Origin of the sequence: Kosakonia sp. SOY2, from assembly GCF_027109175.1 — a bacterium.
Classification (GTDB): Bacteria; Pseudomonadota; Gammaproteobacteria; order Enterobacterales; family Enterobacteriaceae; genus Kosakonia.
The window spans coordinates 683,310-737,800 of record NZ_JAPVXH010000002.1 but is presented as its reverse complement, the minus strand read 5'-3'; the positions used below and the strand labels follow the sequence as shown (position 1 = coordinate 737,800).

Here is a 54,491-nt window from a genome sequence, read left to right as displayed (position 1 = left end):
GCCGGTATGTCCAGGCGCGGGTGACGCCGGAAACTTCTTTCGCCCAGACAATGTAATCCCCGTCAGCGCCACCGAGCGGCGTCCAGTAATAGCGCTCCAGCACGCGGGCGCGCCAGGTCTCCAGATCCTCAGTATCAAAACCGCCGGTGATCGTGTCCGCCACGCCACCGGAAGGCAGACCGGACATCGCCGATCACATACGCCGAAATCGACGGCCGCATGGTCACTTTGCCCAGGTCTTCGGTGTACGGCTTGTCGCGGTTCGGGTATTCGTGCGTCTCAACCCTGCGACCCACGCCCGCGCTTTCATCTTCAACTTTAAATTTCACGCCGCGAAACGACGCATCAACAAGCCTGTCTTTCCACGCCATATTTTCTCCGGGTATAAAAAAACCCGCCGGAGCGGGTCATATTATTTCTTCTGGATTATTTTAGATAAAGTGACGAATCCAGCGCCATCTTCTTCTCTTTCATGAAAGAATCAACAGCATCAACTGAAGCCTGATAAATCGCCGTGTTAGCAGGAAGGTCAACTGTTTTAGTACCAATCACTAACGTAAATGAAGGTTGATACTCGCTACGATATTTAACAGCCATGTTAATTTCTAATCTAGCCGGTTTTTTTAAACTGATGCTGTCCGCAGTTGCTTTTTCCTGGCTCTTGTTTCCAGCATTTACAAGGTCAGATAATGTTCTCAATTTATCTTTCAAAGCATCTTTATAATCCCCAGCATTAGATTGTTGAAGAAGCTGTTCATCCTCAAAATCTTTATCGTTAAAACTCATTTTCAATGAAACGATCTGATGCTCATCATATACTTCACCCAACTTTACTGTCCCACCAGTAACGGGAATTATATGTTCATCTTTGAAAGTAAATTGACCTGAATTGATAAAAGATGCAACAATCAAAGCGCCGCCGACAATAGCACTTCCAACAGTTACTGATTTCATTCTTAGTTCCCTGTAGAGTTTTCTGCTATAAAACTATATCGCAAACATTTACTCTAGGGATAAGAATATTTTCCTCCCGATATACGGGTATATCCTACATCTGTATTTACGTTCATCCCTGTACCTTGTGTCTCAGTCACTTTAATACCGGGAGGGGCGTCTTTGAACTGAACGGTGACAGTGCCATTAGACTTCTGCGAAACGGGTTTTATGCCGTAAGGGTTATATCCCTGACTCGCAACGCCAGTGCCATACGCGCCATAACCACCAGCCCCCCACTGCGCCGAATTCATTGCGTTGACCGTATCTGTAGCCTCATCGGTAAACCATGAGATAATCGGTTGCAACTTGTCCCACATATCCTGGAACCATTTAACAATCGGCCCCCAGTTTTTTACAACAATGCCAAGCGGTGTCCATCCGAACACTTTTTTTATAATCTCCCAGCCGGTTTCGAAATAAGGGCTCACGGTATCCCACAGTTTTTTGAAGTAGGGGCCGATAACATCCCAGTTCGAAATAATGAGTCCCGCCGCTACCGCTATGGCCCGTACAATTAATCCAATGGGTGACATCGTTGTAACGGCTGAGAAAATTTTCATAGCCATACTCGCCCCGGTGATCGCCAGGCGTAAAGTAACCAGACCTGCCGCCGCACCGAGTAACGAAGTAACAACCCTTGGATTCTGGGCGATAAAATCAGTTGTTTTCTGGATGAACGGCATGAAGGCTTTCACACCATCATTTATAGAGGGTAGCAATGCATTGCCTAATGCTACTCCGGCATGGGTCGCCTGATTCTGTAAAAGCTGTAACTGGTTAGCCGTAGTAGCCGCCCTGGCTGTATATTCCTTCTGCATTGATCCGGAGTACAGCGTTGCATCCCCAACCATTCCAAAGTTCTTTTTAAGAAGATCCAGATTGGTGAGTAACGGGGCAATAGCGCCAATGGACTCTTTCCCGAACAGGGTGTTAAGTGCTGCTGACTGCCTTGATTTATCAAGCTTGCCGATGCTTTGCAGTACTTTGATGATCGTTCCCTGTGCATCCTTTTGCATGGATACAGCCAGTTCCTTCGAAGACAGACCTAACGCTTTAAATCCTTCCTGTTGCTGTTTAGTCGCGCTCTTGCCGGCAGTCAGGCTGAGCATAAAGTTTTTGATACCTGTTGCGGCGATCTCCTGCTCAACCCCGACTCCCGCCATTGTCGCACCCAGCGCGGCTATCTGTCCTGATGCAACCCCGGCCACAGAGCCCAGCGGACCAATACGCGTTACGATATCGGAAATCTGTTGCGCGTTTGCGGCACCATTGTTCGACAGATAGTTAATCTTGTCGGCCAGCGCCACTACTTCGCCCTGCGTCATTTTGAAAGATGTACGCCACTTCGCCATCATATCGCCGGATTGCTCAGCGCTCTGATCAAACGCTATCCCCATTTTGAGGGCATCTTCAGCAAAAGCCTGAAGCTCATTTCTTGCGATCCCTGCCTGCCCACCCGCAGCAACAAGTTTAGCAATATCGCCAGCAGCCATTGGCAGACGATCGGACATTTTCAGTATGTCCTCACCCATCTGTCTGAACTGACTGGGGGTGTCAAAATCTACAACCTTACGAACATCAGCCATCTGCGATTCGAAATCAATGGCCGCTTTTGCACCAGCGATAAGAGGGGCGGCAAACGCACCGCCCCCAATCAGATCCCCCATCGAAAAACCATCCATTCCACTGGCTTTAATCCGTTTCTGGAATCCACTGATCTTTTTTTGCATAGACGATAAGGCAGGAGAAAGCTTATCGACGCCAGTGATTAGCGCTTTCAGTTCAAATTCAGCCATCAGCGTTTTCCGTGTTAATCCGGTTTGCGTGGAATGCGAGAAGTTTCAGTACACTTAACGGCTCGCACAGCAAATCAAGGGGGTTTATTCGCCAGTATCTGGCGCAATTGAAGTAATCGTTCAGGATTTGTCCGGCGTCGACGTCCCGAGGAAAAAACCAGCCACCTCCCAGCTAATCGTATTAAGATCCGCAGGAGACATGGTATCGACGGCGCTTGGCGGAATATTGCCAAGGCGCGAAATATATTTCGCCACCACACCTGCATCAAGCCTGACGCCAGCATCACCGGTTGTGACGTACGGGAAGCCAAGCTCGCGAACATCCTTGCCGGTTGGTTCGCGAAGCTCAAGCACGCTGATCGTTTCGCCATGTGCCTGAATCGGCTTTGTCAGTTCAAGTTCGCTCACTGGTAATCTCCTTCTTCACCGTGGAATTCAAGATCTGCCGTGCCTTCTTCGGCGTTGTGGTTCGCTTCGCCATGAAGCCAGGCAGATGACAACACGTAGACCTGCCCGTTCGCCAGTTCGGCGGTAATGGTCATCTGATCCGACGTGGTAATTTTATTGACAGGAAAATCCTTCGGAACTTTGAAAGTCCCTTTAACGTAGGGCGCGCGGTGCGTCTCCTTGCGATCCACAGAACCATCCAGGCCAATAACATCGTCATTGACCGTCCTGTTCATCGGCACTTCAATGCCCCCGGTCAGGGACAACTGAAGCCCGTCAATTTTGAAATAACAGGTGCCACCAATTTTGGCCATCAGGCTGTCTCCTCTGGGTACTGCAGGCGGAACTGATTAACGACAGCAAAGACACGCAGCTGGTTAATGTAATCCGGCGGGAAAAGAGTATTGAGGCGATTCGGGTTGTTCGCGTCGCGCTCAACAATGAGGTACTTCTTGAATAAGTCGTAATTCTCGACGATGTCGCCCCGGAACATCGGGGCAAGGACCAGATCGCGGATGGTCTGGGTTTCGGGAGCGGTGATGTCATAGCGCAGCCCCTTTTCATCGACGGACAGTGAAAGCGTACCGGCGGCACTGCGCCCCAGAATAAAGTTCGGATCATGGTTAAACAGCCCGCGCACATCATCATTCAGCACGTCGTCAAACGCGCCGGGCTTGATGATTTCACGGAAGCCCCATAATGGCTCGGAACGGCTGTTGAACACCGAGCCATAGCCGATAATGTGCGTCGGCTGCTCACTGTGTTGCTCCGCCCGAACCTCGCCGCTGTAACAGCGGACTTCGCGATCATCCATTGGGTTGCTCCTCGCTTTTTGGGTCGGTGGTAAAGTCTTTTAGAGGGTTGGCGGCATTAACGCTGACCAGCATTTCATCCAGCCCTTCAACCGGGTTCATGTCTTCAAACGCGCGCGCCTCGTTGCGGCTCATCCAGCCATCCGTGATGGCGAAGTGATAGAACTGCGCGCGCTCCTGAGGTGTACCGCGCAGAAGCCCGGTGAGGTTAAAGCGGGTATAGAAACCTGCAGCCAGTTCGGCGCGGGTGAAAAGTCGCCGGTTAAGCTCCTGCTCCCAGTTGGTAACCCAGGGCATCATGGTGTAGCGGACAAACTGAATGGCCTGCTGGGTGATGTTGGAAAACGTCGCTTTTTCCAGATCGTTAATCATGTGTGCAGGCACATTGAAAATACCGGCGATCATGGAGCGGTTCAGTTTGGTCATGTCGATTATCTGGGCATCGACGGGTGAAACCGTCAGCGCTTTGTAATCGAGATCCGCTGGCAGCAGCATGGTCTTGTTTTCCTGGCTGCGCAGTGCCAGTGCGGCTTTCTGCCAGGCTTCCTTCAGCCAGCCCCAGCTTTCTTTCTGAAGCGGTGTTTTCACCGAGACAATGCCTGCCGGGCGCGCGTTTCCGCTAAAAAAGGTTTCGGTGTACTTCTGCCCGCTCATGCCCAGGCCTATGGTTTCGGCGTGCTGCATAATCAGGCTGAGCCCCATTTTCTGGTTATTGCCCAGCGCCCGGATATGGATCATGTCATCCGGGCTGATGGCGAAGGCGCCCTCTTCGTTGTAAAGCCCGTAGGTATAGCGCCCGCCGGTTTTCAGCAGGGTTGTTTCCCAGGGCATACAACTTTCAAGGCCGACAACTTCGCCGCGCCGGTTACGCTTTACCCACGAATACCCATTTCCCCAGCCGAGGATGTGGCGCTGTTTCAGCTCGCGCCATTTGTAGCTGGTCTGCCAGATATTGGGCTCATCGTGAATGAGATAAAACGCCGGGTGATCGCGCGCGGGCTCAACCTTGCCGTTGTGCTTGCGCATAACATGCAGCGGCATCTGCGCCAGATTTGACGACAGAACGTAAATACAGGCGTAAACCGCCGCCAGTTTCATGGCCGTTTCAGGGCTGACGTAGACATCAGATTTAAAAATCCCGTCCGTATCGACCATCTCGCCGCTTATCGGCGTGGCCGGATTCTCCAGTGATTCACTTCTGAACAGGGCATCAAGCAACACGTTTCCCCCTTCTGGCCATTGCCAGTGCGGCCACCAGCAACAGACCGCCGGAGAACATCAGCGCGGGTGCCAGCCCGAACTGCAGATAAAACCCCGCCGTGAGCAGTCCGTAACCGGCCAGCCCGATAACATCGGTAACGATTGATTTCATAGAATTAAGAGGTCTTCGCCTGGATCCAGTGAGGAGAGGAAATCGCCAGGCTCTTTAAGCATGGCCCGGCCGATTGCCATGATCAGCGCTACTGCGCCGTCGATTTTGTTTTCGTTCTGCTCTTTGATGGGCTTCACCACATCGTCATTGCCGGGGATGTTTTTCCCCACCACGTTGGCAATACACCAGCTCATAATGGGGTTGCCGTCATGATGAAACCGGCCGGACTCGATTGCCGCTTCCAGCTCTTTCATCGGGTCTGACATGTTGGTGTAGTTCTGAATGATGGTAACGGGATTAAGCTGCTCATCCGCCAGGTCATGAGAAAGCCCGGTCGCCCCGTAGGGATCAATCGGTGACTCGGTGACCGGGTTCAGTTTGTTCGCCGCTTTGGCCTCCTCCAGGATATAGCGGTAATCCACCTCCGCGCCATCGGTGACGGTGAGGTAACCCATCTCCACCCATTTCTGGAATCGTTCAGCAGTGCGGCGATCCTCGTTTTTCTCCACGCTGTAAACCGTGTCATACGGCACCCAGAAGCGTGGCGCCACACTGTAATAATGTGTTTTGCCGTCAATCTCGCGGGTAAACAGCCGCGCCATGCTGTTCATATCAAGCTTGCGTGCCAGGTCGAATGCCAGCACACAGGGCTGCCCTTCGAAATGATCGAGCGTCAGTGTTTTGTCTTCGCAGTTCTGCCAGGACACCAGGTTATAGAAGGCCGCGCGCGCCGCCACCCAGATATTCAGATGCTTGGTTTTAAAAACGCCCGCTTGCCGGGCATTGTTAATCGCACGTTGTTGCTGACTGAGAAGAAAATCGCGGTACACCGAGACACCCATATTCGGGTTCGCCTTCTCCAGCACCTTCGGATCCGTCCAGTCGTCGCCTTCATCAACCGTGTAGATGATGCCGAACAACTCCTCGTTGGGTACCGAGCCGTTAAGCATCTCGATCACTTCGCGGCGTTTGTCGTAGCACGGCCCCTCGATGTTGTAACCGGCGGTGGTGATCGCCCACATCAGCGGCTGACGACGCGCCCCCATCCCGGTCAGCATGGTGGTATAAAGCGCATCAGTCTGGTGTTCGTGGTATTCGTCGACGATGGCGCAGTGCGGCGAGGCACCGTCGCCAGGGTTGCCAATCAGCGGTTCAAATCGCGCGCCGTCCTCGGGGCGGTTCAGGTTGGAGGCATTCACCTCAATGCCGAAGGCTTCCACCAGCAGCGGCGTGCGCTTGCACATCAGCCTCGCCGGACGAAACACTTCCCAGGCCTGCTTTTCGGTCGTGGCGCCGGAATACACTTCCGCGCCAAACTCGTTGTCACAGGTAAAGCAGTACAGCGCCACGCCGGCGGAGATCGCCGACTTGCCGTTTTTACGCGGGATTTCGGTATAAACCTCGCGAAAGCGGCGCAGCCTTGTTCCCTTTTGCACCCAGCCAAAAGCGCAGCAGACGATGAAAAGTTGCCACGGCTCCAGGGTGATTGGCATCCGTTTGAACGCCCATTCGCCCTTGGTGTGCGGCAGCAACTGAATAAATTTCGCGGCCTTCTCCGCCATGTCCTTATCAAAGCGGTACCGGAACTTGCGGCTTTTTTCCTGTGCCATATCGTCGATGTGACGCTGGCAGGCCTGAAGTACAAACTGGCACGCCGGTATCTTTCCCCGCACAACGTTGCGGGCGTACTGATTCGCGGCATTAACGTTGGGGTACGATTTCCGGCTCATGAGTTGATCATCTTCAGGAAGGGGTTAGCGGTTTTCTTCTGCCCGGCGAGGCCGATAAGGCGCTGACGGCTGCTCGGGTCAAGGCCCAGCATGGATCCGGTGGAGCTCATCTCCGATTCCTGCTCTTTCTTGGCGGTCAGTTCGGGGTTCTTTATCCTGCCGCCCATCGCGCCGACGATAGTGTTGCCTTCCGCCGCGATGTTTTTCACGGCGCGGCGCCAGAACTCGTAAGCCACGCACCAGCGCTCGAGAACAGCCAGGTCAGTAACGCACAGCAGACCCTGCCCGCATAACTCTTTGGTGGTCAGTTCCCACATGACGGAAGCCAGCGGGAGATCGTCTTCGCTGAACCAGTCCGGCGGCGCCACACCTTTGATCGGCGTAAAGACCGGTTCCTCTTTATTCAGGGCTCGCTTGCCGGGGTTCCCGGCCAGTTCCTTACGCGCCGTTGGCTTGGGGCGACGCCCGGAACGCCCTGCCGTTCCAGCCATATGCGGCACTCCTGGTTAAATTTCATTTTTCGCGGGTATAAAAATTCGGGGAGGCGGGCAGTCCTGAAGGCTGGTGGCTGCAGAGATTTACCCTCCCCCTCCCCATGATGCGCACTAGATGATACTGATTCTCATTTGAGACGTTCACGCCCGGTCTTCGTGGCATGGCATGACCAGCACAATGACTCAAGGTTGCTGTCCTCATCCGTGCCGCCACTGGCTTTCGCGATGATGTGGTCAACACATGTCGCCGACACAGCCTGACCTTTACGCAGATGCTCCTGACACAGGTGTCTGTCACGCTTCAGGATCCGCGCACGTATCACGTCCCACCTGTTGCCATAGCCGCGCTGGTGGCGTGACTGTCCCGGTTTGTACTGCCGCCAGCCTTCGCCTTTGTGCGTTTCGCAGTAACCAGATGGATCGGTTGTTGTGCAGCGGCAGCCACGCACACGGCAGGCTTTGGGTGTACGTGGTGGCATTGCATATCCTTTTAGATGTGAGCCTGTCGCATGGGACAGCTGCCCGAGAAAACAGCTTTCCCCAGGCTCACGACTGAAAGATTCTCGATTGTTTAACGCATGCGAAGCACAAGAAAAAAGCCACCAGCGGTTGCCAGTGGCTCAAGATAGAAAAGCTAATGGTTAATTTTAAAAATCTGGATATGGTTGTGCTGAATTAACATCGAAGTGTTCAATGTAATAAATTAGCTCACTGATGGCTGTATCCAGAGAGTTACCGTGATTTGGAGCGTACCCATCATACATATGGCTAGCTCGCCACAAATACGGACCATTTATCTCCGGCTTCAATGTTTTTACAACCTCAGCTCTTACCGGGCCAACTCCCGGAACTTCAAAGAGATACTGCTTTACAACTTCGTACATTTCATAATCCATCGCAATCTCCATATAAGCAGTAGTGGAGATTGCAGGTTACTCCTAAGGCTTATTTGGACAAAGCATTATCACAGGCACTCAGTGAATGCCTGCTGTAATGCCTATGGCGTAATATTTATCTCAGGAAGAGGTTGGCTGCATGCTCGCCATCGACGAACACATCACACTCCCTTGAGTCACGGGAAAACTTACAGCGAGCCATAACCTTTTGCCCCTTATACGTACCATTGTAAACGTTTGTATAGCTTTGGCTGAAAGCTGCAGCGAGACTTTTATCCTGGTTAAGGGATGTATCATCAACCACAAGGACATCATTCACCCACAACTTAAACATACCATTGGGCATATTTGCACTTATGACCATACGCTCACCATTCGCGGAACGATAAGGTTGCTGCGCTGAGAAATTAGTACACCCTGCAAGAAAAAGCGCTACAAACAATACAATTATGTGTTTCATTGATGCCTTGTCCCTAAGTTAAATGATTGATTGAGTTGGTTTTACCCTCAACAATAATTAAACGATTAATGCATAAAAGTACACATAAAAGCTGATGTTATTTACAGTCACTTCATCATCAAATGCATTGCACAATATCCGCTCGCAGCCCCGCAATCATTTTCCCGCTGCTATCGATTCGCTCCCGGTGGGCAAACCCAGGATTACTCTTATTGATTACCGCTTACGCTTGCCAGGCTGAAATTATGTGCAAAGGTTAAAGAACCCTAACGTGGCTCCTACCCACACCAGGGAAACGCTCAGGGATGAGCGTGCAGTAAATACTTGAGTCTATGAGATAAGCGAAATATTTCTCCTCTTCGCCCTCTTCGGAGGGCTATTTTTGTTGCTGCCGCTGGCTCTCAATATCTCTGATACCGGCGAAGTTGTTATTACCCTGCTCGATGGTTGCCAGAAGCGGCCTAATCCACAGCACGGCCTGGCAATATGTCAGCCCGCTGGTGGCAGTGGCACTACCATTGGTTGTGTCAGGCTGGCCGGGATCGGCGTGCATTGCGCTGGCACGTAAACGGTAGGCGTACTCGAGCAACCCGCGAGCAATGTCAGCAGGAACAGGCAGATCACAGGTTTTCTCACGGCGAAGAATCTCCCGGTATTCAGTAACAGTTTTTTCGGCATCGCTGGCGACCACGGCATTGGCGCTGGCTGCCAGCTGCGCCACCTGATTAAACCGGTTCACGTTGAATGCTTGCGCGGCAATCACCTGCCCCTGCAGCGCGTTGTCACTCTTCAGGACGCGGTTATCGCTTTCGGCGGTGGACAGGTCAGCTTTTGCAAATGCCAGCAGCGCTGCCAGAACGGCAATAACGACTACCGCCGCAATTGATGCAATAGCAGTTATGCGGTTCATCACGACAGGAACAGAGCGCGTTCTGCCTCACGTCGACGGGTAAGACCAGCCAGCACCTGCCCGCCAGCTTTATTCCAGCGTAAGAACTCATCGGCGGCGCCGCGGTAATCACCGGCATTAAGTTTTTTCAGCAGCGTTGAGGTGGAGAGCGAGCGCACGCCGAGGTTGTAGGCAAAGGAAACCAGCGCATCGAACTGGCCCTGCGTCAGTTTCACTTTCACCAGCTTCGATACGTCGCTCTCATAGCTCACCAGCCCGATTTTCAGCAGGCGTTCTGCGGTTTCCGGCTTGATGACCATGCTTTTAGTAACGGGCTTTCCATCAACAGGCTGCGTCCAGCCATAGCCGATCGTCCAGACGCCGACGCTGTCCTGATAAGCCTGTAATTCCAGGCCTTCAAACTGCTTAATTAAGGCGATCCCTTTATTGCTGATTTGCATCGTCAACCCCTGCTTTCCTGGCTGCAAAGCGCTTGATAAACCCGCCGATAAAATCTGTCCCTACGTAGCCAATAAACACGCTGGCTATATATGTCAGGTTCTTAGCCATGCCGAAGAAGTCCAGCAGGTCACGAGCAAACCAGGCGATCATCGCGCACATGGTGGCATCGATAAGTGTTTTCACAACCGGACCGCCGTTGTAGCGCCCGCGCAGATACGCCATAGCAAACGCCAGCATTGCGCCAATACCCTGCTCTTTAGCAGCCAGTAGAGCAGCAATGAAATCTTGTTTGTAGGGCATTTTCATAGTCTCTCACCTCGCTGTTTGCGGAGGCTGTATACGTGAAAAGGTTCAGGCCTTCGGGTTACATTGGCAAAGAGGTTATCTGAGGGTGATTCCCGGGGCCTGAAAATGAAAAACCCGCCGATATTTTGGCGGGTTTTGTTGTTGCGAAGATTTAACTTAATCTTGGATGCTTCTGGTTGATAAAACTTAAACTATTTCTACCGTTTCGTTGCCGTCAGCGTTTGCTTCCCACGTTTAGACAACTCGCGCAATAAACGATTATGTAATCCCACCGCCGTAGACTTCACGAACCAGGGACTGTTCAGGCATGCAATGCTAAGCGCAATAAAAATCAAACCCAGGACAGATCCAACTAAATCCCAGGTATTTCTGTCACTGCCAGTCAGCATAGTGGTATACGCTGATACAAAATATATAACAGCAACCAATGCTACGAGGAATATCACAGCCACATGTAATTTCAGCGCATAGAAATTACCGCGGGCGATAAGGAACATTAGTGGCATAAATAACACACAGAATGTAAGACCGCAAAAGACCATCCCAACGATTGAATAATGCTCAGGCCAGCCCAGCCATTCAGAGATCGCGCCCCACAGATAGCCCTGAGGGATAGCAAAGCAAAAAACTGCAAAAATACTGCTAAAAGTCAGCGGCAGAACAATTTTGTACCATTCAGCAAAAATATCTATATCAGCGATCAGACGGTTTTTCATGGATTCAAGCCCATGTCTGTCATTCGTCTTAATTTCTTTTGCAACTAACGTAGTAAGTGCAAAGCATTTTTTGAGATTATTTAGCATTGCAGTTCAATTACTTCCTTAAACTGAAAATGATTGTATTAGTCCAAATACATATTGCCCGGACTTCTGCACATTTTGTGGATTTCTGAGCGTTCCAGAAAACGCACTCCCGGCAAACGCAGAAGAGTCGGTAATAGCCTTCATTAATTCGTACTGAAGCGATTTTTGCAATGCTTCTGCAGGGTAGCGCGTGGGATATGCCCCAGCTTTTATGAGAGCTTTAACACCTTCATTGGATATACCCGGGTTCTTTGCGCGAATTATTTCAATCGTTATCCGTTTACGTTCAGGTCTACTTAAACCTTTGAGCCATTCAATGGCCTTTAAAGAGGATGAGCTTTTCATCATCCGATATATCTCTACTGTCTTTGTTAACCCGGCACCGGCACCAGCGAGAGAAATGATATCCAGAGCTGTTACCGTCGCCGTATACCATCCCTGAGAGTCCAGCCAGGCAACATCATCTTCATTCCCGTTATGAATGTAAATTAAACGTCCCGCACCAATAAAGCACTGAGCGCCTGTTGCTAAGCTACCAGCTATCATTACACCAGCAATATACCCGGTTGCCGCAGCTGTAAAAGGTATAAAGAAAGTGGACGTCATGGCAAGAACCGCAGTTGCTACCATAGCCCCGCATGACATCGCGGTTGAAGTAATTTCTGTCGCCAGAGATGGTGCCTGGATCGCCTTTGCTGTCGCCTGTGCCGCACTCTGTGGTGAAGTATTGCTGACCTTCGTAACGATAATATGAGTTACTGTACTTTGAGCCGGATTAGCAATTCGTCGGGACGGCCTGACCAGCCACTGGCTCACGCCATTAGAATAAATAATGCCAGCCTGGCTGAAGTCCCGCGTGCAATCCAGTTGTTTCGCCAGAGCATGAAAATCGAAATCAACAGGACCTGGCCCACCCCACGTTTGCGGTCTGTTAAACGAAGGAAGGTTGTCTGCTGAATTCCGTCCTGACAAATAGTCTGACATTACTTAACTCCTTTTGGGATCCCTGTCGCGTTTGTTCAACAAGAGTAATGTGCCGTACTATCAAAAAAATTAGGATTTTTCTTAATAAAAGATTTGCAACAAAAAATTATGAACACAGGCGCAGAATAAACTATCTAACTTATACTACTGGCTATGTCCATGAAATGATAAAGAGAACGGGTTATTCACCACTATTGATAAACTGTTGCTTTATTTCTGATACAGTCTGGTTGAATCGTTCTTCTTCGAGCTCTACACCAATCCCTCTTCTACCGAGTGCTATTGCTGCCTTTATCGTTGAGCCTGAGCCCATAAAGAAGTCAGCGACAACTTCTCCCGGCCTGCTGCTGGCAGAGATAATCTGCTGCAACATATCAGCGGGCTTTTCGCAGGGATGTTTGCCCGGATAGAACTGCACCGGTTTGTGCGTCCATACATCCGTATACGGAACCGACGCAGTGACAGCAAAGTGCCGCCGCAGTGATTTGTATTCTTCCAGTAGTTCGCAGTATTTACGGTTAAGCGAATGGTATGTGGCCACCAGCTGATGATGAGGCTGATCCAGTTCGCTCCGGCGCTGCTTCTCTGCCGCTATGCGCGTGAACAACATCTGCAACTTCAGGTAATCAGCTTCGCCCGGAAGTTGCCACTGGCTGGCGCCGAACCAGTTCGAAACCATATTCTTCTTGCCGGTAGCGTCTGCAATTTCCTTTGCCGTCACACCAAGTGATGCGCGGGCGCTCCGGAAATAGTCAATCAGGGGAGCCATCAGGCTTTGCTTTAGCTCAGTCCCTTTCTGCTCATATCCATCGTCTTTAGGTCGGTACGGCCCCAGATAATGTTCTGCGAAAAGAATACGCTCAGTCGCCGGGAAGTAAGCCCGCAGGCTTTCTTTATTGCAGCCGTTCCACCTTCCGGACGGTTTTGCCCAGATAATGTGATTCAGCACGCTGAACCGGCGGCGCATTATCAACTCGATATCTGCCGCAAGCCTGTGACCGCAGAACAAGTAGATGCTGCCAGATGGTTTGAGGACTCGCCAGCACTGCGCCAGGCAGCCATCGAGCCACTTTAAATAATCCTCGTCGCCCATCCACTGATTGTCCCAGCCATCCGGCTTGACCCTGAAGTAAGGCGGATCGGTAACAATCAGGTCAATTGAGTTATCAGGAAGGGTTGCGATGTAATGCAGACAGTCAGCATTGATTAAATCAACACTGTTTAAATTGACAGTATTTTTCATGGATCAGTCAGCGGGACTCTGATAGGCTCACTATGCTTTTGCGCTAAAGCAGTGGGCCCTGGTTCGCTTGTGACCTCAAACATGAGCGAATGGCTGGCCGGGTGCTACAACACCCACCAGCCGCCCATTTTCACAGCCGGAAGCCCATCATTTATGCAGGGCAGTGAAAAGGCCCGCCGAAGCGAGCCTTTATTATGTATATTTTTTAAACCACTTTCAGATGAGGCTTGGGATTGCTTAGTATCTTATTTACGTTGAACAATTCCCGGGTCATTTGAACTGTAAGTCCAGTACGCTCCATGATGTTTAACCATGTATTGTCATCCAGCATTTGGACTGCTGAATTAAGCATACCAGGAGCCTCTTTAGGTATATGTTCATCGCCAGGTTCAACTTTAGTGAATCCCTTTGTATTGAGGTGCATATAACCTGTTCTCGCTTGTTCCTGCGATATCAATCCAAGAAAAGAGGCTCGGTAGATACTCATCTTCAAACTTATTTTCCAACGCAGCTTAAAGGCAATCAACGCATTCCAGTCAAATTGCTTTCCCCTTAAGCGTGGAAATTCTTTGATGAAAGATGTTCTGGGTGCAAGCAAAGCACTTGAGAAATGATCAGCCTGCGATTCCGTTAGCTTATCGCCGGTAACGATACCCTCATGCATGACAAGGTGGCCAAGTTCATGCCCAATGTCTGACCTGAATCTACATATGCTCTTCTTGGCATCATTTCTAATGATTACTGGTCGATTGTTATGCACAGTGAAAGCATCTACACGGTCATCGACACCAGTTACATGAGCAACAATAACACCTAAACTTTCTGCCAGTTTTACCATCGAAGATATGGGGCCAAGCCCAAGCTTCCACGACCGACGACATTCTTCAGCCACCCTCTCAACATCATTTGGACTAGTCAAATCAGTTCCAGAAATTTCTGGAATATTTACTTCGGGAAATTGAATTTCTTCTTCAAGTGAAGAAATTATCAAATTCAATATTTCCGCCCTTGCCAAAATGCTATTTGTGAGAGTTTGAGTTCTTGATTTTTTACTTCTGAAGTGGCAAACATCACTTTCAAGAGCATATTTACGCTCAGAGAAAAGGAAACCGGGTTGAATATCTAGCGCACGAGATAATTCCACCAGAAGTGATTCCGACGGTTTAGCCCCCTTTTCAAGCTTGCTTACAAATTGCTTGGTTTTCCCTAGCGTGGCAGCAAGCTCTTCACAGGATAATCCTTTCGCCATTCTTGCTAGTTTGAGTTTATCACCCCGGTATTCATGATCATTTATTACCAGTTGTTCCATCATCTTCTACATCCAAATCATCGTTTTTCTTACGATGGCGTAAATCAGGGTCATCGATTTTTGCTTCTGTCGGAAGATAAGAAGGATCGATAGACATTAATGGGATAGTCGCCGTGGTGTGATGAAGGACTTTTGAAACTGCAACACCGTACGAGTTAAAGCCAACCAAACCGACGACCCAACGAGGTAACGTCAAGTCATCGTCTTCTTCATCGATCTCTGAAATAAATGGTTCTGCAAGGATACGCCAAGTAATATCTTGCTCAGGCTCAGATTTTCCGAAGAGACTTAACTGCTCATGCTCGATCTTGTTTCGCAAGAGCCGATGCTTTTTCTTGGGGTTATTAATGCAGTCTTTCGAGAACTGAAGCGGTACTTTATGAAGGGCAAGAACGTAGCCCAAATTTTTAGAGAGCATCTTCAAACCAGGAATAGCGCCCTCATTTTGTATTAAGTAGCTACGCACCCAATCGTAAGCTCTCACCCCTTCCGACCAATTAGTATCCAGTCGATGTCGGTGGTAATACAGTTGCTCCAAAACATCGGCGATTTCGGAGAGCAGAAAACGAACAGAATCTTCTGCAAGGTAGGGCTGTAGTTCCCAGCAAGGGGGCAACTGTCTTTCGCTCATACTAAGTTTCGCCTTTTTGAGGATTCGTAAACCTAATATTTTCGCTTTTTTTAATATTTGTCAACCACCCGTACAAAAAAACCCGCTCTGGGCGGGGTTTTAACGTTGAACATACAATGCCCATCGTTAGGAAAATCCTAACCATTTTTTTTGAACATTGCAAGCATCATGACGGTATAAGTCGCGAAAATGTGGCTAACGTGTCACTTTTCTTAAATGCATCTCTGCGTTTGCCTCTTCTAGCCAGCATTTAGTCACCAGCGCATTAATCACATCGGCATAACCGCTATACCATTCGTAATTGGTCAGATCTGGCACAACCTTCTTGACCAGTGCGCGGGCAAGGGTTGTTGGTACGCGGCTGTAGCGATTGCCGTTACAGCGACCGCATACCTTATTGACCGGCACACCGTGCAGTTTGGTGCGTTTTTCATCGAGCACTTCACCCTTGCCTTTGCAGCCACGGCACGCTGTTCTTACCTCTCCTTTACCGCCGCAGTGATGGCAGATCTCTTGTACCTCTTCATACCTGACCTTTGCCTCCACGCCTTTAACGCCGGGGTGCTTGACCACATCGCGCATAACATGCAATACACCAAGGCCATTACAATGCGGGCACCGCGCCTTACTTGCCGCCGATCGGGAATAATCGGCATAGGCGAACTGCACCAGTACCGGCAGAATTTCGAGGCGGGCTTTCTCGCTGAGTTTCATCAGCACCGGATTTTTGAGCGCCAGCGCATAGTTCATCAGTCCATCAATCGCCGGTGCCGGATCCTGAATCCCCATCTTTGCCAGGAACAGATTAAAGCCAAGCGATGCTTTTGACTGCACCATGCCCTGAGCCGCCATTACATCGGTAATGGTCAGTGCGACACCGCCCGTAGCTGGCGTCTCGTCGTTATATTTCTGCGACTTTGGCGAATAGAATTTAGGTAATGATTCGAGGTTCATAGCGTCTCCACTTTACGCCAGCACGCCGATTCCCAGCGCGCGAGATAAAAAACGAAACAGCAATTCAAGCTGGCTGCCATATTTCTCTTCAAATGCCACGGTGTCAGCGTGCAACGCGTCGTGATGCGCTCTGCAAAGCGGGATCACAAACAGGTCGTGCACCTTGGTTCCCACCCCACCAAAACCGTGGCCAATGATGTGATGGGGGTCGTCTGCCGGGTTATAGCAGCACATGCATTGCTGCGATTTAACCCAGCGGGTCCAAACTGGATTTTCCCAGCGGCGGCGCTTAGGGCGCAGCATGAAGGATTCCGGCGTCTCCGGATCGATGCTCAGCGCCAGCACCTGCTTTGCCACTTCCTCAACGATTTCCCGCGCCTGTGGCATTCCGGGCACCAGATCAAGCTCGCGCGTTACCGATTTAATGACCGGCTTAGGCATAAGCAGAACCTGCCGGGCGGCTTCCTCCGGCAGCACGTCGGCAAGTCCGTTACGCGCCAGCCACCAGCAGAACTCCGGCAGCGTCAGTGAATGGGAGTCGTCGAAGCCAAGCTCGCGGCGTGCGGTAGTAAGGATGTATGCGGCGCAGTTCGCCCTGGCTATGGCTGCAAGTTGTTCGGTGCTGTGCTCGCGCAGGATGTTGTCGCAATGCCAGCACAGACGGATCGCGCCCGGTGCGTGGCGCATGGTTGTCATGTTCTCATCGTGCCAGCTTTCGTGTGGCCACTGGCATCCGGTACCGGATTCGAGCCAGCTTTCCAGACCGTTGATGCCGCCAGCGCGGCGCAACACCGCTTCATTTTCGAATACGCCAGCCAGCGCCGGATCTTCCGCCAGCGGTTGCTCTGCTGGTGGAAGTTCACCATTCGGCATACCCGCCAGGCGCACGGGTTCGTTTTCAAGCAACATGCGACCGCGGCGAAAATGTGGCAGCAGGGCCACGCCGGGACGGAACATGACGAGACCAAGCTCAGTTACCACGACAGGATTTAATAGCGCCCTCACTCTGCGCCCTCCTTCGTGATATGTGCCGCCCACAGACCGCCAATCCACTGCACACCTTTTGCCGTAAATCGTGCCTGGCTGAATGCATGATTATTTTCGATGCTGGTACCGGTTTTCACTTCGAACCGGCCAAGAGCGATATGACGGTGGCGCGGCGTCAGCGTGCCGCCAAGGCGATACAGAATGTCGTTATCCAGCAGGAAGCATCGAAACTCGGGCTCTTTGGCGTTAAGCAGCTTCGCCACCTGCCGGAAGGACATCGAGCCTTTCGCGGAGCAATAACGATCGACAAATTCAACCTTCGGCGCGGCGGCTGCCAGTTCCTGTTTAAGCTGTTGCTGCTGCTCAGCCAGATCAGCAGCGAGGCGCAGTGCTTCAGGTAATGATTTCGGCACCTGCATTGCCTGCTGGCTTTCCAGTTCCTGCCAGCGATCCACCAGGCGGGCGGTAAACTCCGGCGATAATTGCGCCACAACCACATAGCTATCGCGCTTACCTACCATATACACGGCGACCGCCTGCCCTAGGTGATTTCTAACTTCCCCCATTGGGGGGAGTTGGATTGTGCCCTTTGCGGCAAGCCTTTCAATTGACTGCTTCACTTTGTCGTGCCGAGACTGAACCAGATCAGCAATCTCCTGGCTGCTCATGGTCAGTTCCTGCCCCGGTAAAAATGGCGCAGGGGTGAAAGCTGATGTTGCGTTCATCTGTTGCATGCGTATCTCCGTTAAGCGGCTGCAACCGCTGTTGGTATATATCTAGTGATCGAAATTTCCACTCTGCCGCCCTTCACTACTGGCCCCCATTCCACCAGCATGCGTTTTACCTGCCTGTCGTCCTCCCACACTCCGGCATGCGTCAGCGAGTCCAGCAGCGCTTTGTTGTAGTTGTCGATGTCCCGGCGGCGGTTGTCCGGCGGGTAAAGGGTGATTTCCACTGCTGCCAGTTCAGTTGACGGTTTTGGCAGACGGCGTAACTGCTCGATGATTGCCGCGCAGGCGTCGCTTTGGTACTTGCGCCCGGCGGCGCTGATGAGGTGGCGGCCTTTCAGCGGCCCCTTATCCGGGGCGCGCCAGTAGGTGTTCACGCTGGGCGGGAAAGGTAGTTTCAGCTTCATGCCGCGGACCCTCTGCGTTTCAGCCATTCATGAGCCAGATCTGACGAGCTTTCCTCGCCCGCCAGGAGCGCCCGGATCACTTGTTCGGCTTCATCGAGCGCCAGCGTGTCGTTTACGCCGATCACTTTGATGCCGCGCGCAGTGCCGCTGGCAATCGTGATGTAGCCTTTTTTCACCAGGGCGCGCAGGTGTTCAAAAGCAGCATTACCCGACGAGACGCCAATCAGCGCCGCAAGCTCGGTATAGGTCGGCGGGTAGCCGTGCATGTTGTGAAAATCCACCAGCGCATTTAGCACCTGCTGCTGCCGGTCAGTCAGTGGTTTACGTTCTTCCACGGTTCCCCCTCAGAGAATGGCCACGATATCGGTGGCGGTTTCGCGCGTGCTGCCTTTGCTCGATATGGCGCGGCGGGCGCTGACGTGGTGCAGGTCGAAGCCATGCCCCTTGTAAAGCTCGATGATGCGGGGCGCGGTGGAATTGCTGATCACCACTCTGGCACCACGCTGATGCGCAGCAACACAGCAGCACGCTAACGCCTGCTGGTCGTCCCATGTAAAACCCCCGGCGGCATAGTTAGTAAAACCTGCGGTACCGGGCAACGGTTCATAGGGCGGATCGCAGTAAACGACATCGCCCTCACCTGCCAGCGCCAGCGTGCGGATGTAACCGGCATTCATGAACACGCAGCGGCGCGACATTGAGACGAAGGCGTTTATCTCGGCTGCGGGAAAATACGGAGCACGGTATTTGCCATAGCCGACATTGAAATCGCCGTTTCGGTTGTAGCGGATTAGGCCATTGAAGCAGTGGCGGTTGATATACAGGAAGGCGGCGGCGCGCTCAGGTCCGGACATGCTCTGGTTGTTGAACTCTTCGCGACAGGCGATATAGCTGTCTTCATCGTTCAGCTTTTCAAAGAATCCCCTGGCCCACTCGGTTACCAGCTCGGGAACTACTGTCAGCATCTGGTACAGGTTGATCAGATCAGCGTTTACGTCCGCCAGCAGGAAACTTTCATGCTTATCAGAGTTGAGGAACACCGAGCCGCCGCCAACAAATGGTTCGATGAGGCGTTTACCCGCCGGGATGAGGCGATCAAGTTCTGGCAGCAGTGAAAACTTTCCACCTGCCCATTTGAGGAACGGGCGTTGGTAAATGCGCGGAGCTGGCGTTTCTGATGGTCTGGAAATGGTGATGATGTTATCTACCTGGCTCACTGTGAACCCCCGATATTGGTTTCGTTCCAGCGGTTCCCGGCACCATCAGCGACACCGCGCGTCATGCCGGAAAGGCATTTTGCCCGGCGCAGCGCGAAGCACGCTCTGGCCTGCGGCGTCTTGGCACAATCAAAGGCTTCCAGCCATACCGTTGCGGCGCGACGGCGTAACCCCCTTGCCTCCAGATCAAGCGCCTTGTTCGCCAGTTCAACCGGACGGCCCGTTTCGCTGGGGGCAATCGGTGCGTCTGTGTAATACAGGAAAAAGCGGCCAAGCGGCTTGCGCTTCAACTGGCCGATGCTCGCCAGGCGCTCAAGCGTGCGCTGCACGACTCTGAGATCCAGATGTTCAAGGCCGCAACACACCTCGTTAGTGGTGCATTCGCCGTTTTGCTGGATGTATTCGAGGACTTCAGAAAACGTGCTCATGACCGGAACCCCGCGTTTTCCGGCAGCGAATAATCAACATTCTGGAAACTGGCGCGCGCTGCTGTGCTGCTTACCCATTCGCCGTTACGGCGTTCCGGGCGCCCTGCCTCAACCCATTTGTTCGCGGCCTGGAGGTAACCAGGGAATTTTGATGGCAGGAAAAGCGTTGTCGGGCGCAGGTATTCAGCCATGCGCAGATCCTGCCCCCATTTTGCGGTTGTGTAGTCCACAACGAGATCCAGCTCAGCAACGGTGAAACCATCACCAAGGCGGGCACGGATGTTATCCAGCGAGGATTTACTGACCTGATACCGTGATCCGGTCTTCTGGTTCAGGTAGGTCAAAACCTGTTTAGCCTGATCGGTGATCACCACCGCAACGTCGGGTTGCGCAGCAACCGGACAAGAAGGTTTTTTATCTGATGGATCTGTAGTTGAATTTACTGACGGATCCCCCCCAGATTCTGACGGGTGAAAATCGCTTGCTTTGCTGGATTTCGACGCGTCAGATTTTGAGGCATCAGAATTCGACCCATCAGATTTTGAGGTGTCAGATTTTGACGCGTCAGAATCTGACAGGTGAGAAAAGGCAGCGGCCTGAAGTTTTGCCACATTGAGCTGGTAAACGTTCGACGCGTTACGATTACCCTTGCGGCGCTGCTGACGTGTCAGCCAGCCGTCCTGCTCCAGCTTGCCAATCGCGGTTCGTACAGTGCTTTCACCCGCACCAAGCTGGCGGGCAATCGTCTCGATGGACGGCCAGCACACGCCCTCGTCGTTGCTGAAGTCGGCCAGGCGCGCCATGATCGCCACGCTGGACAGCTTCATGCCAGAAGCGGCACAGGCGTCCCAGACGTAACCAGTTAATTTAGTGCTCATGGTCGTCCTTTATTTCTCTGAATTTACGCTGGAACTGCTCAAGCGGGCTGAAGCACTCGTGCTCGTAACCTTGCCGTAGGTAGATAACGCGCTGCTTTTCTGGCTCCCAGCGGATGACCCGTACCGGGATTCCGCGGTGGTCTCTGAACCGCCGGTTAACTTCAGCCATTCTTCGCGCCCCTGCTCGTTCATAGTGGCAAACGCCTCTACCATTCCGGCGGCTCGCTGGTAGTTGTGGGCGTCAGCGGTACCGCGTACTCTTTCCACATAGCCGAACGGTGCATTACGCCCCACCAGCGGTGGGCAGCGGAATTGCTTAGCTGGCCGATATCGGTTTAAACTGTTCATGCGTAGGTATCTCCACAACGATCGACACGCCACGACGCCAGAGGCTGCAACCTGCTGGCGTCACTTCTTTTTGCGGCTGAATAATTCGATGATGGCCGCGACTTCTTCTTCACGCGCAGCCATATGACGGCGGTGATATTCGTGGATAAGTTCTGCTTCATGCTGTTCAATCACCCCGTCTTCTAGTGCCTGTTGGATAATCTGATCAACCTGCCCGCGAGCTGCGGCGGTGCGCATCGCCCTGCTGAAAAGGTCGACGCGATCGAGATCTTCAAAGGTTGGAACTTCCACCAGCAGACAGCCGCGGCGCTTCGCAAAGTAATCAGCCAGGAATGAGGTATTCGATAAGTCCTCCATCGCTTCCAGCTCTGTCACTTCGAAAAACCGGCAGCCATTTTTCTCGTAAAGGTTGTTATTGAACTGCGTGGCGGTCATGCCAAGCGCACCGGCCATGGCTTCACGTCCACCGGGATAGGCTTTACACATCGCCTTAACCACTTCTTTCAAGCTGTGCTCTACCATCTTGTTTTTCCTTTGGTAGTTACGATTAAGCGGCCGTTTCGTTAGGCTTTGCATAAAGAGTCGGATCGACTTTCAATGCGTTGTTGGTGATGGTCTGGATTTCAAAAGCGCGACCTTTAGGAATTACGTTTCCCCAGCCTGAAACTGATGCGTGAGAAATACCCAGCAGCCTTGCAAGGTTGCTCACGCCACCGAAGTAAGAAAGCACTTCGTCTTTGTTCATATGACCCTCTCATGTAGTAAATGGGAACATCTGAATAGTAGGATATCTTACATATAGAGGTCAAGGATTCCTACATAGATAAATGGTAGGATTGCCTACATGAAAATGAATGATCGCATCCGCTCACGCCGTAAAGAGCTAAAGCTGACTCAGGCTGTATTAGGGAAGCTCGTTGGCGTTAACCGTGTAACTGTCACTGGCTGGGAATCTGGTGATTATGCTCCTGGTGGTTCTAACCTTCAGGCGTTGGCTGCTGCTCTAAAATGCAATCCCCAATGGCTCATTGCTGGTGTTGGTGATCCTGAAAGTGATGCACCAGCGTTAAGCCCCACAGATAAATTTGGAGTGAAGCAAATCCCTGTCCTGACTTGGGTTCAGGCTGGTGAATGGACTGAATCTGCATCGCCAATAACACAAAATGATGTTTCTGAATGGATTTATACCACTGCAAACCTCTCTGATGAGGGATTCGCGCTGAAAGTACGTGGCGATTCAATGACTAATCCAAATGGAGCGCCAAGTATCCCAGAGGGCTCTTTGGTGATAGTTGATCCAGATTATGGTAGTCCATACGAGGTTAACGGCCGGATTGTGGTAGCTCAGATTGAAGGTTCCACTGAGGCGACATTGAAAAAATTCGTCATCGATGGGCCGATGAAATACCTTGTCCCTTTGAATCCAAATTATCGAGTGCTTGAGGTAAATGGAAACTGCCGTATTGTCGGCGTCGTTAAACAGGTTGTTACCGACCTCTGAAAAGATCCGCAATTCAACCAAAGCCGCCAAGTGCGGCATTTTTTTTACCTATCGATGTAAGATTTCCTACTTTTCATATTGACACGGCAAGGTAAGTTATCCTACATTCAATTCGTCGGCGTATGGCACATGCGTCGTTAGCGGTCCGGTGGGTTCCCTTGACAGTATCCCTAACCCAAGCGGGTAGCCGGAATGTGCAAGCCAGTCCCGTACTTCGGCCTGAGCGATTCACCATCGTGGCGATTAGGTGTGACCACCGGGAAGAGTCCGGTAAAACGCGGCGGCTAAAAGTGTGCTCTCGGATAGCTAAGGATTTCGATAACGGTGTGGCGGGCCTGCTCGACGCTCTCAGTGTAACCAGGGATTTCGACGGGAGCCTCCTTGATGAAATCCACAGCATCATCGGTGCTGATGGTGCCGTCGGAAATAAGAGCCGAAATCAGCGCAACGGTAAATTCAGACCGTGCGACAAGGTTTACAACGTTTTTCTCGGCTACTGCCTGAGCCTCTTTCAGGCGGGCAATTTCGAGAGTCAGTTGGTTAATTTGTTGCTGCAGCACCGTGTCCATATTCGAGTCCTTCTGATTGGGTGAGAACACCAGGACAACACCGAACCTGATGTGGTTAAAGCCAGGCACACAACATGAAAGCGCACTCCTTCTCTCATCAGTTATGGGTGGCAGGTGTGATTAAGCGGGAGTGCGCTTCCAGTTGTGGTGAATTGCAGCCGCTTCGACAGTAACGAGAAGATAAGCGTCTGGCACCACACAACAGTATAAATGCCAACTGGTAGTTTTTGGCGGCGTCGGATCTTTCCCGTGAGGGCGCCGCAATTTTTTCACATAACTGTAAGCGCGTTCCGGCCTCTTCCCCTGAGTGTCTGGTCGTTAATGCAAACCCCTTCCGGAGCGCGCTTTCAGTTACGTGGAGATGCCACAGGCGGTTGCAGCCGCCCGCTTCATTAAGCGCCCTGCCCCGGGCGTTTATTAAAGCGAACAGTCATTAATTATCGCCACCCGGCGAGGGATTCGTACATCCAAAAATCGCGCGTTGCAGCACGCAAAGGAGATACAACGCAATGAGACAAGAATTGGCATCAATGACCATTATCGAGCTGGTGACGACCGCCAACAATTACGCCACCGGCATCAAGCAGACCGGAGTTTATTCGGACCTGATTAAAGAGCTGTCTTCTCGCCTTGAGGCGTTGAACCTCGCATACATCACCCAGGTTCGTACTCAGTCAGCAACATCAGCCGAAGCTGGGCAGACACTAGCATCACCAGCAATCGCAGCGCTTCCAGTAGAACGCGATCAGTATGGTTACTGGACACACCCGGTATACGAGGAATTTTGCGATGGTCGCGAACATATTCCGACCACTGAATTTAACGCATGGATGAAAGCTAACGGGCTGGAATGGACTGTCGTTTATCGCGACGAGGAAGAGATTGATTCGACTGTCGATGGTTACGACATTTCGAAGTGGCAACCAGAAGCGCCTTCTGGTGAGGGCTGGTTTGTTGGTTCCATTCACGATACGGAAGATGGCGCTGTTTGCATCTGGCTTCGCAATAAATCCGCACCATCGCCTGAAGCTGCTGCTATCGCCCGTCAGTTTGAGCAGATGAAGGAGATGCATGATGGCGGCTGAAATCATCGATCAGGCCAACGAACTGGTAGAGCAGAACATCAGCCAGGCCATTCAGCGCATGCGTATCGACCGCAACGCTATATCAGCGGAGCAATGTAGCGAGTGCGGGGAAGATATCCCTGCACAACGCCGTGCTGCTGTTCCCGGCTGCCAGACGTGCGCAGAGTGTCAGGGAATTATCGAATTAAAGCGCAGGTAAAGGGGGATGTGATGCCCAGCAAACTAAAACTGCGGCGACAACGTAGGCTGCGTGAAGATGTCGCATGGTGGCGCGCTGAGGCAATGGACTGCAAAGCGCGGCTGCTGGAACTGGCAAAACTACTGGAAGAAGCCAGGCACCAGCGCGTTCCGATGCCGGTGCTGGTTACCGCCAGGATAATTAAACAGATGGCTCCGGCCACCAGCGAACCTGAAATTTGTTTGAAGTGTAACGACGGCGCCAGGCTTGGCTGCTCGTCATGTGCGTACCGATTGAAATAGCCGGTTGCAGCCGGTGTGGAGAATCTATGCTGAACCTCGATTGTGTTCCCATCTCGACATATTGCAAAGAAACCGGAGAAACAGCAGAGGCCATCAACAAACGATTACAGCGTGGCGTTTGGTTTGAGGGTGTTCAGGTTTTGAAAGTGGAAGGCGTAAAGGAAAGATGGATTGATCTTAGTGAGGTTGCTAAATGGGCAAGACAGAATCGCCAAAGCTCCCGCGCGGTGTGACCGTAAGGAAACACAGCCAGGGCGAGACGATCAATATTACTTTCACTTATAAAGGGGTTAAATGCCGTGAGCCCCTTTCAAATCTCGAAGTGAATAACAAAAACCTGAAATATGCCGAGAGAACTCTCGGCGAAATTCATAATAAAATTGAGCGAGGGACATTTATATATGCAGAATATTTCCCTCGCTCATCCAGACTGAAAATATTTGGCAACGCTGCCACTGGTAAAACAGTAAAAATGTATCTTGATGAATATCTCTCGATATGCGAGACACGAAAATTATCACCCTCAACCATCAACGGTTATAAAAAATGCCGCAGTGCGTTAAGTGACCTTCATTCATTTCCTGCAAGCGAACTTACGCCTGCGGCAATAAAAGCATGGATCCAAAGCCGCACTACGACACTTAAAACAATAAGGAACCAGCTATCTTTCTTACGCTCAGCTCTTGATGAGGCGCTAACAGATGGAGTGCTGCAAATTAATCCTGTATCGCTGGTGACAGCTTCGCGGTACCAAAGCGATAAATCGACCACAGATAGTGACTACATAGTCGATCCCCTATCGCCTGCAGAAGTGGATGCACTTCTTGCATCAGCAGGTAACAAGCAGTGGGAAAACTTGTTCATGTTCGCTATACAGACCGGTTTACGCAGTTCGGAACTCTGCGCGCTTCGCTGGCGCGACATTGATTTTATCGGCAAGACTGCACATGTTCAGAATGCGAGTGTTGTAGGGGTGATCAAGGGGACAAAAACGAAGGCGGGTACACGTAAAGTTGAGCTGAATGAGATAGCCATGGCGGTGCTTGCCGCACAGAAAGCTTTTACCTTCATGAAGGATGCAACGATTTTTGAGGATCCCAAGACGAGTAAGCCATGGGCCAGCGCTGACGCCATTAGAAAAAAAGCGTGGGTGCCGACGTTACGCAAAGCGGGGATCCGATATCGCAACCCTTACCAGACCCGTCATACTTTCGCCACACGTCACATAAGCCAGGGAGCGAACCTGTTCTGGCTTGCTGGTCAGATGGGGCATAAAGGGCCAGAAATGCTTTTCAGGCATTATGGATCGTATCTGAAAGATTATGATGGCAATACAGTTAGAGCAATGAAGTAAAATGATGAGGCCGGAAAGCTGGTCTCATTTTAGACTCTCATGCCATTTATCAAGCATTATAAAAACCCTGCGGGTTTTTGCGAATATAGACTCACTGTTTATAGGTGGGTAAAATGACTGAAATTTATCATACAAGCTTTTAGTAACAAGCATGCAAGAGTCAATGGCTTCTTGGGCTCTAATAGTACGATCTTCTTTGGTAAAAGAGTCTATGTCCTCACAATCGAGAGTCGCATTTTCTATGACGTCAGACATTAAATTACTCTCGATAAATATACCTCTACTCTGAAGTATATCTATCAGTTTATAGACTTGATTGGTTTTGGCTAAAACATTCAGTATATATGCTGACGATTCTGAAGCGGTATCGTCAGCTTTTTTATTAAACCGATGTATCTTATATTTTTTAACCGGCTGTTTTTTCTTATTGGATGATTTCAACCAGTATGTTAATGACATATCAGAGATGTCATTAATGATTTTGTTAATTGCATCAATTAGCGATTTTGATTCAGAGCGAGTCGCTAACTTCACAGAATTTTTGTAAGTGACACGCCATCCGAATAAAACCAGACAAACACTGACCAGTCCAACACACCAACCATACTGATGACCAAAATGCGAAATGAAGTTTTCCGTGGCCTCAGTTGCCTTTACAGAAACGTTATCCAAAGTTCCCTCTTATTATTCAGGTTGAGCCATATCAATGAATTTATTGATTTGCTCTTTATAAAAGGGCATCTTGCTCTTAATAATTAAGCGCTTCTTAACTGAAGATTTAGAAAGACCTTCTTTCCTGATAAGCCCACCAAATGCTTCCTCCAGGAATGACGATCCCACTCCAAGTGCTACACCATCAAAGTCAACAATGACCTCGTCATCATCGCTTTGCAATGCAGGAACAAGGAACTCTTTACGGAATCTCTCCGCGCTACTGGTGGCACTGTCAGTAGGAAAGCGACCAAACGGTGTTCTAGAAAAATCTTTAGCTATTATGATGTTAACCATCTCATCCCCTCCTAGTTGCAAGTGACCACTCTACTAAAGTACCAGGTATAAATTCATTCATCCATGAACATTTAGGTACCTGCTGCGAAGAATTATAGTGGTAAAACGTGTGACCGGTAAGAACAAGAAGTGTCTCAGAATCTACACAACCTGTACCTATAGGTCTCTTTATATCCTCAGAACCGTTACCACGTCCAGCGTTCACAAAGCGTGATTGGCCTACAGATAAGGCAGCCCCGACCGATGCAACTTCATTGAGTCCTGAGAATAATTTTGATGCTGAACTGTAAGACTTATGAATACCACACCCTAAGTCACAGATTATAAAGACAAATGTATTATTTTCAACATTGAACCAGGAACATTGCCACCATCGCTTTCCTTCGAGCAATTCAACATGGTACTCAAAATCTGCTGTTTCATAGGCATGATGTGACACATTTAGCATTGCTTCGCTAATTGCAGATGACACAACATCGAATTGTTCAGCAGTCATTTCAATGTGCTTAGAAAGCATGGTCAGGGTTTCGAGCCATTGATCGAACGGTTCTGTTGCTGATTGAAAATATCTTTGTTCTGCTGTTAAAGCTTGGAGTTTAGTAGAGCTATGAGCTACTAAAGCCTTAGACAAACCGGTACCAACAATCCAACGGTGCCCCTCAGGATTTGCTTCTTTTTTAGGCCACTTGAAACGAATTAGATTTGGTTGCCCTGTCATTAGCTGGGCACGATTGACAATCGCAAACAATAAAAGTGATGCTGCAGCGCTTGCAAATTTAACCTTGCTAAAATCTAAATAAATAGGGACCTGTTTAATAAGCACAAAATTATCTATGCTATTCAAAAACTTGAGTGTCTCTGCAATAGTATCTGGCATATAGATACATAATTTTGAGGGAACCGGAATTGGTATAAAAGACATGACGTACCTAACATCCTTCAGTATGGGACAACACAATCTAACAAATGCATGGAAAACTCAATCGGGTAATAAAGCATGGATTGTGTTGCTTTTGGGTACGCTCCGGAGCCGTGCAACAAAAACGATCAACTTTCCTCTTAAAAAACAATTAATTACCAACCACAGGACGCGGGTTCAACTCCCGCCAGCTCCACCACTTCATGATCCGGATACGTCCGGTGAAATCCTGAAAGCCCGCACGGCACAAGCCCTGCGGGCTTTTTTGTATCTGTAATTGTCCGAGGTCATCCGGCTAAATCCGGTGATTATTGGTATACGTTTAGGTATACGGTAGGATGTATACCAAAAACCGTATACCAATTCACGCAGGAGCGCCCACCGTGGCAAGGACAACACGCCCCCTTACTAACACCGAAGTCTCACGCACTAAAGCGACTGATAAAGATCTGACGCTGCATGATGGCGACGGCCTTTTCCTTATGGTGAAGACCAGCGGCAAAAAGCTGTGGCGCTTTCGCTACCAAAAACCAACAACAAAACAGCGCACCATGATTGGCCTTGGTGCTTTCCCTGCCCTCTCTTTAGCGGAAGCCAGAAGCTTACGCACTCAGTACCTCTCTTTATTAGCAAGAGGCATCGACCCGCAAACACAAGCCGAGCAGGCAGCAGAACAGCAACAGATAGCGATAGAGAGCATCTTCTCAAACGTGGCCGCAAACTGGTTTGCCATGAAACGCAACAGCGTGACACCCGATTACGCGAAGGATATCTGGCGATCATTAGAGAAGGATATTTTCCCGGCGATTGGTGAGATCCCGGTTCAGAAAATTAGAGCACGCACATTAGTTGAGGCGCTAGAGCAGATTAAAGCGCGTGGCGCACTCGAAACCGTTCGCCGCCTAGTACAGCGTATCAACGAAATCATGATTTATGCTGTTAACACCGGCCTGATAGATGCTAACCCTGCCTCAGGCATCGGTATGGCATTTGAAAAGCCGAAAAAGCAGAACATGCCGACCCTGCGACCAGAGGAACTGCCACGGCTAATGCGCTCATTAGCTATGTCGAATTTATCCATCCCAACACGCTGTCTGATCGAATGGCAACTCCTGACGCTCGTGCGCCCTTCTGAGGCTTCTGGTGCAAGGTGGGCAGAGATCGACTTTGAGGCGAACATATGGACGATACCAGCCGATAGGATGAAGGCAAAACGTGAGCACATTGTTCCTTTATCACCTCAAGCATTAGAAATTTTGGAGGTTATGAAGCCTATCAGTGCGCAACGCGAAAATGTATTTCCGAGCAGGAATGACCCAAAGCAACCTATGAATAGCCAGACGGCTAATGCCGCTTTAAAGAGAATTGGATATGATGGTAAATTAGTAGCACATGGATTACGCTCGATTGCCAGCACCTGTATGAATGAAGCTAGTTTTGATGCAGATATTGTTGAAGCGGCATTGGCTCACAGAGATAGTAATCAGGTCAGAAGTGCTTACAACAGATCCATCTATCTAAAACAGCGTGTTATTCTCATGAACTGGTGGGGAAATCATGTGGATGAATCAAGAAGAAAAATGGGGTGTAAAAATTGAAACTTAATGCTGACAGAGAGAAAGTTGTAGCAAATCCTGAAGCTGGTCGCCTTTACTCATTACTAAATGAATTAGAATCCGAAGGACGGATTATCTTATCTGATGCGGAATTATATTTCGATTTCCCTTTATATAAAGACGATGATGATCAGCTTGTCATTTCGCCATTAATGCTGGTTTCACGCTTCTATGGAATTATTATTTTCTATTTATCCACTAGTAATGATCGAGACGTTCAACAAAAAATTCTAATTGAAGAAGAAAATCTGGATAATATTTACGGCCAAATATTTTCAAGGCTAGTAAAACAGAAGAACCTTCGCCAGTCTAAGAAAACACTAAAAATAAGCTTAGAATCATGTATTTATGCCCCACACTTAACTCAGCAACCTACTATTGAAATAGAAAGTAATGTTATAACTTCAAAAGCTTCACTTGAAAAATTCATTACTGATCTTGAGGATATTGTAGACGAGCCAGTTTATAGTGAAGCGGCGTCAACGATTGAAGGCGGCAAAGGGTTAATCCGCCAGAAAACAAGAGATCTGGACGGCTTTTCGGCAAAATCTAAAGTTGCTATAGTCAGCCAGCTTGAATCTGCAATATCTCGATTTGATGCAGATCAGTTAAGTAGTTGTGTAAATGAAGTCGATGGTATTGAACGCATCCGAGGACTTGCTGGCTCAGGAAAAACAGTTGTATTGGCTATGAAAGTAGCTATAACACATCTTCGTAATCCCGATAAAAAAATACTTTACACATTTAGCACCAAGGCTTTGTATCAACATGTCAAGCGATTAATTACTCGTTTTTATCGTCAATTCGATGATATAGACCCCGATTTCGATAATTCTATAAAAATAATGCATGCTTGGGGAGGAAATTCTACTCCTGGCGTTTATTACAATGCTTGTATTAATAATGGCGCACCATTTCTTGACTTTGGTAAGGCTCAACGTGCAAATCCAAAAAACCCGTTTTCTTATGCCTGTAAAAATCTAATTGATGGCTATAATCTACAACCTGAATATGATTATGTTTTTGTTGATGAAGCTCAAGATTTCGACAGTAACTTTTTACAACTGTGTTTAAAACTCGCTCAAAATGAAAATATGGTGTTCGGGTTAGATGTATTTCAAAACATATTTCAGACCACCGCTCCATCTATTAATGAAATATTAGGAAAAGATCGCCAACTGGGGTTAGATAAATTCTTAAACAAGTGCTACCGCACACCTTGTGCAACTTTAGTCTGTGCTCATGCAATAGGGCTCGGTGTTTATAGGGATCAAGTTCAAGTAATACGAACGCCTGAAGATTGGATGAGCTTAGGTTATTCAATTGATGAATCTAAATATAAAAATCAGTTTGATGCGGACGAAAACATAATCGTTTACAGGACTGAGCAGGCATCTCCATCATTATATAATGAGGAGAAAAACAGTTTGGTCATAACAAAAGAACATGAAGATATTTTTAAAGAATGTGAATGGGTTGCACAAAAGATCAATGACGATATTAAAGAACAGGGTTTAAATGCTTCTGACGTTCTTATAATATGCGCTGATGACAGGAACTATAAAAATTATTATTCTGTCATTTCTGATTATTTATCTAACTATGAGATCGATATTAATAATGTTAATGCTGACCGTTATAATATCAATGATTTCTCTGTAGATAATAAAGTCACTTATTCTACCATTCACAAAGCTAAAGGTAATGAAAGCTATAGCGTATATGTAGTAGGAAGTGAATCACTTTATTACTATCCTAATGTAAAAAATAGAAATCTACTTTTTACTGCGATGACACGTACTAAAGGATGGTTAGTAATGACTGGTATAGGTGCTGCTGCTATAGAACTCTTTGATGAAATTTCAGATGCTTTAGAAAAAGCACCATATCTCGAATTTAAATATCCACCTGATACAAAGATCAGACAGATAGAAATCGATTTGAAGCGAGTAGAAACAGAAAGTCGAAACGATGAATTAGAAAAACTCATTCAAGAGTATGGGGCTGAAGGACTAAAATCTATGATTCGAGAGGTCGAAGCTAAGAAGGTGAAAAAGAAATGATTTCACCTGGCGTACTTAATGACTCAAAAAGAAAAGCTGTAAAATTGGCCAGAGCAGTCAACCTGCTTGGAAATTTTAATAGCAGAGTGATTTATCCAAACACGATGCCAGGAGACCTGCGACCTCTATCTTATGAAGATGCATGGCGTAAATGCAAAGAAAATTCTTGGTATGATATTGAATTAGATGATTCTTCGTTATTAATTTTTAAACAAGATGGATATTCTTACATCCGGGTCCCTTTTTTTTCACTATCGTTCTCTGAATTTGCAGAAGAGTATTTTGAAAGCGAACCAGAGTGGAAAGAGGAAGAGAATAAACACATTTTAGCCGAGGAGTACGAAAAATATCTTAGTAGTCAATTAAAGCCACAGCATCATATGCCAGTAAGGTTTGATATTGATCCGACGTACTACTGTGAGCATACGCACCCCCTTTATCATTTTCATTTTGGCATCGAAAATGAGAGTAGAATTCCCTCAAACAGAGAATTAACCCCGTTATCATTTACAGGTTTTATACTTAGAACCTTTTATCCAAAGGAATGGTATGAATTTTCCCAATCGCCAGAAATGGCAAAATATTTAAAACAATTGAAAGGGAGTTTAAATGTTGTCCCGAAGAGCTATTGGAAAGCGTATGAAGCTGACTTATTTTATTTGGGTTAGCGCGCAGTGCTTCCCCGCCTCGCCTGCGCGCTTTATCTATGCTTTTTCATGCACCTGCATGTATGGGTATTTTATGCACCACTGCTGGCCTATGGCGGTTAAATTAATGTGCGTAGACTCATGCGTTTTCATGCAGCATAGTCATGCACTCGCGCGCTTTCAAAATATTGAGATAATTATATAGAAATCCCGGTCCAGAACCGGGATTGAAGAAGTACTGAGATAATCATGCAGGGATTTGTTGGCAACTGGAAAGCCTGAAAACAGAACCATAACGATTTAACTTTTGCTGCTGTTTCCCTGACTTTTCCGGCATGGTTGCTGAAACACCGATATTTTGTGATTATCGTATCCACAGTGTCCAAAGCGGTAGGTGTACAGGTACATTCTGAGTTCTGGCAATGATATCAGGAGCGTTTAACTGTCAGGGCTTCATAGGCGCGGATATTGGCATGAGCAACAGAGCCTCATTCAGGACACTTGAAAGCCTTATCAGTAATCTTTGAACGCTGCGTGGGGGGCGGCTATCATTCGCCCTTCCCACCTTTAGCTATCTCACGCTGTTTCAGCATCCTTGAACGCGCCGCAGGGCTAGGTAATTTTCTGGCGTCCAAGATGGCTACATCATCTGCATAAATACCGATGCCCTGAAGCAAAGTATCGTCCCCTAAAGATACGTCGCAGGACAGCGCCGGTTGGGTGATTTGTTCGGTGATAAATTGCTTCAGGACGCTTTCTGGATCGTTCACTGTATGAACTACGCCGATAACGGAAGAAGCGCTTCGCCCCAGAGTCATCTTCAGTAATCCAAGCATCTGAATAAGCTTCTGACCGTTCTCTTTCATAAACTCATTCCAGAGCCACGATGCATGGCTTTCAATCAGGCGGTTATGTTCGTTAATGTAGCGGGTTGCAGCGTCTGCAGTTTTCCAGGGCAGGAATTCGTTTTCTGCGGCATGGGCTGCAAGTAAATCCTCGAACTCATCCAGCGTTTCGCGTCCGAGAGCAATTTCAGCCCGCAGTTTTTTCATGCGAGGCGTCATATTTCCCTGATTCTCACGAAACAGCGTGCGCCATTCCTCGTTTAAGGCCTGCGTTTCCTTTTTTGTATCTTCCTGGCGTTTGCGGATGGTTTCAGTCATCGCGGCCGCTTCGTTCTGTTTACGCCGTTCTTCCTGCCAGATAGCTCTCGCGGTCTTCACTTTATCCACTGCTTCGCAGATGTTGTGTGGAAGCAAGAGGGTCTTGTTCGTGTTGGAAGTCTGGTTATTAGTAGTCATGGCAGCTCCGGTAGTGTTTTGTTGTCATGTCAATTGTGCTGGTGCTCATACAAGCGCACTACCGGAGGGGATTGTGCCGTCTTCAGGACAATGGCCTTTATCTGGCTAGCCAGAGGAAGTGTCATGACCATTCAGCAACCTGTCTTTAATACTTACTATTCACTACTGTTCATTTTAATGAAAAAATAATAAATACAGGTAGTTAATAGGTGAAGTATTTCACTTGAAGTGTTCATGTATTGTTCATAACCGTTCACTGGAAGAAGTGAACCTTATATTTGTTTTTCATAGAAATAACACTATTTATTCCGGTTCATTACTGGATAATTTCTCCTCACCATTACTCCGGTGTATTCGGTGTACAGAAATAAGATTCTTATATCTGTTTGATTATTACTTTTTTTACTCTTCCACTACCGTATTGCATTTCGTAACAATATTCATAAAAATGAATCCGTCCAGTACTGATAAAACATGCCCGGATACATGTGGAAGATTTGAGGGTTTCTGAAGGTTTCAAGTGAGGAATTTTAATCTATGTAGGGCGTTGTTTATTTTCATGTATTTTTTTGCTCTGCTTATTCTCTCTATGAGCCATTGTTCTGGATGATATGAAAGCCAGCAATGGTATATTGGAGTTCTCCTTGACTCGGTCAATTACTACGAAGCAATACTTTATTTATGGTTTTGTTCTTTATTCTATCTCGCCGTGAAATTAACGATAATACAAACCTTATCAGATCTTTATTTATTTCAACCATGAAGAGTCAATATTTAACCTGGAATATATAAAACATGCTCGCATGGATTATATATAAACAATAAGGGCCGTCTAAATTCGGGTGAAATTACCCGGATTGCTGAAAACATTTTTGAGAGGTAGTCAAATGCAAAGTATTTCTGTTTCCACGCCAGCACCAGCAGCTCCGGTGCTTCCCGTTCCGGCTCAGAATGAGCGATTTATACGTTTACCTGAAGTGATGCATCTTTGCGGGCTATCCCGCTCAACTATCTACGACCTCATCAGCCGCGATGCTTTCCCGCAGCAGATATCTTTGGGCGGAAAAAATGTTGCCTGGGTACAGTCGGAAGTCATTGCATGGATGGCTGATCGAATTGCAGCACGCTAGCAGGGAAGCCATGCGGAAACTGGCTTTGCAAACTAATCCCCATTTTTCTGGCTTGCTTCCTGACATCCTTTCCAGGTATAGTTTTCCCGCTGTCGCAAAATCGGCAGCCGGGCGTGGAAACCCGAGTAATCTAACGGCGACACCGGACGCGCCATGCGTCTTTTTTTGTGTCTATGCCTCTGTACACCTGTTGTTTACGCACCGGTTCTTTAACCGTTGCTGTATCTACGTAATGGTGGCTCAGGCGGGGCAGCCCTCGGGCTGGCCGGTATCCGTTAGAGCCGGTATTTCCACCCCTGTCTGGGCTACCACCAGTGAGCGTGGAAACTCCGGTGGTAGCGTTAACCGCTATCTAACGGAGGCTGCCATTATGGCTACGACCCTCACCCTGTCTCACCCGCAATTTATCTTTGTCTTCGCTGCCGTTCGTCGTTCTGGGCTTAAGCCACGCGTCTGTATGCTGCGCACCATTGCCGCCGATGAACGTACCGCACGCCGTTCCCTCGTTCGCGATTATGTCCTCTCGCTTGCCGCTCGTCTGCCGGTTGCAGAGGTGCGCGCATGAACCAGTCCATCCTTACCGTTGATGATCTCAGATATCTCGAACACCTGCGCAATATCGGCCATCTTGTTGGCGAGCTGGCAGCGGAACAGGACAGCGTGACTGCCTGCCACGATCCGGCTGAGCGTCTGCAGCTCATTTCCCTGATTTACCTGATGACAGATCAGCTTGATGCCGTAATCGAACGCTGCAACCGGCGCTGTATGGTCGGGGAGAAGCAGATATGAAACAGACATTACCGCCCATCCTGCGCGCCGCGTTTTACCGCCGCGCCGTGGCCTGTGCCTGGTTGACCCTGTGCCAGCGCCAGCAGCGCTATCCGGATCTAACTCTCGATACGCTGGAGTCTGCCATCGCTGCCGAGCTGGAAGGATTCTATCTGCACCAGCACGGCGAGGAAAAAGGTCGCCAGATTGCCTGTGCGCTGCTGGAAGATTTAATGAATGCCACACCACTCAAAACCGCGCCGTCACTCTCTTTTCTTGGCATGGCAGTAATGGAAGAGTTATGCGCCCGTCATATCACTGTGACAGTGCGGTGCTGAGGAAAAATAATGAAAATGAACGTAACGGAAACCGTGAAACAAGCATGCGGCCACTGGCCGCGCATTCTCCCGGCGCTGGGCGTGAAAGTGATAAAAAACCGGCATCAGCCCTGCCCGGTGTGCGGCGGCTCTGACCGCTTCCGTTTTGACGATAAAGAGGGGCGCGGAACGTGGTTCTGTAACCAGTGCGGCGCCGGCGACGGGCTGAGCCTGGTTGAAAAGGCGCTGGGCGTGACGGTTAGCGAAGCTGCCAATCGTGTGAATGCCGTGACCGGCAGCCTGCCGCCGGTTGCCCCGGAAACTGTCGCCGGCGCTGAGGCGGAAACCGAAGCCAGCCACAGGGAGGCCGCCGCGCTGGCGGCCAGTCTGCTGGCGAAAACCCGCTCAGCCTCCGGTAACGCCTACCTGACCCGCAAGGGCTTTCCTGCTCTGGAATGCCTGACGCTGACAGTCACGCACAAAACCGGCGGCGTGACGTACCGCACCGGGGATGTGGTTGTCCCGCTGTATGACGACACCGGCGCGCTGGTGAACCTCCAGCTTATTAACGCAGACGGCGACAAGCGCACCCTTAAAGGCGGCCAGGTGAAGGGAGCCTGTCATATTATTAACGGTGAAAAACAGGCGGGAAAACGCCTGTGGATAGCAGAAGGGTACGCCACGGCGCTGACCGTTCATCACCTTACCGGGGAAACCGTGATGGTGGCACTCTCGTCCGTGAACCTTCTTTCCCTGGCGAGCCTTGCCCGCAACCGGTATCCGGGCTGTCAGATTGTCCTCGCGGCTGACCGTGACCTGAATGGCGACGGCCAGACAAAAGCCGCTGCGGCTGCAGAGGCCTGTGCCGGTATGATTGCCCTGCCGCCGGTGTTTGGTGACTGGAATGATGCAATTATGCAGCAGGGGGAGAATGCCACGCGTCAGGCAATTTATGACACCCTCCAGCCACTGGCACAAAGTCCGTTCGACACCATGAGCGAGGCAGAATTTACCGCCATGAGTACCAGTGAGAAGGCGATGCGCGTGTATGAGCACTACGGCGAAGCGCTGGCCGTGGATACAAACGGTCAGCTTCTTTCCCGCTATGAGGCGGGAGCCTGGAAAGTGATTTCCCCGGCTGACTTTTCGCGCGATGTAGCAGCACTCTTCCAGCGCCTGCGTGCGCCGTTCTCGTCAGGTAAAATTGCGTCGGTGGTGGAAACCCTGAAACTGATTGTCCCGCAACAGGGCGCTCCGGCACGGCGTCTGATTGGCTTTCGTAACGGCGTGCTCGATACCGTCAGCGGCACGTTCAGCCCGCACCATAAATCCCACTGGCTGCGCACCCTGTGCGAGGTGGATTTCACCCCGCCGGTGGCGAGCGAAACGCTGGAAACCCATGCCCCGCATTTCTGGCGCTGGCTTGACCGTGCTGCCGGTGGCCGGGCTGACAAGCGCGACGTGATACTCGCCGCGCTGTTTATGGTGCTGGCGAACCGCTACGACTGGCAGCTCTTTCTTGAGGTGACTGGACCAGGGGGAAGCGGGAAAAGTATTCTGGCCGAAATCGCCACCCTGCTGGCGGGGGAAGATAACGCCACATCGGCGACCATCGAGACGCTGGAATCGCCGCGCGAGCGCGCGGCATTGATTGGCTTTTCGCTGATTCGTCTGCCTGACCAGGAAAAATGGAGCGGTGACGGTGCCGGGCTCAAGGCCATCACCGGCGGCGATGCGGTGTCGGTTGACCCGAAATACCGCGACGCCTATTCCACGCACATTCCGGCGGTGATTCTGGCCGTCAACAATAACCCGATGCGCTTCACCGACCGCAGCGGCGGCGTGTCACGCCGCCGGGTTATCCTCCATTTCCCGGAACAAATTGCCCCGGAGGAGCGCGACCCGCACCTGAAAGACAAAATCGCCCGCGAGCTGGCCGTCATTGTGCGTCAACTTATGCAGAAGTTCAGCGACCCGATGACCGCTCGCGCGCTGCTCCAGTCGCAACAGAACTCCGGTGAGGCGCTCAGTATCAAGCGCGACGCCGACCCAGCTTTTGACTTCTGCGGCTATCTTAAAATCTTGCCCGATACCATCGGCATGTTTATGGGGAACGCCAATATTATTCCGCGCCAGCCGCGACTCTACCTGTATCACGCCTATCTGGTGTACATGGAGGCGCATGGCTACAAGAACACCCTGAGCCTGACTATGTTCGGCAAGGGACTGCCAGCCATGCTGAAAGAATACGGCCTGAACTATGACAAGCGGCGAACAAACCAGGGAATGCAGACTAACCTGACGCTGAAAGAGGAAAGCAACGGCGACTGGCTGCCGAAGTGCGACGAATCCGCAACAAAATAACCACCAAAGACCGGCGATTGCCGGTCTTTTTTACCTTCGAAGAGCACATAGTGAAGAGTTAACTGTTCACTCTTCACCGACCATGAAACACATAATACATTGAAAAAAAACAATAAAAACACGAAACAAACAGTTTGAACTGTTTTACTGAAAAATAATTTTACCCCCCCCTTCCTCGAGGGCATACAACGGAAATGGTGAACATTTCTGTCAGCAGCAATATTAATGGAGCCAGTTAATCGCCTGGTGACATGCCATGAGGAAATCTGCCGCTATCCTCATGGTCATGGCAGTCTGACTCCGGGAAGGATCTGTAAACGTGACATAATGTCTCTGGATGTTCGCAGAAATGACGCCCATACGACTACTTAACGATATCAATGAAGGAGTAACCCCTTAATTATTCTTAAGAATTTCTCAAATTCATGATGTCAAAGAATGCGTATCTTTAACATCTATCATTAGGAGCAACTTAAGACGAGATTCACCCATTTTCTTCTGTATCAATATCTCGCCACAATTCATAATTAATAACTGCAATATATTTGCATATTTACTTTATAGTAATTTAGTTAATTTTTTGAAAATTCGAGGATAAAAATGACAATTAGAAGTACGCTCCAAAAAATAAACTGGGAAGCAAGCTCAGTAATTCTTGCAATGATGCTTTTTATAGGAAACATCATTTACACTAATTATCACGATGAAGCAAAAACAATAACTGAAAAAAATAACATTCGCACAATGTTTGCTTATGAAATCTCTTATAACCATAGCACTCTAAACTTTCTCGATAGCACAAGAAAAATAGGTTATGATGAAAACGCAGAGCATATAACAGGTGAACCATTCGCCACTAATCTAAACTTCCTCGGAGGAACCCGCTTAAAAATTGCATCTAACCAAACTAATGAGGTATACAAAGCCTATTTCAACGAATTAAGCAAACTCGACAAGGAAGACATCACTCTTATCATGGATTATTATCATGAGCAAAGTATTTTAATGGAAGGTATAAAAACAACGCAACAAAACATGAATAACAAAAGTATTGATCTTGATGTTGCGGGATTTTCATTAGAACAGCATTTCCTTAATGAACTCAATTTATCGAACATAATCCTTAAACGTTACAAACATTTGTTAGCACAGCATCCTAAGAATCCGGAAATGAAGGATGATAATCATTGAATACTTATTTTATCGTGGGGAGCGGCAAAAATGCCGCCCCGAGATATATGCGAAAATCAGAGTGATACTAAGGATTAGCATACTCTAAAATTTCTTCCCCCATGAGCGTACAGTCATTAAGGAAGATGAATCTCATACGATACTTACCTTTATAGATATAACCCCAGGTCTGCAATACATCGAAATATTGCGATTTATTTTCCGGATTTTGCATCTTCGCTAATGCAGTTACGTCTTTATCAACCTCAGCCCTGTCATCGTTGTCTCGATAAAAAGCCAGTAGTTTATTTGCTTCTGTTATTGCCTGAGCTTTACAAGTTAACTCAGACTGTTTCGCAGCAGCCAAAGACGGAAAAGTTATAGCACATAATAATAATGTTAGAATGCCAGTTGATACTTTCATATTATTCCAAGCTCTCTCTTTGCTCTTATCAACGCCCCTTTCCTTTCTTCGAGACCGTTGTAACCACCGTTCACGAGAAGGGTTACTTTATTTACGTCATCCCTGTCTGCTGCTGCATTTACATGCCTGAGATCCCAATAATAACAAGCTGCCTTAACGGCAACATATGGGTTCCTTGCAACTATAGTGGGATCGGTTACGTAATCTTTCTCAAACTGGCTTCCGAAATTCGTATAATTTTCCCTACCTGTCAGATGTAATAACCCACGACCTATAAATTTTGGACCATCACCGACTTCTGTATTACCTAAATTACGTCCTATCCGTGTTCCTGCATCATATTCTCTACCACCATCCCTTGGAACTTCGGTTAATCTGGAAAAGTTGGCAGTTTCAACACAAGCTTGCGCTATAAAATGAGCGGCTCTTAATTCTGTATTTATTCCATAAACGGTAAACCATTGGTTCAAATGTGGTGCTATGGCATGGACATTGTAATGCTGTGAATTTAGCAGGCTTTCTATATGCCGGTAATGCCTGGCAATATTCCAAAGCATCTCTGCTGTAATATCAACCATTTGCCTTTTCCTTTTCTTATATCCCATAATCATTTTAACTACCGTGATTGTGCATTTGGCAGCCATTTTTTGCTTTAGTTTACAATCTAGGATAATTCTTATCCTCTTATTTTTCAGCGTCGGGAGGAGCTAACATGCAACTGACAGATAACGATCAAGCAAACCGCATCACTGTCTGGCACGCCTTATCGGAGCTTTTCACCGGTCGGGAACTCCAGGACTATGACTATCGATGGATAGCTCAGGTGTTAAAGGAATCCGGACTCAGCCGGGAAGCGATCTTTGTGATTCTGGATGAGGAAGTTGCCCCTGTCCTCCAGGCTAATCTTCTTTATAACCCAACGCCGGTGATGGATGGCTGGACAGAAGAAGATGTTAAGCGGCTCGTAACAGAGTACGTGAGCAGGAAGCCGACCATTATTGAGCGTGTTGTTCCATCGAGCTTGTTGTTAAAACAGCGTCGGAAACACATTCGGGATGAGCTAAACAGGCTTACTGCCGAGCTGGATAAATGCACGCAGGAAATGAGCTCAAAAGAGTGTTAGGCGAAGCGATTGGTATATGCTTAGGTATATGGATGAAAGTTGAATTCACTAAAAACACTTTAATTCAATTAATTAGCGAATTTATTCAGACTCCGCCAGCCCATCGGTGATTACCAGAGTCATCCGATGAAGTCCTAAGAGCCCGCACGGCGCAAGCCCTGCGGGCTTTTTTGTTCCTTGAGTTTGTCCCGCGAAGTCAGAAGCCAACTAATTAAATCCGAACCTTGCAGGCACCCCATAAAATATTCCTGTTTTGATTAATAGCGGGAATAAAAAACTTTGGAATCAAGGGGTAGCCTGCTGCGTCACTTCAGCTTGCCGGGAAATGTCGTACAACAGCAAATGTTGGCATAGCGTGATAATCAGACGCTATCCGGGAAACAGAAAAGCAATATGATCAATGAGTTTGGTGAGTCTGCATCTCAGCCATGTATCCCCCGCTCCTTAAAGAATAAAGGGGCGAGGGAACAATAACAGCTCAGGCAGCGTTAGAGGGCCTTAGTGCACATGGTTGGGCTTAGCGTCCCACCAGAACCCTCGTAAAGGTTGCCACCCCACTTGTCCAGCGAGTAGTGGTAATTGGGATCGCTGGGTGTCGCATCTGCCAGCCAGTAAGCATCGTCGGGGAACGCAGAGCTGCCGCCTAAAGATCCCCACTCGTTCCACAATGCCCCCAGCGTACGAACCCCGGTGGGGACGAAACCAGAGTTTTGCGACACCTGGGCTGCGGTCGACTGACTGTACCCCTGCGCACTGCAATAGGGACCAGCATCTACCCATAGCACTTGTTGTCTATCAGTAATAAACCAATTGCGCAGCGTGAAACTGTAGGTGATATCTGGCCCGATACCGCTTTTTGGTGTACCAGTAATAGTGACTTTGCGCCCATCACCTGTCCCCTTGAAGCTCACCACGGCATTGATGTCAACATCGACCCAAGTGGCATCCGACGACCAGTTGAAATCTAAGGGAGCGCCATTGCCGATATTTAAAGTGAATGTCGCGCCGGTAAAGCCCGTCGTCGGGAACCCGTCTCCTTTCTGGAATGTCGCCCCATTAACAGAGATATTCTGCAAGAACGGAATCGGGTTAATCGCATAGCCTGCCGACTCGATAGCCTGGCTCCACCCGCTCAGTTGCAACGTCGCCTTGTTTCCCGAGCTAACAGCCCCTGCCGTGTAGGTCGCCGTGTAAGTTCCGTCCTGGTTATCACTCCAGTTCCCATTTAAGCTGGCATTCGGAACCTGAACATTCTGCGCGGTCAGCAACCCGGCCGCACCCGTTATCACGTTCTGGTAGCTATCTTGCAGTGCGACCGTCACCCGGATTGTCATACTGGACATGTAGCGTGTCATATCCGTTGCAATGGCCGACCGTATCGGGTTCGGACTGCCCGGTGTCAGTGTTACCGTTGCGCGCAGGCTACTGAGACTGGTGTTGTCATACGCCGGGATAATGGTGTAAACACCCGCCTTCGTTCCCGACAGTCTTGCCGTATAGGTACCCGGCGTCGCGCTTTCAGTCAGCGAAGTAAGAGTGACCTGCGTTGCAGACGGCGTGTTACCGTTGCTGTCTTTTACCAACAGTGACAGGTTGCCCTGAATACCGCTCATCACCTTGCCTTGCAGATCTTTCGCCGCCAGCGTGAATGTCGACACCTCAGTGTTATCCGCCTTGATGGTATTTGGATTCACAGTAAACAGTGACTGCTGGGCATCAAGCAGCGTGGCATTGAATGCAACCGTCGCGGAAGGCAGTGAAATGCCTTTTGCTGTCGGCTCTAACGTGACCGTTTCCGTATCTTTCCCCGCTTTCACGGTGACGAGATATACGCCCGCCTGCTTGCGGGTTAACGCAGAAACAGTGGCGCTTTTCAGCGTGTTATGGTTGAGCACAATATCCCGCGGATCGAGATCAACAAGTTGGTTGGTGTCATCCTTCAATGTCAGCGTCAATACCTGTTCGCTGACGCCGTCTGCCGCCAGCGAGCTATTTGCAGGCGTGAAGGTGCTCGTTTTGTTATTCACCGCAGAGGCAAGTACCGTCACCTGCGTCTCCTGGCGATCGGAACGGTTCCCCTTCGTGTCCACAGCAACGCCACTCACGGTATAGGTATTTACCGCCTGCGCGGAATATTGATAGCGCGGTAGTACGACCATGTAATCTGCGCCGTTTTGCACTATTTTTCCGCCAGCGGCAGTAAGTGTCGACGCATCCCATTCAATATGCGAAAGCCCATGCGTGCTTTTCACTGAAACACCGAGCGATTTTTGCTCACCGCCATTCCCTGTAACCCGTTCTGCAAGATGCAGCCTGATAATCTCTTTTTTCCGGTACTCAAGAACAATATTGTTGTTACGCTCGACAAAATCATACCGGCTTCCCTGCAGGCTGCGCATCGCGGCGACAGCTTCCGGGTTCAGCTGTTTTTGCCACGGCACACCAAGCTGATAGTTCACATTCAGGCTGAATCGGGTGTCGCTTTCCCCCGATGTCCCCTGCCGTTGCTCAGCCCCTAACGTCACGAGAGGAACCGGCGTATAAGTGATGCCGGCGGTAATCGCATGCGGGTCGCGCTGGCGATGGTTCACCCCGAACAGGGCAACCTCCTGGCCATAATATTGCTCATAGGTCAGCTTTCCGCCCAGTTGCGGCAGAGAAGGCAACCAGGCCTGGGCACGCACATCCCAGCCATTCGCCGGACGCTCCTGGTAATCGGCCAGATCTTTGGAATCTTTCCATCCGGTCAGCCGCATATACCCATTGGCGCTCAGCTTCATAAAGTCACGCCAGTATTCAGCGCCTACGCCCATACGCGCGTGTTCGCGGGAAAGATCGTAGTCACCGAAGACGTTTGCGCCCAGCATATACCCCGGCGCGAAATAACGAAGCCCCGCCCCCAGGTTAGCCTGGAGACGATCATCAGTACGGTGCACGCTGCCCTGGGTGAAGACCATTTTGTCACCCCGGTCATACAGCGGCACAAGCAATTCAAACTGTGAGTTCTTTAAGGAAAAGTTCTTATCCGTGTCGAGTTGTACACGGGCGGTACCGAATTGGTTCAGCCAACGCTGAACTTCTCCGCCCGCTGCAGAGGTCGCCATACCACGCGCCATTGACGTCGCGGCCTCGCTATTCGAACCGTTGGCAAAGAAACGCCCAACCTGGGAGGAATAACCCGCCATTTTCAGCGCGGCGTCATTCGCGTCGTTACCGGAAACCGTCGCACGCTGAGACGCGAAAGCGCCTGGTTTAGCCCCGCCCTTCACCGCCACGGCCGGCACCTCCAGTTCATCTCCCGGCTGCACATTGTTCAGGCCTCGCGCAAACGTGCGGAACTGATTGAGCTGACGAAGCTCCTCCAGGGTGAGGTTATATTTCTTAGCAACAGAGCGGGCCGTTTCTCCTGCACCCAGTGTATAGGTCTGGGTCTTGATAGACGAAACGGTTTGAGACTGCAATTCAGCCCCGGCAATTACCGGCGTAAATGCAACCGCGAGCGGAAAAGTAATCTGAATCGCAATATTAAGCCATGCCAACAGACTCAGCCCAGGAGAAAAGCCGATATTCGCAACAAAATATCGCGTTTTAAATTTCGAAATCATGCATTCAACCAGACAAGAAAATTAAGCAACAAAAAGAAAATTCCGAAACCATTCTAAAATGGCAAAAGTTATTCCTCAATAGAGAATATATAAACAAAAAAGAAAGAAGCACTGCAATAAGATTAATTATCTCCCTACCTACTCAAACCGCAACCCTTTGTTTTCGCTATCTAACTCCAGGGCCCATCTGTGTTCTTACGATAATAAAATAATAATGTATTACGACATCCTGCTTTACTTTAATTTACATACTTAATGAGACCTCAGTCAATTCTCAATTTCAATCCCTTTAAATGCAGACAGAACTGCGCGCTTTTCGCGTTATTAATTAACGAGAGGCTAAAAAGGTGTTTATCATTAATTCTTCTCTGTGTAATAAAATTAACTATCCTCTCGTTGCCATCCATTTATTAATGGTAATGAGAAGGGCAGCAGCAACCTCATCCGTTTCTTAATGATGCGAATCATTCGTTTTATTGACATTAACATTACCGCTTCTGCCCCTCCTCTTACGCCCCCCGGAACGCAAACCTCCGGCACAAGATATCCCGGGCACGACTTTTACCCTTCCTGCTACCCGGACGGTCGTAAAGGGTAGCCTGTGCAACACGCCCATGCGCGAGTCAGCGTTTGTGGCAGCCCCGTCTATATACCTGCATAAGGAAAAACTTATACAGCGTAAATCTATTTGCATCGACTTTGTTCAATTCTTTAAATAAGCGTTGTGATTTTTCCTATATGTGACATTTACCGGCTTGCTTGTTAAAATGATGTAATAAATTAACGTTAGAAAAAAACCATTATCATTTACGCACACCGGTATTATTTATAGATAAAATTCAAGAAGATAAAGCATGACTGAAAAGAATAATTTTTCTCAAAGGGTTTTTACGCATTTTGTAATTAAAGTTATCGATTTTTTTAAAAATTATCTAACCGACTGTAATTGCTAAAGTTAAATTAGTAACAAAAACACAACTTTACAAACCGCCTATTTTTTCCGCATTATTTCCATTGTTCGCATGAATCCTTTTGTGTAAACTTATTTCCGTTGTCAGGAAAAGTCCTGGAAACAAAGATTTAAGCAGGAACACAATACAATCACCTGCACAATTATATTAAAGCTGTTAAAAGATTTACCTTTTAGTATTTTTAATTAATATCGAAATAAAGTGGTTGCTCGCATATTTAATTTTTAAATAACAGCGAAAGACAGCGCATCGCCTGTTTTTTGCGGGAGCAACTTTATGAACGAACAAAACTTTGACGAACAAATGCAATCTATCCAGGATCTGAACCTGTCCTATTTATTACTGGCACAGCGTCTGATCCGTGAAGATAAAATTGCAGCCGGTTTCCGCCTCGGTTTAAACGAAACCACGATGGAAACCTTACGCAGCTTGTCACTGCCGCAACTGATTAAACTGTCCTCTTCAGGCCAGCTGATTAGCCGGTTGCGTATTGATGATGATGTGATGATCAACTGCCTGACCAAAGACTCGCGTATTGATGCGCTTCAGCGTTTGCATACCGGCATTATTTTGTCGAGCAATCTGCTTAACACGCTCAATCATGATGACAGCGAGGCGGCGTAATGGAAGACTCAATGTTGCACGAAAAAAGCATTATGTCGGAAATTAAAGATACGCATATTGCCATGCAGTTGATTAATTTCGGCGCCAGAATGCAGGTGCTGGAGAGTGAAACCAGCCTTAGCCGCAGGAAACTGTTAAAGCTCTATAAAGAGCTGAAAGGGGATTCCCCGGCGAAAGGGATGCTGCCTTTTTCCGCCGACTGGTATATGGCGTGGGAGCAGAATATTCACTCATCCATTTTTTATAATATTTATCTTTACCTGCAGAAGGTCGAACCTGGCCGCTCTGTTGAAGTGATGCTGAAAGCCTACCGTCTCTATATGGAACACGGTTTGGCTGAAGAAAATGAAGAACCGGTGCTGGGGTTAACCCGCGCATGGACGCTGTTGCGCTTTATCGACGGCGGCATGCTCAAGCAGACACAGTGCGATTGTTGTGGCGGCAGTTTTATCACCACGCCAGAGCACATGTTCAACGGTTTTACCTGCAGCCTTTGCGTGCCACCGTCACGCGCGCTGAAGCGTAGCCCGCTGCTCAACTTCGCGGCTGGTGCACCCACCACATTGCAGTAATGGCACGATTTTGCCCCGACAGCGGGCAAAATCATCTTCACACCGCCAATAGCAGCCTCGCCTGCTCAGCATAACGTTGAGCAGGCGAGGCTGTTGTCTTTCTGTTATTTACGCCCGTTATGACAAGCGACCGGAAAAAACACCACGATAATAATTCGGGGTAATGTTAAGCCGCATCAGAATATCGCGCCGGTGTACGTAGGCGGTTTTCAGGCTGATCCCAAGCTCAGCAGAAACATCCTGCGCGCTGGCACCGGAGGCCAGCAGACAAAGCACCTCGCGCTGGCGCTGTGTTAACAGCGGTAGCGCAGAATAGTGCGGCGATGCCGCCCCTTTGCGTGACAGCAAACGGCTGATTGACTCATAAATGTGGCGGATAGGCGTATTCAGACACAGCGTCGGAACATCCGGCATCAGGGCGGGCAAAACAGGGTCCAGAGCGTCGCTCAGCACCAGGCACGGCAAATCCGGCTTCGCGTCGCGCAAATACTGCATGGTGTTCATCAACGACATCAGATTGGTGGCCTGCGTGGCCACCGCAACCACAAAACGCACTTTATTGCTGTTTGCTGCATACGCCTCTTGTGGGCTTGCGATATGGCTGATGCGCAAGCTCGGGCGATAGAACTTAATCAGCGTGGTTAATCCCTGCGCCGAAAATATATCTTCGCTGTAAATCAGAACGTTAGCGATACTAACTACATTTTTTTCACTCATAGTCCTTTACCTACTCAGCGTCACATCCCGTGACGAATCACGATGATTAAAAACGTCCCTTCTGGCGTTATTTGAATCCCGTCAGGATCACAAACAGATGGTCAAAAATGCCCGCCATCATGTTTTCAAAGAAGGGTGCAAGCGTGTACATCACCAGCGACATGGCTACCATGCCGACAGTTAAAGAAAGCGGAAAACCGACCACAAAAATCGAAAGCTGCGGTGTCAGGCGGTTGAGCAACCCCATTGTCAGGTTGAGGCACAGCAATAAGGTGATAACCGGCAGGCCAAGCATTAAGCCGTAGCGAAAGATCAGGCTGCCTGCTTTGACCATCGCCATAAACCCTTCATGACCGAGCGGCGCGGCGCTAATCGGGAAAGCCTGAAAGCTATTCGCCACCACTTCGAGCATATAAAGATGGCCATTGAAGGTCAGAAACAGCAGCGTGACAAAAAGGTTCAGCAGCCGCGAAACGACCGGCATACTCGGGCCGCCGCTGGGGTCATAAACCATGGCGAAGGAGAGGCCCATCTGCATACCGATAATCTCACCGGCGTGGCGCACCGCCACGAAAATCAGCTGAACCGCAAGCCCGATGGCAATGCCGATAATCAGCTGCTGGCAGCAGGCCCAGAAACCGTCGAGCGAGGCGATCGCGATGTTGCTCTGCGGCAGTTGCGGAGCGACAAGAAAAGCAGTGATCAACGCCAGCGCGACTTTCAACCGCGCGCTTAGCTGTTTTTCACTGAAGATCGGTGCCGCGCCGAACAGGGCGAGCATGCGCAGGCACGGCCAGAAATACTGGTTCACCTGGTCATAAAGCGTAACCAGCGAGAGCGTAAGCATCGTTAACGAATGATATAGGGCAGGCTACTGTACAGACCACGCATGTAGTCAACCAGCGTTGACAACATCCACGGCCCGCAGGCGATCAGCACCACCACGATGGTGAGGATCTTCGGAATGAATGAGAGGGTCATTTCATTGATCTGCGTCGATGCCTGCAAAATACTGACAATCAAACCCGCGGCCAGCGCGGCTAACAATAACGGTGTGGCAATAAACAGCCCGACTTTCGTCGCCTGGAAGCCAAGCGACATGACACTTTCAGGGGTCATCTTCTTCTCTCTAACTAAAAAAGCTCTGCGCCAGGGAGCCGATAACCAGCTGCCAGCCATCCACCAGTACAAACAGCATCAGCTTAAAAGGCAGGGAAATCGTTGCCGGAGGCACCATCATCATCCCCAGCGCCATCAGCACACTTGCCACTACCAGGTCGATAATCAAAAAAGGAATAAACATCGTAAAGCCGATCTGGAAACCGGTTTTCAGTTCGCTGGTCACAAACGCAGGAACCAGAATGCTCATCGGCACATCGTCGGCCGTATTAAACTGCTCCGCTTTGGCGATGCGGGAAAAGAGCGCCAGATCCCCTTCGCGGGTCTGTTTAAGCATGAAGGCGCGCAAGGGTTGCGACCCTTTTTGCAACGCGACTTCCATAGAAATCTTGTCCTGCGAGAGCGGCACCCACGCTTCGTCGTAAACCCGGTTCAACACCGGTGACATCACGAAAAACGTGAGAAACAGCGCCAGTCCCAGCAGCACCTGGTTAGGTGGTGTACTGGCGGTGCCAAGGGCGTTTCGCAGCAGCCCGAGCACAATCACAATGCGGGTAAAACCCGTCATCATCAGCAATATCGCGGGCAAAAACGTCAGCGATGTCATCAAAACCAGCGTTTGTACCGGCAGTGACCAGCTCTCGCCATTCGCCGAATGGCTAAGCATGATGTCGGTACTGGCCGCCCAGCTCAGACCGGCGGGGAAGAAAATCCCGGCAAGCGTGATCCCAAAGCCAAACAGTCCCGGCAGCAGGCGCGTGTTGCGTTTCATTTTTTGCCCTCACCTTTATGCCGGGTAATGCAATTCACTAACGCCGCCTGAAAACTGGCAGCAAACGGCGCGACCTGAACCGGCTCAGCGTCCGCTTTTTTCTCCATCGTCATCAGGTTAGTAATGTTTTCCTGCGTCACGCCCAGCAGCAGCCACTTGTCATCCACTTCGACAACCACCAGACGCTGTCTCGCGCCGAGGGACTGGGTGTGTTTTACCGACATAATGTTATTTCCCTTTACCATTCGTGAAGCGACGCCAGTGCGACGGCAGATCCAGGCCACCGCCACAATCAGCAACAGCACCAGCGCCAGCGCGCCGACGACATTGCCAATAGAGACCGGAGCCACGGCAGGCCCGCCAGCAACGGGCTGAACAGTATTAAGCGTTGGGGTATTCATTATCTGCTCAGGCGGTGCATACGCTCTGAAGGCGTAATAATATCGGTAATACGAATGCCGAATTTATCCGAAACGACCACCACTTCACCTTGGGCGATTAAGTAACCGTTAATTAAAATATCCAGCGGCTCACCGGCTAACCCGTCCAGGGAAACAATGGCGCCTGGGCTAAGTCTTAATAACTCTTTGATCGTCATTTTTGTGCGCCCCAGTTCGACGGTCATTTTGACCGGAATATCGAGCACCAAATTTAAATCTTCAGAAAAATTAACCATCACATCGTCTTTCGCCGCAGCATGCAACTCGGCGTTATTGTCGTTCAATTGTTCGCTCATCGCGTCGCCCCAAAGGTCGTTAAGCGAGGATTTATTTGACCCCGATTCAAGTTCCATATCACTCATTCGTTGGTCACTCCTTCTTTAAGGCTAATAATGTAGAATTCATCAAATTTTCCACCTGAATGGCATACTGATTATTGGCGCAGCCATATTTACCCGACATCACTGGCACATCGTTAACAAACCCGCCAATCTCTTCAGGTTTTTCCAATGGAATAATATCGTCAGGTTTCAGGCTCATAATTCTGGACAAGCGGGTAGAAATCTCAGCGAATTTCACCACCAGTTCCAGTTCGGTATCACGCATTTGCGAAGCGAGCGCGCTGCGCCACTGGTTATTTTCGTGCTGCGAGTTTTCCAGCGGCGGGTTAGTCAACAACTCGCGAACCGGTTCGATAATGCTGAACGGAATACAAATTTGTAATTCACCGCTATGCGAACCAATATCCACCTGAAACGGTGTGGTCACCACAATATCATTCGGTGACGACGTGATATTGGTAAACTTCACCTGCAATTCAGAACGGACAAATTCTGTTTTGATCTTATAAATAGATGTCCAGGCATAATCATATGCTTCGCGCGCCATCGACAACATACGCTGGATAATGCGCTGTTCTGTAGGCGTAAATTCGCGTCCATCGGCTTTTGTCGGGAAACGCCCGTCACCGCCAAAAAGGTTATCCACCGCGGTAAACACCAGGTTGGGCGAAAAGACGAACAGCGCCGTGCCGCGCAGCGGATGCATGTTAATCAGATTCAGACTCGTCATCACCGGCAAGTTGCGGGCAAACTCATGGTACGGCTGAATTTTAATGTTTCCGGCGGTGACGTCCGGGCTACGACGCAAAATGTTAAACAAGCCGATACGAAACTGTCGCGCAAAACGTTCATTAATAATCTCCAGAGAATATAAACGTTCGCGAATAACCCGACGCTGGGTATTAGGATCATAAGGTTTAATATTATCTTCTGCTGACGACAGCGCCGTTTCCGCACTAATTTTCTCTTCGCCGCCGGAGCCGCCATTCAAAAGATTATCGATCTCGTCCTGTGATAAAATGCTGTCCGACATAATAGTTACCGTAAAATGAATGCATTAAACAGGACGTTTGTCACCATCGGTTGAGGCTGGCCAGCAAGCGATGCGTTAACCGCGTCTTTTGTTTTTAATGCCAACGTTTCTTTCGCCTTGTCATCGACTAATTCAGCCGCTGTTTGTTGGGAAAAAAGCACTAACAAATTACTGCGAACTTCAGGAAGATGTTTTTCCAGCATCGCTTTCGCTGCGGTATCGTTAACTTTTAACGTCAGGCCAATATACAGAATGCGATCGTTTTCCTGAGCATCTGGTTTCAGACTGACAGTAAAGGTATCCAGATCCAAATAAACCGGCTCTGCCTGCTCAACTTCTTCGGCAGGTTTTTTACCATCGCTCCCATTAGCAACTTGCGTTTTAAGTTTGTTAATTTCCATATAGGCATAAGCGCCACCAGCGCACATACCAACAAGAATTAACAAAATGAGTAACGCCAACAGCGGGCTTTTTTTCCCACTCTGGGCGGCTTGTTTCTTCTTCGGCATTTGATGAATAACTCTGTAATTAAAAATAAATCAGGAATCATACTTAAGGCAGATAACCTGCTGGATGCGATTATTTTAATACAGCACCCATGCAGGACAATTCCTTGATAAACTGAAATTACTGTCAGCACCTTGCCATTTAGCGTATTCGTATTAAGCGAACGTATTGATTCCACGGGAATAGTGCATGACCCGGGAGAGGACAGGACGTTCTTCTTCTCGCGAAATTGCCGCTTCACCTTGTTCTGGATCAGACTTTCCTTGCCCGGAAGTATTGCCCGATGTCATCTCCCCCGCCGAGGAGGAGGTTTCTGCGCCCACGCTGCTCTGTCCGAGCGAAATGCCGGACTCTTCCAGCATGGTGCGCAGGTTCGGTATCGCCGATTCCAGCGCTGAACGCACCTGATGGCTCTCAGAGACGAAATGAACCTGGGCCTGATCGTTATTCACGCGCAGGCTGATTTGCAACGCGCCTAAGTCCTCAGGATGCAGGCGCAGTTCCGCATGGTGAACGCCATTACGGGTGAACACCGCAATTTGCTGCCCCAGCGATTGCTGCCACGCAGGCGTGCCAACCTCCGCCTGTAAGGTGCCGGTCGCCATCGCCGGAGAGGCTAATGCTGCCGTTGTTGACGGTGCGCTAACGGGTGCGGCGTGAGAAATCACGCTCAGTTGCGGTAGCGGTTCACCCGCTTTCACCGCATGCAACGCCGTGGCGAAACTTTCGCTGGCCGGTGCGGCCTGGGTTTGCCCATTGCCGCTAAGCTGCGCGGTGTCCGTTGCCGGCAAAGGGGAGTCGCTGCCTTCAACGTTTTTCTGCGCAAGCGGTGTCGCCGTGTGAAGCGCTGTGGTTATCCCCTGCCCTTTGCCGGTCGCGGGTCCGCGCTCCGGGGCGGCGGTCACTGGCGTCTGCACGTTCTCAGCGGGAGCGGCGGCGAAAGTCGCCTGCGCTAACGGGTCAGCGGGCTGAACCTCAGTCGCCACTTCGCCCGGTGTAAGAGCGTTTACCGGGGCTGCGGTTGCAGCAAGTGCAGGTTCAGTCGCGTTCTGCGGTAACGTCGCCAGATCCGCCAGTGCCGGTTGCGCGGTCTGTTCGCCCTGGGCAAGCAGCGCATCCGCGGTGGTCACCTCCGCTGGCAACGCGATTGTCTGCGCCACTTGCGCCAGCGGATCGATAGCCAGCGTCGCAGGCTGCGCCGGACGGGCGTCGCCTGACGGCTCCTCTTTTTTATCCGCAGGTTTTTTAGTGCCTTCCTGCGCAGGCGCTGTTTTGTCGGTTTTTGCGGGTTGTTCTGCCGCCAGCTTTTTTTTCAGCGCGGAAGAAAACTCGCCCTCTTCCTGCGCGGATGAGGTGGATGCCGTCTGGCGTCCGCTATCGCTCGCGGGAGTAGGGGTAGAAGGTCTGATAATCATCTTAAATATTCCTTTGGCTGGCGCGACGGGCAAACTCATCCATCAGCTTTTGTTCCAGCCGGTTCTCTTTTAACAATCGCTGGGCTTCAGCACGGTTTTTCAGCGCTTCAAAAGCATTCAGCCGCTGCTTATCTTTTTTCCAGGCGTCCTGCACGTTATCCACGGCAAACTGGCTGGCGGAAACCCGCCTGACCTGTTGCTCAACCACCCCATCCAGAGAGGTTAAAAATCGCTGCTGTGTCTGTAGCGCCATAATTGAAACGCGGCTTTGCGTCAGCGTTGTTTGCATTTGCTGGCGGTATTCTTGCGAGTACGTGCGCAACTGCTCCAGCCGGGAAGTCTCCTGGACATGCGCCTGACGAGCGCTACCGAGCCGTACCGTCGTGTCATTGAGCTTCTTTTCCGCCAGTTCACGCAGTACATCCATTGGGTTATGGCTGGCCATTACGCACTATCCGCATTAGTTCGCCCCGGCATCCGGAAACAGCGCGGAAAGCTCCGCGCAGGAGGTCGGATAATCACAGGATTCATGAATTCCCTGGTGGAGATAACGCTCCATGCTGGGGTACAGGCTAATCGCCTGATCCAGCAACGGATCGCTGCCCGCCGCATACGCGCCTACGCTCACCAGATCGCGGTTACGCTGGTAAGAGGAGAGCATCTGTTTAAAACGCTGCACTTTTTTGTAATGCGCCGGTTCGATAAGCTCGGTCATCGCACGGCTTATCGAGGCTTCGATATCAATCGCCGGGTAGTGTCCCGATTCCGCCAGCCTGCGCGAGAGCACAATATGACCGTCGAGGATCGCACGCGCCGAGTCGGCAATCGGATCCTGTTGATCATCCCCTTCCGTCAACACGGTATAAAACGCGGTGATCGAACCGCCGCCTTTGGTGCCGTTACCGGCACGTTCCACCAGCGCAGGCAGCTTGGCGAAAACCGAAGGCGGATAGCCTTTG

Annotated in this window: 68 protein-coding genes and 3 pseudogenes (2 of these 71 cut by a window edge); 18 read left to right on the top strand and 53 right to left on the bottom strand. The window is 49.6% G+C overall.

Features of this window, described 5'->3' with window-relative positions:
• From O3S68_RS16570 to O3S68_RS16405, 33 genes and pseudogenes are all read right to left on the bottom strand, one after another.
• Positions 1-187, bottom strand: a pseudogene (locus tag O3S68_RS16570) (baseplate J/gp47 family protein) (its annotated part extends 401 nt beyond the left edge of the window); the annotation flags it as partial.
• A pseudogene (locus O3S68_RS16565) lies at positions 186-371 on the bottom strand (DNA circularization N-terminal domain-containing protein); the annotation flags it as partial. The pseudogenes O3S68_RS16565 and O3S68_RS16570, both read right to left, overlap by 2 nt.
• Before the next feature lie 55 nt (positions 372-426).
• Positions 427-954 carry a hypothetical protein gene (locus O3S68_RS16560; RefSeq protein WP_269231987.1) on the bottom strand — a complete coding sequence of 176 codons (528 nt, stop codon included), beginning with the start codon at positions 952-954 and terminating at the stop codon, positions 427-429.
• 53 nt (positions 955-1,007) lie between these two features.
• A complete protein-coding gene (locus O3S68_RS16555) occupies positions 1,008-2,792 on the bottom strand; it encodes a phage tail tape measure protein (protein WP_269231986.1) in 1,785 nt (594 codons plus the stop codon).
• 120 nt (positions 2,793-2,912) lie between these two features.
• Complete coding sequence (locus O3S68_RS16550; protein ID WP_269231985.1) at positions 2,913-3,200, bottom strand: phage tail assembly protein; 288 nt, start codon at positions 3,198-3,200, stop codon at positions 2,913-2,915.
• On the bottom strand, positions 3,197-3,553 hold the full coding sequence (locus tag O3S68_RS16545) for a phage tail tube protein (RefSeq protein WP_269231984.1): 357 nt from the start codon (positions 3,551-3,553) through the stop codon (positions 3,197-3,199). The genes O3S68_RS16550 and O3S68_RS16545 overlap by 4 nt, the downstream gene beginning before the upstream one ends.
• On the bottom strand, positions 3,553-4,053 hold the full coding sequence (locus tag O3S68_RS16535; protein WP_442913163.1) for an HK97 family phage prohead protease: 501 nt from the start codon (positions 4,051-4,053) through the stop codon (positions 3,553-3,555). Before O3S68_RS16535 ends, O3S68_RS16545 begins: the two co-directional genes overlap by 1 nt.
• The gene (locus O3S68_RS16530) at positions 4,046-5,272 is read right to left on the bottom strand and encodes a phage portal protein (protein ID WP_269231983.1); all 1,227 of its coding nucleotides are present in this window, start codon (positions 5,270-5,272) and stop codon (positions 4,046-4,048) included. The genes O3S68_RS16535 and O3S68_RS16530 overlap by 8 nt, the downstream gene beginning before the upstream one ends.
• Complete coding sequence (locus O3S68_RS16525; RefSeq protein WP_172961304.1) at positions 5,262-5,423, bottom strand: hypothetical protein; 162 nt, start codon at positions 5,421-5,423, stop codon at positions 5,262-5,264. Before O3S68_RS16525 ends, O3S68_RS16530 begins: the two co-directional genes overlap by 11 nt.
• Positions 5,420-7,153 (bottom strand): terminase large subunit, encoded by a 1,734-nt coding sequence (locus O3S68_RS16520; RefSeq protein ID WP_269231982.1) that lies wholly within the window; start codon positions 7,151-7,153, stop codon positions 5,420-5,422. Before O3S68_RS16520 ends, O3S68_RS16525 begins: the two co-directional genes overlap by 4 nt.
• Complete coding sequence (locus O3S68_RS16515) at positions 7,150-7,644, bottom strand: phage terminase small subunit P27 family (protein ID WP_269231981.1); 495 nt, start codon at positions 7,642-7,644, stop codon at positions 7,150-7,152. The genes O3S68_RS16520 and O3S68_RS16515 overlap by 4 nt, the downstream gene beginning before the upstream one ends.
• Before the next feature lie 131 nt (positions 7,645-7,775).
• A complete protein-coding gene (locus O3S68_RS16510) occupies positions 7,776-8,126 on the bottom strand; it encodes an HNH endonuclease (protein ID WP_269231980.1) in 351 nt (116 codons plus the stop codon).
• Between the two features lie 168 nt (positions 8,127-8,294).
• On the bottom strand, positions 8,295-8,543 hold the full coding sequence (locus O3S68_RS16505; RefSeq protein ID WP_269231979.1) for a hypothetical protein: 249 nt from the start codon (positions 8,541-8,543) through the stop codon (positions 8,295-8,297).
• A gap of 115 nt (positions 8,544-8,658) precedes the next feature.
• Complete coding sequence (locus tag O3S68_RS16500; RefSeq protein WP_269231978.1) at positions 8,659-9,003, bottom strand: hypothetical protein; 345 nt, start codon at positions 9,001-9,003, stop codon at positions 8,659-8,661.
• Between the two features lie 376 nt (positions 9,004-9,379).
• Positions 9,380-9,913, bottom strand: a complete 534-nt coding sequence (locus tag O3S68_RS16495; protein ID WP_269231977.1) for a hypothetical protein — start codon at positions 9,911-9,913, stop codon at positions 9,380-9,382.
• On the bottom strand, positions 9,913-10,353 hold the full coding sequence (locus O3S68_RS16490; RefSeq protein ID WP_269231976.1) for a lysozyme: 441 nt from the start codon (positions 10,351-10,353) through the stop codon (positions 9,913-9,915). Before O3S68_RS16490 ends, O3S68_RS16495 begins: the two co-directional genes overlap by 1 nt.
• Positions 10,337-10,660, bottom strand: a complete 324-nt coding sequence (locus tag O3S68_RS16485) for a phage holin, lambda family (RefSeq protein ID WP_097408048.1) — start codon at positions 10,658-10,660, stop codon at positions 10,337-10,339. Before O3S68_RS16485 ends, O3S68_RS16490 begins: the two co-directional genes overlap by 17 nt.
• Before the next feature lie 197 nt (positions 10,661-10,857).
• Entirely contained in the window at positions 10,858-11,463 is a 606-nt protein-coding gene (locus O3S68_RS16480; RefSeq protein ID WP_269231975.1) for a hypothetical protein, read from the bottom strand.
• An 18-nt stretch (positions 11,464-11,481) separates the two neighbouring features.
• Positions 11,482-12,447 (bottom strand): hypothetical protein, encoded by a 966-nt coding sequence (locus O3S68_RS16475; RefSeq protein WP_269231974.1) that lies wholly within the window; start codon positions 12,445-12,447, stop codon positions 11,482-11,484.
• Positions 12,448-12,628: 181 nt separating this feature from the next.
• Positions 12,629-13,690: a DNA-methyltransferase gene (locus O3S68_RS16470; RefSeq protein ID WP_269231973.1), complete on the bottom strand. Its 1,062-nt coding sequence runs from the start codon at positions 13,688-13,690 to the stop codon at positions 12,629-12,631.
• A 205-nt stretch (positions 13,691-13,895) separates the two neighbouring features.
• Positions 13,896-14,999, bottom strand: coding sequence for a helix-turn-helix domain-containing protein (locus tag O3S68_RS16465; protein ID WP_269232030.1), 1,104 nt, complete (start codon positions 14,997-14,999; stop codon positions 13,896-13,898).
• A complete protein-coding gene (locus O3S68_RS16460; RefSeq protein WP_269231972.1) occupies positions 14,977-15,630 on the bottom strand; it encodes a hypothetical protein in 654 nt (217 codons plus the stop codon). Before O3S68_RS16460 ends, O3S68_RS16465 begins: the two co-directional genes overlap by 23 nt.
• A gap of 195 nt (positions 15,631-15,825) precedes the next feature.
• On the bottom strand, positions 15,826-16,584 hold the full coding sequence (locus O3S68_RS16455) for an antitermination protein (protein ID WP_269231971.1): 759 nt from the start codon (positions 16,582-16,584) through the stop codon (positions 15,826-15,828).
• A 12-nt stretch (positions 16,585-16,596) separates the two neighbouring features.
• Positions 16,597-17,589 carry a DUF968 domain-containing protein gene (locus O3S68_RS16450; RefSeq protein WP_269231970.1) on the bottom strand — a complete coding sequence of 331 codons (993 nt, stop codon included), beginning with the start codon at positions 17,587-17,589 and terminating at the stop codon, positions 16,597-16,599.
• Entirely contained in the window at positions 17,586-18,305 is a 720-nt protein-coding gene (locus tag O3S68_RS16445) for a phage antirepressor KilAC domain-containing protein (protein WP_442913162.1), read from the bottom strand. The genes O3S68_RS16450 and O3S68_RS16445 overlap by 4 nt, the downstream gene beginning before the upstream one ends.
• Before the next feature lie 11 nt (positions 18,306-18,316).
• On the bottom strand, positions 18,317-18,706 hold the full coding sequence (locus tag O3S68_RS16440; protein WP_269231969.1) for a RusA family crossover junction endodeoxyribonuclease: 390 nt from the start codon (positions 18,704-18,706) through the stop codon (positions 18,317-18,319).
• Positions 18,703-19,041 (bottom strand): LexA family transcriptional regulator, encoded by a 339-nt coding sequence (locus O3S68_RS16435; protein WP_269231968.1) that lies wholly within the window; start codon positions 19,039-19,041, stop codon positions 18,703-18,705. The genes O3S68_RS16440 and O3S68_RS16435 overlap by 4 nt, the downstream gene beginning before the upstream one ends.
• A gap of 9 nt (positions 19,042-19,050) precedes the next feature.
• Positions 19,051-19,923 (bottom strand): DNA adenine methylase, encoded by an 873-nt coding sequence (locus O3S68_RS16430; RefSeq protein WP_269231967.1) that lies wholly within the window; start codon positions 19,921-19,923, stop codon positions 19,051-19,053.
• Complete coding sequence (locus O3S68_RS16425; protein ID WP_269231966.1) at positions 19,920-20,351, bottom strand: PerC family transcriptional regulator; 432 nt, start codon at positions 20,349-20,351, stop codon at positions 19,920-19,922. The genes O3S68_RS16430 and O3S68_RS16425 overlap by 4 nt, the downstream gene beginning before the upstream one ends.
• On the bottom strand, positions 20,348-21,229 hold the full coding sequence (locus tag O3S68_RS16420) for a conserved phage C-terminal domain-containing protein (RefSeq protein WP_269231965.1): 882 nt from the start codon (positions 21,227-21,229) through the stop codon (positions 20,348-20,350). Before O3S68_RS16420 ends, O3S68_RS16425 begins: the two co-directional genes overlap by 4 nt.
• The gene (locus tag O3S68_RS16415; protein WP_269231964.1) at positions 21,219-21,398 is read right to left on the bottom strand and encodes a DUF4222 domain-containing protein; all 180 of its coding nucleotides are present in this window, start codon (positions 21,396-21,398) and stop codon (positions 21,219-21,221) included. Before O3S68_RS16415 ends, O3S68_RS16420 begins: the two co-directional genes overlap by 11 nt.
• A gap of 239 nt (positions 21,399-21,637) precedes the next feature.
• Positions 21,638-22,099: a YmfL family putative regulatory protein gene (locus O3S68_RS16410; RefSeq protein WP_269231963.1), complete on the bottom strand. Its 462-nt coding sequence runs from the start codon at positions 22,097-22,099 to the stop codon at positions 21,638-21,640.
• 25 nt (positions 22,100-22,124) lie between these two features.
• Positions 22,125-22,322: a Cro/CI family transcriptional regulator gene (locus O3S68_RS16405; RefSeq protein ID WP_131409057.1), complete on the bottom strand. Its 198-nt coding sequence runs from the start codon at positions 22,320-22,322 to the stop codon at positions 22,125-22,127.
• A 99-nt stretch (positions 22,323-22,421) separates the two neighbouring features.
• On the opposite strand from O3S68_RS16405, the gene O3S68_RS16400 reads away from it, so the two are divergent.
• Positions 22,422-23,078, top strand: a complete 657-nt coding sequence (locus O3S68_RS16400) for a LexA family protein (RefSeq protein WP_249881457.1) — start codon at positions 22,422-22,424, stop codon at positions 23,076-23,078.
• Positions 23,079-23,362: 284 nt separating this feature from the next.
• Here the strand turns inward: O3S68_RS16400 and O3S68_RS16395 are convergent, their stop codons facing one another.
• Positions 23,363-23,647: a hypothetical protein gene (locus O3S68_RS16395; RefSeq protein WP_147271677.1), complete on the bottom strand. Its 285-nt coding sequence runs from the start codon at positions 23,645-23,647 to the stop codon at positions 23,363-23,365.
• A 719-nt stretch (positions 23,648-24,366) separates the two neighbouring features.
• Between O3S68_RS16395 and O3S68_RS16390 the strand changes: the two genes are divergently transcribed.
• From O3S68_RS16390 to O3S68_RS16370, 5 genes are read left to right on the top strand one after another with little or no spacing between them, the layout of a single operon-like run.
• Positions 24,367-24,732, top strand: coding sequence for a hypothetical protein (locus O3S68_RS16390; protein ID WP_269232028.1), 366 nt, complete (start codon positions 24,367-24,369; stop codon positions 24,730-24,732).
• Positions 24,722-24,931 carry a TraR/DksA C4-type zinc finger protein gene (locus O3S68_RS16385; protein ID WP_269232027.1) on the top strand — a complete coding sequence of 70 codons (210 nt, stop codon included), beginning with the start codon at positions 24,722-24,724 and terminating at the stop codon, positions 24,929-24,931. The genes O3S68_RS16390 and O3S68_RS16385 overlap by 11 nt, the downstream gene beginning before the upstream one ends.
• Before the next feature lie 11 nt (positions 24,932-24,942).
• Positions 24,943-25,212: a hypothetical protein gene (locus O3S68_RS16380; protein ID WP_269231962.1), complete on the top strand. Its 270-nt coding sequence runs from the start codon at positions 24,943-24,945 to the stop codon at positions 25,210-25,212.
• A gap of 26 nt (positions 25,213-25,238) precedes the next feature.
• The gene (locus O3S68_RS16375; protein ID WP_131409031.1) at positions 25,239-25,445 is read left to right on the top strand and encodes an excisionase; all 207 of its coding nucleotides are present in this window, start codon (positions 25,239-25,241) and stop codon (positions 25,443-25,445) included.
• Positions 25,406-26,566: a site-specific integrase gene (locus O3S68_RS16370; protein ID WP_269231961.1), complete on the top strand. Its 1,161-nt coding sequence runs from the start codon at positions 25,406-25,408 to the stop codon at positions 26,564-26,566. Before O3S68_RS16375 ends, O3S68_RS16370 begins: the two co-directional genes overlap by 40 nt.
• A 24-nt stretch (positions 26,567-26,590) precedes the next feature.
• On the opposite strand, the gene O3S68_RS16365 is transcribed toward O3S68_RS16370, so the two are convergent.
• From O3S68_RS16365 to O3S68_RS16355, 3 genes are read right to left on the bottom strand one after another with little or no spacing between them, the layout of a single operon-like run.
• Positions 26,591-27,238, bottom strand: a complete 648-nt coding sequence (locus O3S68_RS16365) for a hypothetical protein (RefSeq protein WP_269231960.1) — start codon at positions 27,236-27,238, stop codon at positions 26,591-26,593.
• Between the two features lie 12 nt (positions 27,239-27,250).
• Complete coding sequence (locus O3S68_RS16360; RefSeq protein ID WP_269231959.1) at positions 27,251-27,574, bottom strand: STAS-like domain-containing protein; 324 nt, start codon at positions 27,572-27,574, stop codon at positions 27,251-27,253.
• A 1-nt stretch (position 27,575) separates the two neighbouring features.
• A complete protein-coding gene (locus O3S68_RS16355; RefSeq protein ID WP_269231958.1) occupies positions 27,576-28,496 on the bottom strand; it encodes a hypothetical protein in 921 nt (306 codons plus the stop codon).
• Between the two features lie 380 nt (positions 28,497-28,876).
• On the opposite strand from O3S68_RS16355, the gene O3S68_RS16350 reads away from it, so the two are divergent.
• From O3S68_RS16350 to O3S68_RS16340, 3 genes are read left to right on the top strand one after another with little or no spacing between them, the layout of a single operon-like run.
• Complete coding sequence (locus O3S68_RS16350; protein ID WP_269231957.1) at positions 28,877-30,091, top strand: integrase domain-containing protein; 1,215 nt, start codon at positions 28,877-28,879, stop codon at positions 30,089-30,091.
• Complete coding sequence (locus O3S68_RS16345; protein ID WP_269231956.1) at positions 30,088-32,172, top strand: DEAD/DEAH box helicase; 2,085 nt, start codon at positions 30,088-30,090, stop codon at positions 32,170-32,172. The genes O3S68_RS16350 and O3S68_RS16345 overlap by 4 nt, the downstream gene beginning before the upstream one ends.
• Positions 32,169-32,840: a DUF2290 domain-containing protein gene (locus tag O3S68_RS16340; RefSeq protein WP_269231955.1), complete on the top strand. Its 672-nt coding sequence runs from the start codon at positions 32,169-32,171 to the stop codon at positions 32,838-32,840. Before O3S68_RS16345 ends, O3S68_RS16340 begins: the two co-directional genes overlap by 4 nt.
• Before the next feature lie 226 nt (positions 32,841-33,066).
• Here O3S68_RS16340 and O3S68_RS24220 read toward each other — a convergent pair.
• Positions 33,067-33,286, bottom strand: a pseudogene (locus tag O3S68_RS24220) (ogr/Delta-like zinc finger family protein).
• An 81-nt stretch (positions 33,287-33,367) separates the two neighbouring features.
• A complete protein-coding gene (locus O3S68_RS16335) occupies positions 33,368-34,120 on the bottom strand; it encodes a septation initiation protein (protein WP_269231954.1) in 753 nt (250 codons plus the stop codon).
• An 887-nt stretch (positions 34,121-35,007) separates the two neighbouring features.
• Between O3S68_RS16335 and O3S68_RS16330 the strand changes: the two genes are divergently transcribed.
• The 6 genes from O3S68_RS16330 (at position 35,008) to O3S68_RS16305 (ending at position 39,890) form a co-directional block, all read left to right on the top strand.
• Positions 35,008-35,250, top strand: a complete 243-nt coding sequence (locus O3S68_RS16330) for a helix-turn-helix transcriptional regulator (protein ID WP_269231953.1) — start codon at positions 35,008-35,010, stop codon at positions 35,248-35,250.
• A gap of 10 nt (positions 35,251-35,260) precedes the next feature.
• The gene (locus O3S68_RS16325; RefSeq protein ID WP_269231952.1) at positions 35,261-35,815 is read left to right on the top strand and encodes a host cell division inhibitor Icd-like protein; all 555 of its coding nucleotides are present in this window, start codon (positions 35,261-35,263) and stop codon (positions 35,813-35,815) included.
• Positions 35,812-36,039, top strand: a complete 228-nt coding sequence (locus O3S68_RS16320; protein ID WP_269231951.1) for a hypothetical protein — start codon at positions 35,812-35,814, stop codon at positions 36,037-36,039. The genes O3S68_RS16325 and O3S68_RS16320 overlap by 4 nt, the downstream gene beginning before the upstream one ends.
• Positions 36,036-36,356, top strand: a complete 321-nt coding sequence (locus tag O3S68_RS16315; protein WP_269231950.1) for a DUF5375 domain-containing protein — start codon at positions 36,036-36,038, stop codon at positions 36,354-36,356. Before O3S68_RS16320 ends, O3S68_RS16315 begins: the two co-directional genes overlap by 4 nt.
• Before the next feature lie 9 nt (positions 36,357-36,365).
• Positions 36,366-38,699, top strand: a complete 2,334-nt coding sequence (locus tag O3S68_RS16310; RefSeq protein ID WP_269231949.1) for a primase-helicase zinc-binding domain-containing protein — start codon at positions 36,366-36,368, stop codon at positions 38,697-38,699.
• A gap of 600 nt (positions 38,700-39,299) precedes the next feature.
• The gene (locus tag O3S68_RS16305; RefSeq protein WP_269231948.1) at positions 39,300-39,890 is read left to right on the top strand and encodes a lysogenic conversion protein; all 591 of its coding nucleotides are present in this window, start codon (positions 39,300-39,302) and stop codon (positions 39,888-39,890) included.
• Positions 39,891-39,957: 67 nt separating this feature from the next.
• Here O3S68_RS16305 and O3S68_RS16300 read toward each other — a convergent pair whose 3' ends face one another.
• Together O3S68_RS16300 and O3S68_RS16295 are read right to left on the bottom strand one after the other, a co-directional pair.
• Entirely contained in the window at positions 39,958-40,293 is a 336-nt protein-coding gene (locus O3S68_RS16300) for a hypothetical protein (protein ID WP_020454816.1), read from the bottom strand.
• Positions 40,290-40,871 (bottom strand): glycoside hydrolase family 19 protein, encoded by a 582-nt coding sequence (locus tag O3S68_RS16295; RefSeq protein WP_065369985.1) that lies wholly within the window; start codon positions 40,869-40,871, stop codon positions 40,290-40,292. Before O3S68_RS16295 ends, O3S68_RS16300 begins: the two co-directional genes overlap by 4 nt.
• A gap of 134 nt (positions 40,872-41,005) precedes the next feature.
• On the opposite strand from O3S68_RS16295, the gene O3S68_RS16290 reads away from it, so the two are divergent.
• Entirely contained in the window at positions 41,006-41,416 is a 411-nt protein-coding gene (locus O3S68_RS16290) for a DUF7079 family protein (protein WP_269231947.1), read from the top strand.
• Between the two features lie 488 nt (positions 41,417-41,904).
• Here O3S68_RS16290 and O3S68_RS16285 read toward each other — a convergent pair whose 3' ends face one another.
• Complete coding sequence (locus O3S68_RS16285) at positions 41,905-45,021, bottom strand: inverse autotransporter beta domain-containing protein (RefSeq protein WP_269231946.1); 3,117 nt, start codon at positions 45,019-45,021, stop codon at positions 41,905-41,907.
• 1,247 nt (positions 45,022-46,268) lie between these two features.
• On the opposite strand from O3S68_RS16285, the gene flhD reads away from it, so the two are divergent.
• Both flhD and flhC read left to right on the top strand, forming a co-directional pair.
• Positions 46,269-46,616, top strand: coding sequence for a flagellar transcriptional regulator FlhD (flhD, locus tag O3S68_RS16280; protein WP_020454820.1), 348 nt, complete (start codon positions 46,269-46,271; stop codon positions 46,614-46,616).
• Between the two features lie 14 nt (positions 46,617-46,630).
• Positions 46,631-47,188, top strand: a complete 558-nt coding sequence (gene flhC, locus O3S68_RS16275; protein ID WP_052332815.1) for a flagellar transcriptional regulator FlhC — start codon at positions 46,631-46,633, stop codon at positions 47,186-47,188.
• Positions 47,189-47,305: 117 nt separating this feature from the next.
• On the opposite strand, the gene O3S68_RS16270 is transcribed toward flhC, so the two are convergent.
• From O3S68_RS16270 to fliI, 11 genes are all read right to left on the bottom strand, one after another.
• Complete coding sequence (locus tag O3S68_RS16270) at positions 47,306-47,905, bottom strand: response regulator transcription factor (protein ID WP_269231945.1); 600 nt, start codon at positions 47,903-47,905, stop codon at positions 47,306-47,308.
• A 67-nt stretch (positions 47,906-47,972) separates the two neighbouring features.
• The gene (gene fliR, locus O3S68_RS16265) at positions 47,973-48,752 is read right to left on the bottom strand and encodes a flagellar biosynthetic protein FliR (protein ID WP_020454823.1); all 780 of its coding nucleotides are present in this window, start codon (positions 48,750-48,752) and stop codon (positions 47,973-47,975) included.
• 2 nt (positions 48,753-48,754) lie between these two features.
• Positions 48,755-49,024: a flagellar biosynthesis protein FliQ gene (fliQ, locus tag O3S68_RS16260; protein ID WP_044489457.1), complete on the bottom strand. Its 270-nt coding sequence runs from the start codon at positions 49,022-49,024 to the stop codon at positions 48,755-48,757.
• 10 nt (positions 49,025-49,034) lie between these two features.
• Positions 49,035-49,796 (bottom strand): flagellar type III secretion system pore protein FliP, encoded by a 762-nt coding sequence (fliP, locus tag O3S68_RS16255; protein WP_020454825.1) that lies wholly within the window; start codon positions 49,794-49,796, stop codon positions 49,035-49,037.
• A complete protein-coding gene (gene fliO, locus O3S68_RS16250) occupies positions 49,793-50,197 on the bottom strand; it encodes a flagellar biosynthetic protein FliO (protein WP_269231944.1) in 405 nt (134 codons plus the stop codon). The genes fliP and fliO overlap by 4 nt, the downstream gene beginning before the upstream one ends.
• Positions 50,197-50,598, bottom strand: coding sequence for a flagellar motor switch protein FliN (fliN, locus tag O3S68_RS16245; protein ID WP_020454827.1), 402 nt, complete (start codon positions 50,596-50,598; stop codon positions 50,197-50,199). Before fliN ends, fliO begins: the two co-directional genes overlap by 1 nt.
• A 7-nt stretch (positions 50,599-50,605) precedes the next feature.
• On the bottom strand, positions 50,606-51,610 hold the full coding sequence (fliM, locus tag O3S68_RS16240) for a flagellar motor switch protein FliM (protein ID WP_269231943.1): 1,005 nt from the start codon (positions 51,608-51,610) through the stop codon (positions 50,606-50,608).
• A gap of 5 nt (positions 51,611-51,615) precedes the next feature.
• The gene (fliL, locus tag O3S68_RS16235; RefSeq protein WP_269231942.1) at positions 51,616-52,119 is read right to left on the bottom strand and encodes a flagellar basal body-associated protein FliL; all 504 of its coding nucleotides are present in this window, start codon (positions 52,117-52,119) and stop codon (positions 51,616-51,618) included.
• Positions 52,120-52,272: 153 nt separating this feature from the next.
• Positions 52,273-53,532: a flagellar hook-length control protein FliK gene (locus O3S68_RS16230; protein ID WP_269231941.1), complete on the bottom strand. Its 1,260-nt coding sequence runs from the start codon at positions 53,530-53,532 to the stop codon at positions 52,273-52,275.
• A gap of 1 nt (position 53,533) precedes the next feature.
• Positions 53,534-53,977, bottom strand: coding sequence for a flagellar export protein FliJ (fliJ, locus tag O3S68_RS16225; protein ID WP_020454831.1), 444 nt, complete (start codon positions 53,975-53,977; stop codon positions 53,534-53,536).
• 15 nt (positions 53,978-53,992) lie between these two features.
• On the bottom strand, positions 53,993-54,491 hold the 3' end of the coding sequence (gene fliI, locus O3S68_RS16220; RefSeq protein ID WP_269231940.1) for a flagellar protein export ATPase FliI. It continues 869 nt past the right edge of the window; only the last 499 of its 1,368 coding nucleotides appear in the window; its start codon lies off the right edge, out of view; it ends in the stop codon at positions 53,993-53,995.

Excerpts from the sequence above, each read along its gene's own strand:
- O3S68_RS16560 (WP_269231987.1), bottom strand. The coding sequence starts at position 954 with ATGAAATCAGTAACTGTTGGAAGTGCTATTGTCGGCGGCGCTTTGATT.
- O3S68_RS16555 (WP_269231986.1), bottom strand. The coding sequence starts at position 2,792 with ATGGCTGAATTTGAACTGAAAGCGCTAATCACTGGCGTCGATAAGCTT.
- O3S68_RS16545 (WP_269231984.1), bottom strand. The coding sequence starts at position 3,553 with ATGGCCAAAATTGGTGGCACCTGTTATTTCAAAATTGACGGGCTTCAG.
- O3S68_RS16535 (WP_442913163.1), bottom strand. The coding sequence starts at position 4,053 with ATGGATGATCGCGAAGTCCGCTGTTACAGCGGCGAGGTTCGGGCGGAG.
- O3S68_RS16525 (WP_172961304.1), bottom strand. The coding sequence starts at position 5,423 with ATGAAATCAATCGTTACCGATGTTATCGGGCTGGCCGGTTACGGACTG.
- O3S68_RS16520 (WP_269231982.1), bottom strand. The coding sequence starts at position 7,153 with ATGAGCCGGAAATCGTACCCCAACGTTAATGCCGCGAATCAGTACGCC.
- O3S68_RS16515 (WP_269231981.1), bottom strand. The coding sequence starts at position 7,644 with ATGGCTGGAACGGCAGGGCGTTCCGGGCGTCGCCCCAAGCCAACGGCG.
- O3S68_RS16510 (WP_269231980.1), bottom strand. The coding sequence starts at position 8,126 with ATGCCACCACGTACACCCAAAGCCTGCCGTGTGCGTGGCTGCCGCTGC.
- O3S68_RS16505 (WP_269231979.1), bottom strand. The coding sequence starts at position 8,543 with ATGGATTATGAAATGTACGAAGTTGTAAAGCAGTATCTCTTTGAAGTT.
- O3S68_RS16500 (WP_269231978.1), bottom strand. The coding sequence starts at position 9,003 with ATGAAACACATAATTGTATTGTTTGTAGCGCTTTTTCTTGCAGGGTGT.
- O3S68_RS16495 (WP_269231977.1), bottom strand. The coding sequence starts at position 9,913 with ATGAACCGCATAACTGCTATTGCATCAATTGCGGCGGTAGTCGTTATT.
- O3S68_RS16490 (WP_269231976.1), bottom strand. The coding sequence starts at position 10,353 with ATGCAAATCAGCAATAAAGGGATCGCCTTAATTAAGCAGTTTGAAGGC.
- O3S68_RS16485 (WP_097408048.1), bottom strand. The coding sequence starts at position 10,660 with ATGAAAATGCCCTACAAACAAGATTTCATTGCTGCTCTACTGGCTGCT.
- O3S68_RS16480 (WP_269231975.1), bottom strand. The coding sequence starts at position 11,463 with ATGCTAAATAATCTCAAAAAATGCTTTGCACTTACTACGTTAGTTGCA.
- O3S68_RS16475 (WP_269231974.1), bottom strand. The coding sequence starts at position 12,447 with ATGTCAGACTATTTGTCAGGACGGAATTCAGCAGACAACCTTCCTTCG.
- O3S68_RS16470 (WP_269231973.1), bottom strand. The coding sequence starts at position 13,690 with ATGAAAAATACTGTCAATTTAAACAGTGTTGATTTAATCAATGCTGAC.
- O3S68_RS16465 (WP_269232030.1), bottom strand. The coding sequence starts at position 14,999 with ATGGAACAACTGGTAATAAATGATCATGAATACCGGGGTGATAAACTC.
- O3S68_RS16460 (WP_269231972.1), bottom strand. The coding sequence starts at position 15,630 with ATGAGCGAAAGACAGTTGCCCCCTTGCTGGGAACTACAGCCCTACCTT.
- O3S68_RS16455 (WP_269231971.1), bottom strand. The coding sequence starts at position 16,584 with ATGAACCTCGAATCATTACCTAAATTCTATTCGCCAAAGTCGCAGAAA.
- O3S68_RS16445 (WP_442913162.1), bottom strand. The coding sequence starts at position 18,305 with ATGCAACAGATGAACGCAACATCAGCTTTCACCCCTGCGCCATTTTTA.
- O3S68_RS16440 (WP_269231969.1), bottom strand. The coding sequence starts at position 18,706 with ATGAAGCTGAAACTACCTTTCCCGCCCAGCGTGAACACCTACTGGCGC.
- O3S68_RS16425 (WP_269231966.1), bottom strand. The coding sequence starts at position 20,351 with ATGAGCACGTTTTCTGAAGTCCTCGAATACATCCAGCAAAACGGCGAA.
- O3S68_RS16420 (WP_269231965.1), bottom strand. The coding sequence starts at position 21,229 with ATGAGCACTAAATTAACTGGTTACGTCTGGGACGCCTGTGCCGCTTCT.
- O3S68_RS16415 (WP_269231964.1), bottom strand. The coding sequence starts at position 21,398 with ATGGCTGAAGTTAACCGGCGGTTCAGAGACCACCGCGGAATCCCGGTA.
- O3S68_RS16410 (WP_269231963.1), bottom strand. The coding sequence starts at position 22,099 with ATGGTAGAGCACAGCTTGAAAGAAGTGGTTAAGGCGATGTGTAAAGCC.
- O3S68_RS16405 (WP_131409057.1), bottom strand. The coding sequence starts at position 22,322 with ATGAACAAAGACGAAGTGCTTTCTTACTTCGGTGGCGTGAGCAACCTT.
- O3S68_RS16400 (WP_249881457.1), top strand. The coding sequence starts at position 22,422 with ATGAAAATGAATGATCGCATCCGCTCACGCCGTAAAGAGCTAAAGCTG.
- O3S68_RS16395 (WP_147271677.1), bottom strand. The coding sequence starts at position 23,647 with ATGGACACGGTGCTGCAGCAACAAATTAACCAACTGACTCTCGAAATT.
- O3S68_RS16385 (WP_269232027.1), top strand. The coding sequence starts at position 24,722 with ATGGCGGCTGAAATCATCGATCAGGCCAACGAACTGGTAGAGCAGAAC.
- O3S68_RS16380 (WP_269231962.1), top strand. The coding sequence starts at position 24,943 with ATGCCCAGCAAACTAAAACTGCGGCGACAACGTAGGCTGCGTGAAGAT.
- O3S68_RS16375 (WP_131409031.1), top strand. The coding sequence starts at position 25,239 with ATGCTGAACCTCGATTGTGTTCCCATCTCGACATATTGCAAAGAAACC.
- O3S68_RS16370 (WP_269231961.1), top strand. The coding sequence starts at position 25,406 with ATGGGCAAGACAGAATCGCCAAAGCTCCCGCGCGGTGTGACCGTAAGG.
- O3S68_RS16360 (WP_269231959.1), bottom strand. The coding sequence starts at position 27,574 with ATGGTTAACATCATAATAGCTAAAGATTTTTCTAGAACACCGTTTGGT.
- O3S68_RS16355 (WP_269231958.1), bottom strand. The coding sequence starts at position 28,496 with ATGTCTTTTATACCAATTCCGGTTCCCTCAAAATTATGTATCTATATG.
- O3S68_RS16340 (WP_269231955.1), top strand. The coding sequence starts at position 32,169 with ATGATTTCACCTGGCGTACTTAATGACTCAAAAAGAAAAGCTGTAAAA.
- O3S68_RS16335 (WP_269231954.1), bottom strand. The coding sequence starts at position 34,120 with ATGACTACTAATAACCAGACTTCCAACACGAACAAGACCCTCTTGCTT.
- O3S68_RS16330 (WP_269231953.1), top strand. The coding sequence starts at position 35,008 with ATGCAAAGTATTTCTGTTTCCACGCCAGCACCAGCAGCTCCGGTGCTT.
- O3S68_RS16325 (WP_269231952.1), top strand. The coding sequence starts at position 35,261 with ATGCGGAAACTGGCTTTGCAAACTAATCCCCATTTTTCTGGCTTGCTT.
- O3S68_RS16320 (WP_269231951.1), top strand. The coding sequence starts at position 35,812 with ATGAACCAGTCCATCCTTACCGTTGATGATCTCAGATATCTCGAACAC.
- O3S68_RS16315 (WP_269231950.1), top strand. The coding sequence starts at position 36,036 with ATGAAACAGACATTACCGCCCATCCTGCGCGCCGCGTTTTACCGCCGC.
- O3S68_RS16310 (WP_269231949.1), top strand. The coding sequence starts at position 36,366 with ATGAAAATGAACGTAACGGAAACCGTGAAACAAGCATGCGGCCACTGG.
- O3S68_RS16305 (WP_269231948.1), top strand. The coding sequence starts at position 39,300 with ATGACAATTAGAAGTACGCTCCAAAAAATAAACTGGGAAGCAAGCTCA.
- O3S68_RS16300 (WP_020454816.1), bottom strand. The coding sequence starts at position 40,293 with ATGAAAGTATCAACTGGCATTCTAACATTATTATTATGTGCTATAACT.
- O3S68_RS16295 (WP_065369985.1), bottom strand. The coding sequence starts at position 40,871 with ATGGTTGATATTACAGCAGAGATGCTTTGGAATATTGCCAGGCATTAC.
- O3S68_RS16290 (WP_269231947.1), top strand. The coding sequence starts at position 41,006 with ATGCAACTGACAGATAACGATCAAGCAAACCGCATCACTGTCTGGCAC.
- O3S68_RS16285 (WP_269231946.1), bottom strand. The coding sequence starts at position 45,021 with ATGATTTCGAAATTTAAAACGCGATATTTTGTTGCGAATATCGGCTTT.
- flhD (WP_020454820.1), top strand. The coding sequence starts at position 46,269 with ATGAACGAACAAAACTTTGACGAACAAATGCAATCTATCCAGGATCTG.
- O3S68_RS16270 (WP_269231945.1), bottom strand. The coding sequence starts at position 47,905 with ATGAGTGAAAAAAATGTAGTTAGTATCGCTAACGTTCTGATTTACAGC.
- fliR (WP_020454823.1), bottom strand. The coding sequence starts at position 48,752 with ATGCTTACGCTCTCGCTGGTTACGCTTTATGACCAGGTGAACCAGTAT.
- fliQ (WP_044489457.1), bottom strand. The coding sequence starts at position 49,024 with ATGACCCCTGAAAGTGTCATGTCGCTTGGCTTCCAGGCGACGAAAGTC.
- fliP (WP_020454825.1), bottom strand. The coding sequence starts at position 49,796 with ATGAAACGCAACACGCGCCTGCTGCCGGGACTGTTTGGCTTTGGGATC.
- fliO (WP_269231944.1), bottom strand. The coding sequence starts at position 50,197 with ATGAATACCCCAACGCTTAATACTGTTCAGCCCGTTGCTGGCGGGCCT.
- fliN (WP_020454827.1), bottom strand. The coding sequence starts at position 50,598 with ATGAGTGATATGGAACTTGAATCGGGGTCAAATAAATCCTCGCTTAAC.
- fliM (WP_269231943.1), bottom strand. The coding sequence starts at position 51,610 with ATGTCGGACAGCATTTTATCACAGGACGAGATCGATAATCTTTTGAAT.
- fliL (WP_269231942.1), bottom strand. The coding sequence starts at position 52,119 with ATGCCGAAGAAGAAACAAGCCGCCCAGAGTGGGAAAAAAAGCCCGCTG.
- O3S68_RS16230 (WP_269231941.1), bottom strand. The coding sequence starts at position 53,532 with ATGATTATCAGACCTTCTACCCCTACTCCCGCGAGCGATAGCGGACGC.
- fliJ (WP_020454831.1), bottom strand. The coding sequence starts at position 53,977 with ATGGCCAGCCATAACCCAATGGATGTACTGCGTGAACTGGCGGAAAAG.